Source organism: Novosphingobium aquimarinum (assembly GCF_009746585.1).
Taxonomy (GTDB): Bacteria; Pseudomonadota; Alphaproteobacteria; order Sphingomonadales; family Sphingomonadaceae; genus Novosphingobium; species Novosphingobium aquimarinum.
The window spans coordinates 1-57,671 of sequence record NZ_WRPO01000024.1; the positions used below are offsets into that span (position 1 = coordinate 1).

Sequence of the window (57,671 nt, forward strand, 5' to 3'; positions counted from 1 at the left end):
TTGGTTCCTTCGACTTGTTGAGGTCGAGGGAACCGTAATTATCTGGAGTGAAATCATGGAAAACCGAAGGAAACCTGCGCCTCCTGCCGCCACGCTCGACATAAACTGCGACTGCAAAGAATATGTTCTCGACTACCTCGCCCATTCCTTCCCGGTGCAGCTCTACGAGCCCTTCACCGACAGCGAGGGCAACCTCTCGTCGCGGCCGGTCTATCGCGACGGCCAGCCCGTCGAAAGCCGCGAAGCCGTCGCGCGCCGCGACGAACTGATCGCGCAGCTCGCCTCGCTGCCGCCCGTGCCCGGCGCGCTCGATCAGATCGTCCAGCATTTCGGCACGGATCTGGTGGCCGAGGTGACGGGCCGCTCGCGGCGCATCGTCCGCAAGAGCACGCCTTCGGGCGGCGACCGACTCGTCGTCGAGAACCGCGCCGCAGCCGCCAATCTCGCCGAAACCCAGGCGTTCATGGACGACAGCAAACGCATCCTGATCTTCTCGGACGCCGGCGGCACCGGCCGCAGCTATCACGCCGAGCTTTCGGCGCGGAACACCCGGCTGCGCGTCCACTATCTGCTCGAACCCGGCTGGAAAGCGGACGCCGCCATCCAGGGACTCGGCCGCACGCACCGGACCAACCAGGCGCAGCCGCCGCTGTTCCGGCCCATCGCCACGGACGTCAAGGCGGAGAAGCGCTTCCTCTCCACCATCGCCCGGCGGCTCGACACGCTGGGCGCCATCACCCGCGGCCAGCGCCAGACCGGCGGCCAGGGCCTGTTCCGCCCCGAGGACAATCTGGAAAGCCCCTACGCCCGCGATGCGCTCCGCCAGCTCTATCTCCTGCTGGTGCGCGGCAAGGTCGAAGGCTGCTCGCTCGAACGCTTCGAGTCCGCCACCGGCCTGAAGCTGGTGGACGCGAACGGCATCAAGGACGAACTGCCCCCGATCACCACCTTCCTCAATCGGCTGCTGGCCCTGACCATCGAGCTTCAGGGCATCCTGTTCACCGCCTTTGAGCAGCTTCTCACCGCCAAGATCGAGGGGGCCATAGCCGCTGGCATCTACGATGTCGGGCTGGAGACGCTGACGGCGGAAGGCTTCACCGTCACCGGCCGCCAGACCATCTATACTCATCCGGGCACGGGCGCCGAGACCCGGCTCCTCACCATCGCGCAGCGGACCCGAAACCGCCCGGTCACGCTGGACGACGCGCTCGCCCATCTCGGCGAATCCGGCGCTAGGCTGCTGGTCAACGAACGGTCGGGCCGCGCCGCGGTGCAGATCCCCGCCACCTCGGTCATGCTCGACGATGGCGAGATCGAACGCCGCGTCCGGCTGATCCGGCCGATGGAATCACACACCGTTCCGGTGAAGATGATGGGCGAGACCCATTGGACCGAGGCGGAACGGAACGACTTCGCCTCGGCCTGGAACGCCGAGGTCGCGGGCGTGCCGGCTTTCTCCGACAGCACGATCCATATCGTCGCCGGCCTGTTGCTCCCGATCTGGAAGCGGCTGCCGAACGAGTCCACCCGCGTCTATCGGCTCCAGACCGACGAGGGCGAGCGGATCGTCGGCCGCAAGGTCTCGCCCGCCTGGGCGGCCAATGCGACCACGACCGGCGCAGCCACGCTCGCGCCCGCCGACGCCTTCATGGCGCTGGTGGATGGCCGCACCATCCTCGATCTGGCCGAGGGGCTTCAGCTTCGCCGCGTCCGTGTGATGGGCGCCAACCGCATCGAACTGTCGGGCTTCACCGACACGATGCGCGAGCGGCTCACCGCCTACGGACTGTTCCACGAGATCATCTCCTGGAAGCTCAGGATGTTCGTGCCGACCGATAGCGCCGGTCCCGCAGTGCTGGAGCGCGTGCTGGGCCGCTATCCGGTCCAGCGCATCGGCGAACGCGAGGCGGCGTGATGACCCGTCTCGACGCTTCGGATCTGGCGCAGCGTCTCGGCCGGGAGGCCGAGGCGGTGTGCCGCCATTATCTCGACGCCGGCCATCGTCAGGGCAATTACTGGCAGGTCGGCGATGCGCGCAACACGCCCGGCCGCTCGATGTTCGTCCGGCTCAAGGAGACGGCGAAGGGGCCGGCGGGCAAATGGACCGACGCCGCCACCGGCGAGCATGGCGATCTGCTCGACGTGATCCGGGAGAGTTGCGGCCTCGCCGACTTCGCCGATGTCGTCGAGGAAGCCCGCAGCTTTCTCAGCCTGCCGCGTCCGAAACCCGCGCCGGCGACGAAGAAGCGACAGGGCACGCCTGCCCCGTCGGGCTCGGCCGAAGCGGCAAGGCGATTGTTCGCCATGTCGCAACCGATCATCGGCACCCCCGTAGAGACATATCTTCGCCATCGCGGCATTACGGCTTTGCACGGAACCGGAAACCTTCGCTTCCATCCACGCTGCTATTATCGGCCCGACGACCACGGCCCGACCGAAACCTGGCCGGCGATGATCGCCGCCGTCACCGATCTCAGGGGCGCGATCACCGGCGCGCATCGCACCTGGCTCGCCCCTGACGGCTCCGACAAGGCGCCGATCGAAACGCAGCGCAAGGCGATGGGCGACTTGCTCGGCCATGCCGTTCGCTTCGGGATTGCCGGCGAGGCGATGGCGGCGGGCGAAGGCATCGAAAGCGTCCTGTCGGCGCGTCAAACGATACCGCACATGGCGATGGCGGCGGCGCTATCCGCAGCCCATCTGGCCGCCATCCTGTTCCCCGAGACGCTGCGCCGACTCTATATACTGCGCGACAACGACCCGGCAGGCGACGGCGCGCGGGACAACCTGGTCGAACGGGCGAACGCGGCCGGAATCGAGGCCATCGTGCTCTCGCCGGTGCTTGAGGACTTCAACGAAGATCTCCGGCGCCTCGGGCTCGATGCGCTCCGCGCCAGCCTGCGGGTGCAGCTCGCGCCGCAGGACGTCGCCCGCTTCATGGCTCAGGCGGCTTAGCCGCCCGCGACGGACGTCACGGCTGCCGTCATCATGCCCGCCGACATGCGTCAACCATCGGAGAGGACCGCGCCTCGGCCTTCGAGAGGGCGATCGGCCCACAAACGGGCCAGGCCGGCAATGGCGGCGGCCGACTATTTTCCGGCGCGGCCCTGCGGGCCGCTTTCCATCGCGAGACAAAATAGCCGGCCTTGGCCATCAAGGCCCTCGCTTCGCTCGGACTGCCAGCCCGTCCCGCCCGTGGGCTTCGTCGCCATGAAGGCCGCGACGGTCGCGGTCCAACCGACGGAGCATCCCATGAGCGAGCACGACGACTACGAACCCGAACACGCCGCATCGCCGACCGACCAGATTGCGCAGGAGCTTCAGCTCTACGGCTACCGGCCCTCCGAAGACGAAGCCGATCCCAGGCCCGTGCCGGAAGACCGCATCATCGAAGGCGCCGTCGCCGACATCTTCGACGCCCTGATCTCCACCGTGGCCGATACGAGCCTCGATCCCGACCTCGACGATCTCCTCTGGTCCACCGTCAATACGTTCCACCGCGCCGTCGAGCGGGCCGACCGCAAACTCGACGATAACGAGCAGGCGCAAAAGCGCCTCCAGCGCGAACAGGATGGCTCGGAGGTCAAATCCGTCCAGCTCGAACGCCTGATCGACCTTGGGCAATCGCTGATCGAACGGCGCGACAGCCTGGAAGTCTTCCGCGACAGCGCCGCAGACCACTATCTTCGCGCCACCGGCTCACCCTGGTCTCAGCGCACCGGCTCGCGCGTCAACCATCGCCGCCTCACCGCCGCGATGATCGACAGCCGCGACTTCCTTGCCGCCAAGCGCCGCAGCGAAACCGAAGTGCTCGTGCCCGCAGGCCCGAAGATCGCCTTCTCCGGCGGCGACACCACCGATCACAAGCCGATCTGGGCCAAGCTCGACCAGGTCCACGCCAAGCACCCCGACATGGTGCTGATGCACGGCGGCTCCCCGAAAGGCGCCGAGAAGATCGCCGCACGTTGGGCGGAAACCCGCCAGGTGCCGCAGGTCGCCTTCAGACCCGACTGGACGAAGCACGCCAAGGCCGCACCGTTCAAGCGCAACGACGCCATGCTGGCGGTCATGCCGATCGGCATCCTCATCTTCCCCGGCACCGGCATCCAGGACAATCTCGCCGACAAGGCCCGCAAGCTCGGCATCCCGGTCTATCGGTTCGGAACCGGCGGCGCGTGAGCGCCGCCGTCTCCACGGCAGGACACCGGCTCCTGCCGCAGAGCACCACCCCCGCTTCTTTGCGCTGATCCTTGGTCAGACTGATCGCCTGACGCCATCAACCCGTGAAGGGTCGGCTACGCCTTGCGTGCCGCCGCTCCGGCTCCGCCTGCGCGGTGATTGCAGCTCTCAGTCCGACACGTCGGGCGCCTGTCAGCGGGGGGTGGTCCTCCGCTCGAAACAGGAGCCGGATCGATGTCCTTCAACGACGCCCACGCCTTCGCCTTCAGCCTCGCCACCAGCCTGATGGCGGTCATCGTCGTCTTCCGCGCCGGCGACGGCACGCTCTCGGTCACGCCCGCCAGCGAATATGACTGCGACCTCTCGCAGATCGTCCGCGAAATCGACCCCTTCGCTCCATGAAGGGGCGAAGATCATCGCCCGCGGGGCTGAAACCTTGTCGGTTTCGGCTCCCGTTCGCGTCGATATTTTGCTATGATCCCCGACGCGCTGTGGTGGTGGTGGAAGGCGCGACCGTCAGAATCGTTCTTTCGGAGACACCGCCATGATCTTTATCGGCATCATCCTTTCCATCGCGGCCATCGGCTTCTTCTGCTGGCTTCTGTTCACGCTCGCCGTCTTCGCGCTGCCCTTCTTCGCTGGCCTCACCACCGGCGGTTGGGCCTATCACACGGGCGCGGGCTGGATGGGCGCGATCCTGATCGGCGTGGTCGCGGCCGGGCTGACGCTCGGCCTCGGCCAGTTCCTGCTCGGGATTGTTCGCCCGCTCTGGGCTCGGCTGCTGATCGCGCTCGCGTTTGTCGCGCCCGCCGCACTCGCCGGCTACCACGCCACGCACGGCATCGTGAAGCACACCATGCCTTCGGAAACCTGGCAGTTGGTGTTTTCCGTCATCGGTGCGGTCGCGGTCGGCGTCACCGCGTTCGCGCGCGTTACGGGCATGGCGACCGCTGGCCCGGTCGGCCGGAGCCCCGCCGGAGCCTGACAATTCCGCAGCGGGCATCGGCGGGACAATGAAGGCGACACCACGCCATCCGCGTCGGCTTGATGGGGTGGCGATGCGGGCGATGGACCCCGGATCACGCTGAGAGCCGCAGCGCGATCATCCCATCGGAAGCGCCCGAACCGAACGCCGGTCGCGGCGCAGCGGACCAACACGGAAAGGCGGAGGGTTTCCGCCCGCGGCAGGCCCGGACAACGCAGGACCGCAAAGCCCGCCGGCAGGAGGGGCGATGCGCCGGCGAACAACCGGCAGGTCTTGGCGCCGGTTTCGAGAGGGCCGCCATCCTCTCCGCTTCTTCCCGTCACCAGCCCGCTCCAAACGGCCTCTTCAATGGCTTGATCTGGCCGAAGGCCGGCTGCGCCTCGATCGCCTATGGCGCAACAGCGGCGTCACAACTTTCTTCCCCTGCCGGCTTCGCCGTCATTCCTCGCGAGACAAGAAAGCTCCTCCTTTGCTGTCAGGCCCCTGCGGGGTGCGCCGTCGATCGCCTCCGGCCTGTCGATCGCCATCGAGGCCGCAATGGTGCGGTCTCGATAATGGAAACGGAGATTTGAAATGGCGACCATCGGCACCTTCAAGAAGACCGGCAACGAGTTCACCGGCGAAATCGTCACCCTCAGCGTCCAGGCCAAGGGCGTGCGCATCGTCCCCGACCAGCGCGCCACCGGCGAAAACGCCCCCAGCCACCGGGTTCTGGTCGGCCGCGTCGAGATCGGCGCCGCCTGGTCCAAGCGCTCCAACGAGGGCCGCGACTATCTGGGCCTCAAGCTCGACGATCCGAGCTTCAACGCCCCCATCTACGCCAACCTCTTCGACGACGAGGACGGCGACGGTTACTCGCTGATCTGGTCCCGCCCGAACCGCCGGGCGGACTGACCCACCAACAAGGCCCCGGCCGACAGGCCGGGGCCTTTGCCTTGCCCACGCGCGAATCGGTGACGCCGCCGAGGACCGGAGGAGACGGGCGACCAGGTTTCCGGCAGTCCCCGCGACGCCAAGAACGACTAAAATAGTCGTAGTTCTGGCAAGTAGTTATTGGCCGGTGGGAGGTGGTCATTCATGATCACCGCCCGACAATCACGGGCCGCACGCGCGTTGCTGGGATGGACACAGGAGACGCTCGCTGACGAGGCCCGGACATCGCTGACCGCGCTCAAGCGTCTCGAATCCGAGAACGATCTCGACGTGTATGAGTCGACGCGCGATCTCGTTCGCCGGGCGCTGGAGGCCGCGGGGATCGTCCTGCTCTCGACCGACAAGGGCGAAGGCGTGCTGTTGCTTCACGACCGCAAAGACTTGCCGCCGAAGCGTTAAGCGCCCGCCATTTGTTCAGGCGGCGCACAGAATTTCCCACGATGCTGTTAACGAACCTCGGATGAGCGATTATAGTCGCTCTATGGGACAGCCAACGCCCTCATTCCTCGACGAGCCGCCGGTCAGCCAGTCGCTCACGGCCTACGACCGTGAGCACATGGCGCTCTACATGCGTCTGATCGACTCGGCCCGCGACGGCGCCGCCTGGCAGGAAGCCGTCCAGGCCATCTTCGGCCTCGATCCCGCGCACGACCCAGAGCGTTGCCGCCATGTTCACGACTCGCACCTGGCGCGGGCGCGCTGGATGACGGAACAGGGCTACCGCGAGTTAACCCGCCCTCGGCACTGACCCGCCGCGATGCCGACTTGGCATCGCGCTTTGCCCACCGCCGAGCTTCCATCGGGCGGCCCTGTCGGGAATCCTTTCTTCCCGCACAATCACTTACGCAAAGGGAGGATCGCGATGACGCCCAATGCAGCAGGCTGGCGCTCCTCCGCCGCTTATGAGCACATCGCCGAGATGAGCCCGTCTGATCTCGCCTGGGAGTGGCTCCGGCGCAACGACGCCTATGTCGAAGACTACCGGGAGCTGAGCGAGGGAAAGACCGACATCCAGATGCTGACCGACAAGATCCGGCGCCGATGGGGGTTGCGATTTCCCCGCAGACCCGCAGGCCCCGCCATCTGAAGCCCGCATCGTCTGGCTGCCCGCGAACGATACGAGCGCCGTCTTTCTGGGGCCGGCCCCTGCGGGTCTCGCCGAGGACACCGATCCGCAACCGACCTTCGATGCCACCTACCGCATCGGAGACCATGACGAAGACATCCTTCTCTACGATCTCGGTGACGGCCAAAGTGTCCAGCTCGTCATCGAGACGGCCACGCCGGTCGACCGCCCCCTTGCCGCCATCATTCCTTTGGGTCGGGACGGATTCGATCGTGTCCAATCCCTTTGCCGTCTGCTGGCCACCCTTCACGGCCGGGCCATCCCGCCGGACACCCGGCTGACGGCGCAACAGCGCCTGCGATTGCGCCGGATGCTGCAATGCTTCGACGGCTATCGCGATGGCGCGACCCAGCGGGAAATCGCGCAGGTCATCTTCCACATCGCCCGACTCGACCGCCAGGCGTGGCAGGACGCCTCCGCCCGCCATGCCATCAAAACCCTGCTGCGGGACGCGCGCGCCATGATCGCCGGCGGCTATCGCGCCCTGCTGCGACACCGCCGGCCGGACTGATCGCGCCGACGCGATAGCCGGTGGGCGATTTTAGCCCCCCCAACTTCGCCCTGCATCGCGCCGGTCCTGCTTCGCCATCGTGGCCTTCGCTCGCCGCTGATCTCCAGCGGCCTTCACGAAGCTCACGGAGGCCCCATCCATGCGACCCGATCTCGCCGTTCTCCCGCCGCGCTTCCTGCGCACCAAGGAAGCCGCCGAGTTTCTCAGCCTGTCCGCCCGCACCCTCGAAAAGCATCGGACCTACGGCACCGGCCCGGCCTATCGCAAGCTCGGCGGCCGCGTCGTCTATGCCGTCGACGATCTCGAAGCCTGGGCCGCGCGCGGCGCCGTCACCTCGACCTCCGATCCGCGCGGTTCGATCCTTCCCGCGAAGCGTCACACGCCGGCGCCGCTCGCCCAAGCCGCCCGGCGCCCACGCTGATCGCCGACCAACCCCCGAATGGCGGCGCGGCGGCAATCCCGATCGGAGCGCGAACAGCTCGACCTGTTTCGGGCGCTCCCTGGCGAGTTCGCTGCCCGAGATGCGCAGGATCTCATGGCCTATCCCTTCTTCTCCCTCTCCAAGTCCCATCGCACCGCGCCGATCGACTTCTGCGCCGGGGGCGTGTCGATCCGCGTCGAGGCCGTGCCCGATCATGGCATGGCGACCATCTGGGACGCCGACATCCTGATCTGGGCGGCGAGCCAGATCGTCGAGGCGCGCGACGCGGGCCTGCGCACCTCGCGCCTGCTGGTCGCCACCCCCTATGAAATCCTCAGATTCATCGGCCGCGGCACGTCCTTGCGCGACTATCAGCGTCTCAAGGCCGCGCTCGACCGGCTGCAATCGACGACGATCTGCACCTCGATCCGTCAACCCGCCGAGGGCCGGCGGCATCGCTTCTCCTGGATCAACGAGTGGAAGGAGCGCACCGACCGGGACGGCAAGCCCGACGGGATCGAGCTGATCCTGCCCGACTGGTTCTACCAGGCCGTCCTCGACGATGCGCTCGTGCTGACGATCGACCGCGCCTATTTCGGCCTGACGGGCGGTCTCGACCGCTGGCTCTATCGAATTGTCCGCAAGCACGGCGGACGTCAGCGCAACGGCTGGCGTTTCGACTTCCGCCACCTCCACCAGAAATCAGGCGCGCTCTCCCCCTTCAAGCGCTTCGCCTTCGAGCTGCGCGACATCATCCGGCGCCAGCCGCTCCCCGGCTACACGCTGTTCCTCGAGATCGAGGGCGGCGGCCGCACGCTGCTCGCCTTCGAGCCACAGCCCGCCTGTGGAAAAGCTGTGGATGGCGTCGTGCCATCGGGAACCCGAGGGCGCGTGCCATCAGGAACCGGCCCCTCGTGCCAACGGGAACCCAAACAGGCCCTAACCCACGGCACGAAAAGCGAAAATCGCGCCCTTAACTTAGAGTCTAACAGAGACTCTAACCTTGAAGAGCGCGCCCGCGAGGTGGAAAACCTCGTGCGGCAGGCCACGAAGGCCCTCAGCGTCGCCGGCAAACAGCGACCCGAAGCCGCCGACACGCATCCCCTCCCGCAGCTCCCTTTCACTCCCGTTCCGCGAGGACGGCGATGATCGTCGCGCTCCTCAACCAGAAGGGCGGTGTCGGCAAGACGACGCTGGCGCTGAACCTCGCGGGCGTTTGGGCGAGCCAGGGCAGGCGCGTCACCCTGATTGACGCGGACCCGCAAGGCTCGGCGCTGGACTGGTCGCAGCAACGCAGCCGTGAGGGCCTGGCCCGCGCCTTCGGCGTCGTCGGCCTCGCCCGCGATACGCTGCACCGGGAAGCGCCGGAACTGGCCCGTGACGCCGACATGATCGTGATCGACGGGCCACCCCGCGTCGCCAGCCTGATGCGTTCGGCGCTGCTCGCCGCCGACCTGGTGCTGATCCCGGTGCAGCCATCGCCCCTCGATGGCTGGGCCTCCGCCGAGATGCTGGCGCTCATCGGCGAGGCGCGCATCTACCGGCCGGAGCTGGTCGCGCGCTTCGTGCTCAATCGTTGCGGCGCGCGCACCGTGCTCGCCCGCGAGACGGCCGCGACCCTGGCCGATCACGATCCTCCCGTCCTCGCCGCCACCATCGGCCAGCGCGTCGCCTTCGCGACCGCCGCGCAGTCCGGCCAACTCGTCTCCGAACTGGACGACGCCACGCCCGCCGCGCGCGAGATCGTGGCGCTGGCGGACGCGATCGAGCGCTTGAGCATCGGGAAGGCGGCGCGATGAACGGGCGCTCGTCCCGCAATGGCTTCGCCTCCCGGCCCGCCGATCCCGAGCGCTGGGTCAAGGCGGCCGACAATTCGCCGCGCGATGCCGGCGCCAGCGGCTACACAGCCCGGCTGACCATCGACGTGACGCCGGCGCTGCGCGGCCGGATCAAGATCGCCGCGTTCGCTCGCGGCGTCACGGTCGCCGACATGCTGCGCGGGCTGCTCGCGCGCGAATTTCCCCCGACCGCCGAAGGAGACCCATCATGACCGACGCCGCGGTTTCCCGCGCGCAGGGCGGCCCCATGCCGCGCGCGCAACTCGCCGACAGTCTCACCCATGTCGAGCTGACGCATGTCGAGAAGCGGATCGAGAACTGGATCAGGTTCGGCCATGAAGCCCATGAACAGGTGCTCGACCGCCGCCGCCGCGTCTTCTCTTTCCGGCCGGGCAGCCTCTTCGCCTTCGTGCGTTGGGCCGCCAACGACTTCGGCACGATCATCTCGCGCATCGACATCGTGCGCGCCGTCGCGCCAGGCGAAGCCTACCAGACGCTGCCCTTCGTGCGCCCCGGCGGCGACATCCTGCTGAAGATCGAGGGCTGGCCCAAGGTCGAACAGGTGCTTCGCCATATCGACGCCGTGGAAGCCCGCGGCATCGACGCCTGCGACGTGGCTCCCGATCACTGGCGTCATGTCGGCAACCGGATCGGCGCGGGCCATGAGCCGCGCGCCTACACGCTGGAGCGCCACGCGGCATGGCTCAAGCGGCGGGAGATCGGGCTATGACCCGCTTCGGCTATGTCATGACGACCTATGCCGTGACGATGGGCGTCGCCATCGCCGCCTTCGTCCCGATCGCACCGCGCCTCGTCTGGAACGCCTCGGCCAGCGCGCCGATCGGCCTCTATGACCTCGCCCCGCCGCACCCTCTGACGGTTGGCGATCTGGTCGCCGCCCTCCCGGACAAGCAGCTCTCCGACTTCATCGTCGGTCGCGGCTATATCGGCCGCAACGTGCCGCTGATGAAGCGCGTCATGGGCCTTCCCGGCCAGCAGGTCTGCCGCACCGGGGACGAAGTGACCGTCGACGCCGTGCCGCTTGGACGGGCGCTCGACCGCGACCGGCTCGGCCGTCCGCTGCCGGTCTGGCAAGGCTGCCGGCGCATCGGCGATGGGCAGGTTTTCCTGATGAACCCCGATGTCCGCGACAGCCTGGACGGCCGTTATTTCGGCCCGCTTCCGGCGCGCACCGTCATCGGCAAGGCGAGCCCACTCTACACCGACGAGGACGGCGATGGCCGCTTCGTCTGGCGCGCGACGACGCGCTGACCGCTTCCCGCCGTCGGGAGCGGTGCCCGCCGACGGCTTTCCAACACCACCGCCATGGAGACCATCATGTCGCAGATCGGCACCTTCACCCGTCAGCAGTCCGGCTTTGTCGGGCGCGTCCACACCCTCACGCTCTACTGCGAAGTCACTGTCGTCCCCGCCGAGTCCTCGGATACGGAGAACGCCCCGGACTATCGCCTCCATCAAGGCAATGACGATGGCCCGGAGATCGGCGCGGGCTGGAAGCGCACAGGCGAGCGTGCCGGCGAATACATTGCTTTCCTGATCGACGATCCGACCTTGCCGCAGCCGATCCGCGCCAATCTGTTCCGCGACGACGACGCGGGCAGCGCCTGGTCGCTGCACTGGAGCCGTCCGCAGAAGCGTGACGGAAAGGACTGACGCGATGCGGCGGACCTCACTCCTTCTCCTTGTCGGCCTGACGTGCGGTTGCGGGCTTGCGGTCCCGGTCCTGGCGCAGCCGTCGAGCATCGCCGCTTCGCCCGCCCGCGATCCTTTCGGCGAACTCATCGCAGAGGCGGCGCAGCGCTTCGCGCTTCCCGCGGCATGGATACGCGCGGTGATGAAGGCCGAGAGCAATGGCGATCCCCGCGCGGTCTCGCCCAAGGGCGCGATGGGCCTGATGCAGATCATGCCGGCGACATGGGCGGGCTTGCGTGATCGCTACCGCCTTGGCGCCGATCCTTACGATCTGCGCGACAACATCATCGCGGGTGCGGCCTATATCCGCGAGCTGTATGACCGCTATGGCTCGCCCGGCTGGATCGCCGCCTATAACGCCGGTCCTGGACGTTACGAGGACTGGCTGAAGGGCCGTCCTCTGCCGGCCGAAACACGCGCCTATGTCGCCACCGTCGCGCCGTCACTCGGCGATGGCGACGCATCCGCGCCGATCCTGATCGCCACGGCCGACCCGCTCGCCTGGACCCGCGCGCCGCTGTTCGTCGCACCGTCGGCGCGCGCAACGGCGGCCGGTCCTTCGCCGGCCGAACGCACCTCCAATGACGCTGACACGACGCCGGGCGTGCGCGATGTTTCCGCCATCGCGCCGCAGTCCAGCGGTCTGTTCGTCGCACGGGCGGACACGGAACGGCAGCCATGAGGCTCGCAATCGTGTCCGCTTGGCGGGAGGTTCCGGTGTGCAGGGGATGGGGCTGGCGACGGTCTCATCCCCCGGCAGAAGGGGCGAAACAGGCAGGAAGGCGGGAGGGCAAGATTAAAGCGGACGGCACCCTATGGGTCCGATCCGGGGGCCAAGCCCTTGTCTGCACACTGTTTGGGGCGGCACCATCGTCAGGCCGGCAGGGTGCCGCGAGCTCCGGCAAAGCCAGCATTTTCAGCCTTTGTCGCGGCACTCCTGCCCAAGATCGGCAGCTTCGTGCGGATCGCCGACCGTGAGCGACGACGACGACAGCTTTCGGCCGAGGCCCGGCCGCATCCGCTCCAAGGGCGCGAAGGCCGGTCAGACCAGGAGCTTCCTCAGCAAGGTTCGGAAGATCGCCCGACAGCAGCAGGCCGGACCAGGCCGAAGCTCCTCCGCCAAGGGTGGAGGTTCCGGCCGGTCGGCGAATGGCCGGAGCGTCGTCGCGTCCGGCCGCGGCGTGCAGCGCGGGCGCGGCGCATCCTTCGTGCGCGCCCGCAACCTGTCGAATGGCTGGAGTCATCGCCAGCCCGGCAGCCGGCGCGTGATCGTCAAATCCCGGTCGGTTCGCGCCCCAGGCCGCAGCGGCAAGGCCGCCGCCCATCTGCGCTACATCCAGCGCGACGGCACGGCCCGCGACGGCGAGCGGGGCCGGCTCTATTCGGCGACAGAGGATCGCGCCGATGGCGACAGCTTCCTCGATCGCGGCAAGGACGATCGCCACCAGTTCCGGTTCATCGTCTCGCCGGAAGATGCCGCCGATCTCGCCGACCTGACCGGCTACACCCGCGACCTGATGGCCCAGGTCGAAACCGACCTTGGCACGAAGCTCGACTGGGTCGCCGTCAATCACCACAACACCGGCCACCCGCACGTCCATGTCATCGTCAACGGCCGCGACGCCTTGGGCGAGGATCTCGTCATCAATGGCGACTATCTCGCCAACGGCATCCGCGAGCGGGCAAGCGAACGGGCGACGCTCGAACTCGGCCCCGTCACCGAGATCGAGCAGCGCCGCAAGCTCTTGGCCGAAATCGACCAGGACCGGCTTACCCGCATCGACCGGGCGATGATCGCCGAAGCCGAGGATCGCTTCATCGACCTGCGTCACGAGCCGGACGACCTGCGCGGCCAGGCCGACCGGACGCTGCGCTTGTGCCGTCTCGGCAAGCTCGGCGACATGGAGCTTGCCACCGAACATGCGCCCGGCGTCTGGGAATTGAGCGACCGGCTGGAACCGACGTTGCGCGAGTTGGGCGAGCGCGGCGACATCATCCGCACCATGCAGCAGGCGTTGCGGGCCGAAGGCGCCGAGCGCGATCCGATGACGTTCCAGATTCACGACGCCGCGCCGGTCGCGCCGATCGTCGGCCGCGTCATCGACAAGCATTTGTCCGACGAATTGGGCGAGACCCTGACGCTGGTGGTCGATGGCGTCGACGGACGCACGCACCATGTCTCCGGCATCGACCCAACCCGCGTCGAGGACGCGCGCATCGGCAGCGTCATCGAGATCGGGCCGCCGGACAGCACCGGTCGCCCGTCCGATCGCGCCATCGCGGGCCTCGCCGAGGACGGCATCTATCGGCCGAGCCGCCATCTGGAGCAGGCGCGGTTCGACGGCCATGTGCCGAACGGCGACTATGAGGGCTTCGTCGACGCCCATGTCCGGCGGCTCGAGGCGTTGCGCCGCGCCGGCATCGCCGAGCGCATCGACGCCGACCAGTGGCGCATCCCCTCCGACTTCGAGGGGCGAGCCGCCGCTCATGACGCCGGGCGGAACGGCCGCGCCAATATCCGCATCCTCTCGACCTTCGATCTGGAGCGCCAGATCGGATCGGACGGCGCGACCTGGCTGGACCGGCGGCTTGTCAGCACGGATACCTCCGACCTGTCGCCGGCCGGCTTCGGCGCACAGGTGCGCGAGGCGATGGATCGCCGCCGCGACCACCATGTCGATCAGGGCGACGCCGCCCTTCAGCCGGACGGGCGCATCGCCTACCGGCGCAACCTGATCGCCACGCTTCGCGAACGTGAGGTCGCCCGCGCCGGTGAGGAGCTGGCGGCAAAGAAGTCGCTGCCGTTCCGCATGGCCGCCGACGGCGAGACCGTGACGGGCGCCTTCACCGGAACCGCGCAGCTATCGAGCGGCAAGTTCGCCATCGTCGAGAAGTCCCATGAGTTCACCCTCGTTCCGTGGCGGCCTGTCATCGACCGCCAGCTCGGCCGCGAAGTCATGGGCGTCGTCCAGGGCGGGTCGGTATCATGGCAGTTGGGCCGGCAAAGGGGGCTGGGCATTTGAGGCAAGCTGTCTCCACCCCGACCGGAGCCTGGATGGCGGCCTTGAGGGCCAGGGCGGCGGTAATTGCGGCGCGGCGACGCGACACGGACCATCCGTTTTGTCATCCATGGCATCCGAAACCTCGACGCTTCGGATTTTCTATTGCTTCTCGCCAAAGCGGATACTCTCTGATCGGCTCCATCTCTTTTGCCGGCCGGAGCCTTTATGTCTGGAACCCGTGTCCTTTGGGGACAAGTCGCCATCGTCCTGTCCATCGTGCTCACCGCCATCTGGTGTGCGACGGAATGGACGGCATGGCGTCTCGGCTTTCAGGCGCAGCTCGGACAGCCGTGGTTCGAGGTGGCGGGCTGGCCGTTCTATTACCCGCCGATCTTCTTCTGGTGGTGGTATTGCTACGATGCCTATGCGCCGTCGATCTTCATCGAGGGCGCCTATATCGCGGCCTCGGGCGGGTTCATCTCGATCGCCGTCGCCATCACCCTGTCGGTGCTCCGGGCGCGGGACGAGAAGGACGTCGTCACCTATGGTTCGGCACGCTGGGCCGAGCCGGCGGAGATCCGGGCCGCCGGACTGCTCGGCGCGGACGGCGTGATCCTCGGCCGCTACGACCGCGACTATCTCCGACACGATGGCCCGGAGCATGTCTTGTGCTTCGCGCCGACCCGATCGGGCAAAGGCGTCGGCCTCGTGGTGCCCACGCTGCTGACCTGGCCGGGCAGCACGATCATCCACGACATCAAGGGCGAAAATTGGGGCCTGACCGCCGGCTTCCGGTCCCGGCATGGCCGCGTGCTGCTGTTCGATCCCACCGACCCGGCGTCGTCGGCCTACAATCCGCTGCTCGAGGTGCGGCGCGGCGACAAGGAAGTCCGCGACGTGCAGAACATCGCCGACATTCTCGTCGACCCCGAAGGCGCGCTCGAGAAACGCAACCATTGGGAAAAAACCAGCCATTCGCTGCTGGTCGGCGCGATCCTCCATGTTCTCTACGCGGAACCCGACAAGACGCTCGCCGGCGTCGCCAACTTCCTTTCCGATCCGAAACGTCCCGTCGAAGCGACGCTGCGCGCCATGATGAACACGCCGCATCTGGGCGAAGCCGGCGTCCATCCCGTCATCGCGTCATCGGCCCGCGAACTGCTGAACAAGAGCGACAACGAACGCTCGGGCGTGCTTTCGACCGCCATGTCCTTTCTCGGCCTCTACCGCGATCCCGTCGTGGCGAAGGTGACGGCGCGCTGCGATTGGCGCATCGCCGATCTCGTTGCGGCAGACAGACCCGTCAGCCTCTATCTCGTCGTCCCGCCGAGCGACATCAATCGCACCAAACCTCTGATCCGCCTGCTGCTCAATCAGGTCGGGCGGCGGTTGACCGAAGACCTGAAGACCTCGGCCCATCGCCATCGGCTGCTGTTGATGCTGGACGAGTTTCCGGCGCTCGGCCGGCTCGATTTCTTCGAGTCTGCCCTGGCCTTCATGGCGGGCTACGGCATCAAGTCCTTCCTGATCGCGCAGAGCCTCAACCAGATCGAAAAGGCGTATGGCGCGAACAATAGCGTGCTCGACAACTGCCATGTGCGCGTCGCCTTCGCCACCAATGACGAGCGCACCGCCAAGCGAGTGTCGGACGCGCTCGGCACCGCGACCGAGATGCGCGACTCCACCAACTATGCCGGCCACCGGCTTTCGCCCTGGCTGGGGCATCTGATGGTGTCGCGGCAGGAGACGGCCCGGCCGTTGCTCACCCCCGGCGAGGTGATGCAGCTCCCGCCCGCCGATGAATTGCTCCTGGTCGCGGGCGTGCCTCCGGTGCGGGCGAAGAAGGCCCGCTACTACGAGGATGCGCGGTTCCGCGAACGTATCCTGCCGCCGCCGAAACCCGCGGGCGCGAAAGCGTCGGCGAAGCCCCCCGCCGACGATTGGTCCGCCTTAGCGATCCCGACCGCATCCGCGGGCGCGAGGCCGGGGAGCGCAGCCGGCATGACCGCGGATCCCGCCAACGCCGGCATCCGCCGCGAGCCGGAATTGCCAGAACATGAGGAAATCGCGCCGCCCGAGCGCCCGGCGCTCGGAGAGTTCGACCTGCTCGACGACGAACCGGACCTCGATGCCGCCAAGGCCCGCAGTCTCCGCCTGCGGGCCGGGTCCATCGCCCGGCAGGCAACGATGGACCCGGCCGATGGCGTCGAGTTGTAGGCGACTGGCCATGCAGACCAAGACCCGCATGAACGTCTATTTCGAGCCGGAGCTTCTGAAAAAAGTCGAGGCACTGGCGCTCCGGCGCCGCGTCTCCAAATCCGCCGTCATCGAAGCCGCCGTCGCCTCCTTTCTTTCGGCTGACGCATCGGAGCGATTGGAGGCCGTCTTCGCGCACCGCATGGACCGGCTTGGCCGCCAGATCGACGGCATGGACGAAGACCTGGCCATTCTCGGCGAGACGCTGTCGCTGTTCATCCGCTTCTGGCTGACCATCACGCCGCCGTTGTCCGACAGCGCGCAGGCATCGGCGCGGGCCAAGGGCGTGGAGCGGTTCGAGAGCTTCCTGCAAACACTCGGCCGGAAACTGGCGACCGGGGATCGCTTCCTCAGAGACCTGTCGCGAGACATCGACTCGCAACGCAGCAAAACCGCCGACCCGGAGTAAGGGGCGTCAATAAAGTAGGCGGGACTTTACTCAACACCGCCGTTCTCCTGTATTTGCGCGCTACGCTACTACTCTCACAAATCCTTGTTGAGCCGGCCTGATTTCTGGCTCTTTTAATCATCCCCGTCCGGGGACCGTCTGATCTCTCCCCGGCTGGATCGGGGATCGGATGGCGATTTCACAGAACAATTCGGAAGGACTGGCGCGCGGGGCGCGGATGCTGCGCACCGCGCTCGGTCCCGCCATCGCCCGCTTCATGGAAGACGCCTCCGTCGTCGAGGTGATGCTCAATCCCGACGGGCGCATCTGGATCGACCGGCTCTCGGAAGGGCTGGCCGACACGGGTGAACGCCTCTCGCCCGCCGATGGCGAGCGCATCGTGCGCCTGGTCGCGCACCATGTCGGCGCCGAGGTCCATGCCAGCAGCCCGCGCGTCTCGGCCGAGCTGCCCGAGACGGGGGAGCGGTTCGAGGGCCTGCTGCCGCCCGTGGTGGCGGCGCCGGCCTTCGCCATCAGGAAACCCGCCGTCGCCGTGTTCGGCCTCGGCGACTATGTGAGCACCGGGATCATGTCCGCGGTGCAGGCCGAGGCGCTGCGCCAGGGCGTCGCCGCCCGTGCCAACATCCTCGTCGCGGGCGGCACTTCGACCGGGAAGACGACGCTCACCAATGCGCTGCTCGCCGAAATGGCGAAGACCGCCGATCGCGTCGTCATCATCGAGGACACGCGCGAGCTGCAATGCGCCGCGCCCAACCTTGTCGCCATGCGGACGAAGGACGGCGTCGCCTCGCTCTCCGATCTCGTCCGCTCCTCGCTTCGCCTGCGTCCCGACCGCATCCCGATCGGCGAGGTGCGCGGCGCCGAAGCGCTCGATCTCCTCAAAGCCTGGGGCACCGGCCATCCCGGCGGCGTCGGCACGATCCACGCCGGCAGCGCCATCGGCGCGCTGCGGCGCATGGAACAACTCATCCAGGAAGCCGTCGTCACCGTCCCGCGCGCGTTGATCGCCGAGACGATCGACCTCGTTGCCGTGCTCTCGGGCCGCGGCCCCGCACGCCGTCTTTCCGAACTCGTCCGCGTCGAGGGCCTCGGCCCGGACGGCGATTACCGCGTCGCGCCTGCCGTCAGCGCCCCGGCCTGCGCGAACGGCGGCCCCGCGCCCTCTCTCATCCCCGCCAGCCCCGAAGGAGAAGCTCTGTGATCCAACGCCTGCACCAAATCCGTCCTCGCCTCGTCGAGGCGCTATCCATCGCCACGCTCTCCGTGCTGATGGCGGCTCCCGCCCACGCCTCCGGCTCGTCGATGCCGTGGGAAGCGCCGCTGCAATCCATCCTGGAGTCGATCGAAGGTCCGGTCGCCAAGATCATCGCGGTCATCATCATTATCATGACCGGCCTGACGCTGGCCTTCGGCGACACGTCCGGCGGCTTTCGCCGCCTGATCCAGATCGTGTTCGGCCTGTCGATCGCCTTCGCCGCCTCGAGCTTCTTCCTGTCGTTCTTCTCCTTCGGCGGCGGAGCGCTGGTCTGATGCTGGGTGCGGCCGAAGACGTGCCGGGCTTCACCGTGCCGGTTCACCGGGCGCTGTGCGAGCCGATCCTGCTCGGCGGCGCTCCGCGCGCCATCGCCATCATGAACGGCACGCTGGCCGGCGCGCTCGGCCTGGGTCTGCGCCTCTGGCTGGCCGGCATCGTGATCTGGGCCATCGGCCATGTCGCGGCGGTGTGGGCGGCCAAGCGCGACCCGCTGTTCGTCGACGTCGGCCGCCGTCACCTGCGCATCCCCGCGCACCTCACGGTCTGAGCGGGAGAGCGACGATGATGAATCTCGCCGAATATCGCGACAAGAACACCCGGCTTGCCGACTTCCTGCCTTGGGCGGCGCTGGTCGGCACGGGCGTCGTGCTCAACAAAGACGGCAGCTTCCAGCGCACTGCGCGCTTTCGCGGCCCCGATCTCGATTCCGCCGTCGCAGCCGAGCTGGTCGCGGTCGCCGGCCGCCTCAACAACGCCTTCCGCCGCCTCGGCTCCGGCTGGGCGATCTTCGTCGAAGCGCAACGCCATCCCTCCAACCGCTATCCCGACGGCCATTTTCCCGACGCCGCGTCGGCGCTGGTCGATGCCGAGCGCAAGGCCGATTTCGAGGAAGCCGGCGCGCATTTCGAGTCCAGCTATTTCCTGACCTTCGCCTGGCTGCCGCCGGCCGAAGACGCGGCCCGCGCCGAAGGCTGGCTCTACGAAGGCCGCGAGCAGAAGGGTTTCGATCCGCACGAGGCGCTGGGTGGCTTCACCGACCGCACCGACCGGCTGCTGCGCCTGGTCGAAGCCTTCATGCCCGAATGCCGATGGCTCGATGACGGCGAGACGCTGACCTATCTCCATGGCTGCGTCTCCACGCATCGGCACCGTGTCCGCGTTCCCGAGACGCCGATCTATCTCGATGCGCTGCTGGCCGATCAGCCGCTGACCGGCGGCCTCGAGCCGCGTCTCGGGCAGGCGCATCTGCGCGTCCTCACCGTCACCGGATTTCCGACAGCGACGACGCCGGGCTTGCTCGACGAATTAAACCGGCTGGCCTTCCCCTATCGGTGGAGCACCCGCGCGATCCTGCTCGACAAGACCGATGCAACGAAGCTGCTGACCAAGATCCGCCGCCAGTGGTTCGCCAAGCGCAAATCGGTCGCCGCGATCCTCAAGGAGGTGATGACCAACGAGGCATCCGTCCTGGTGGACACGGATGCCTCGAACAAGGCGGCGGACGCCGATCTCGCGCTCCAGGAACTGGGCGCCGACTACGCAGGGATCGCCTATGTCACCGCGACGGTGACGGTGTGGGACACCGATCCACGCGCCGCCGACGAGAAGCTGCGCCTGGTCGAGAAGGTCATCCAGAGCCGCGACTTCACCGCGATGGCCGAAACCATCAACGCGGTGGACGCCTGGCTCGGCAGCCTGCCGGGACACGTTTACGCCAATGTCCGGCAGCCGCCGATCTCCACCCTCAATCTCGCCCACATGATCCCCCTCAGCGCCGTGTGGGCGGGGCCGGAACGGGACGAGCACTTCGCAGCGCCCCCGCTGCTATTCGGCAAGACCGAAGGCTCGACCCCGTTCCGGTTTTCCCTGCATGTCGGCGACGTCGGTCATACCCTCATCGTCGGCCCGACGGGCGCCGGTAAATCCGTTCTGCTGGCGCTCATGGCCTTGCAGTTCCGCCGCTATGCCGGCGCTCAGGTCTTCGCCTTCGATTTCGGCGGTTCGATCCGGGCGGCGGCGCTGGCGATGGGCGGCGATTGGCATGACCTCGGCGGCGATCTTTCCGACGGCTCGGAAACCTCCGTCAGCCTTCAGCCGCTGGCCCGCATCCACGATGTTCCCGAGCGCGCCTGGGCCGCCGACTGGATCGTCGCCATCCTGACCCGTGAAGGCGTCGCCATCACGCCGGAGGTGAAGGAGCACATCTGGACGGCGCTGACCTCGCTGGCCTCGGCGCCGGTCGAGGAACGCACCATCACCGGCCTTTGCGTGTTGCTCCAGTCCAACGACCTCAAGCAGGCGCTTCGCGCCTATTGCATCGGTGGCCCCTATGGGCGGCTGCTCGACGCCGAACGCGAGCATCTCGGCACGGCGACCGTGCAGGCGTTCGAGACCGAGGGGCTGATCGGCACCGGCGCGGCGCCGGCGGTCCTCTCCTACCTCTTCCACCGCATCGAGGACCGCCTCGACGGATCGCCGACCCTTCTCATCATCGACGAGGGCTGGCTCGCACTCGACGACGAAGGCTTCGCCGGCCAGATCCGCGAATGGCTGAAGACGCTCCGCAAGAAGAACGCCAGCGTCGTCTTCGCCACGCAATCGCTCTCCGACATCGACGGCTCGTCCATCGCGCCCGTCATCATCGAGAGCTGCCAGACCCGGCTGCTCCTGCCGAACGAGCGCGCCATCGAGCCGCAGATCACCGCGATCTATCGCCGCTTCGGCCTCAACGATCGCCAGATCGAGATCCTCGCGCGGGCCATGCCCAAGCGCGACTACTACTGCCAAAGCCGCCGCGGCAATCGCCTGTTCGAGCTGGGGCTGTCGGACGTCGCCCTCGCGCTCTGCGCTGCTTCCGCCAAGACCGATCAATCCGCGATCGCGCGGCTACTCGCCGAACACGGGCAGGCCGGCTTCCTCGTCGCCTGGCTCCGCCACCGCGATCTCGGCTGGGCGGCCGACCTCATTCCAACGCTCACCCTGAAGGAGAAACTGCCATGACCTTGCCTCGCTCCCGCGCGGCGCGGCTCGCCGCCGCGCTGCTCCTCGGCCCTGTCGCGCTCACCCCAATCCTGGCGACGCCGGCCCAGGCCCAATGGACCGTGTTCGACCCCACGAACTATGTGCAGAACGTGCTGACGGCCGCCCGCAGCCTTCAGCAGATCACCAACCAGATCACCTCGCTTCAGAACGAAGCGCAGATGCTCATCAATCAGGCCCGCAATCTGGCGAGCCTGCCCTACTCGTCGCTGCAACAGCTCCAGCAGTCGGTGCAGCGCACGCAGCAACTGCTCCAGCAGGCTCAGAACATCGCCTACGACGTCCAGCAGATCGACCAGGCGTTCCAGACCAAATACGCCAATGTGTCGCTGTCGGCGTCGGACGCGCAACTGATCGCGGACGCCAAGACCCGCTGGCAGAACACGGTGGGCGGTCTGCAAGACGCCATGCGTGTGCAGGCCACGGTCGTCGGCAATATCGACACCAACCGCACGCAGATGTCGGCGCTGGTCGGCGCCAGCCAATCGGCGACGGGCGCCTTGCAGGCGACACAGGCCGGCAACCAGCTCCTCGCCCTCCAGGCCCAGCAGCTCGCCGACCTCACCGCCGTCATCGCCGCCAACGGGCGAGCACAGGCGCTGCAATCGGCCGAACAGGCCGCCGCCGCCGAACAGGGCCGCGAGCAGCGCCGCCGCTTCCTGACGCCGGGGACCGGCTATCAGCCCGGCAACGCGCAAATGTTCCACGGCAACTGAGGGCGACCCGATGGACGGCAAGACCCTCGCGCGCCTCGGCGCTGTCGTCTTCGTCGCGATCGCGGTCACGGCGACCGCGATCGAGATGACCCGCAAGGACGACCGGCAAAACAGCCCGACGGCGCAGACGCGCACCGTGACGGAACGCGATCCGCTCGGCGCGGAGCTGGCGCGGTGCAGCGCCATGGGCGAAGCCGGGCCGCGCGATCCGTCCTGCCTGCGAGCGTGGGACGAAAACCGCAAGCGTTTCCTCGGTCAGTCGGCTCCGACCCCGGCGCCCGCGCCGGCGGGACCGGCGACATTGTTCCCGAACGCCCCCGCCGACGCGGCTCCCGACGACGCCACGCCCGCCATTCAGGCGGAGCCCTCTCGGCCCGAGGTGCGCTGATCGTGGGCGGCACCGGCGTCATCGACCATTTCCTCGAGGTCTTCACCCGCTACATCGACGGCGGCTTCGGCCTTCTGCAACCCGAGGTCGGCTTCATCGCCACGACGCTGATCGTCATCGACGTGACGCTCGCCGCCCTGTTCTGGAGCTGGGGCGCGGACGAGAACATCATCGCCCGGCTGGTGAAGAAGACGCTGTTCGTCGGTGTTTTCGCCTACATCATCGGCAACTGGAACAATCTCGCCCGTATCGTCTTCGAGAGCTTCGCCGGCCTCGGCCTGAAGGCGTCCGGCACGAGCTTCACCGTCACCGACCTGCTGCGTCCCGGCAAGGTCGCGCAAACCGGCCTCGACGCCGGACGGCCGCTGCTCGATTCCATATCCAGCCTGATGGGCTACTGGTCGTTCTTCGAGAACTTCATCCAGATCGTCTGCATGTTGTTCGCCTGGGCGCTGGTGCTGCTCGCCTTTTTCATCCTCGCCATCCAGCTCTTCATCACCCTGATCGAGTTCAAGCTGACCACCCTGGCCGGCTTCGTGCTGATCCCCTTCGGCCTGTTCGGCAAATCCGCCTTCATGGCCGAACGGGTGCTCGGCAACGTCATCTCGTCCGGTATCAAGGTGCTGGTGCTTGCCGTCATCATCGGCATCGGCTCGACCCTGTTCTCCGAGTTCACCACGGGCTTCGGCGGCGCCACGCCGTCGATCGACGACGCGATGGCGATCGTGCTCGCCGCCTTGTCGCTGCTGGGCCTCGGAATCTTCGGCCCCGGCATCGCCAACGGCATTGTCTCAGGCGGGCCGCAGCTCGGCGCGGGCGCCGCGATCGGAACCGGCCTGGCCGCGGGCGGTGCGATCGCGGCCGGCGCCGCTGCCGCAGGCGCGGCTGTTTCCGGCGGCACGGCCCTTGTGGGCGGCGCTGCCGCCGCCGCCCGTGGCGGGGCGGCTTTGGCTGGAGGCGCATCGACCGCCTACAGCCTGGGCGCGGCCGGCCAAACCGGCGCATCCGCCGTCGCATCCGGCCTGCGCAATGTCGCCAGCGCGGGCGCACAGGCCACCGTCTCGCCGCTGAAACGCGCCGCTGGCCGCGCCGCCGACAGCTTGAAGCAGAGCTACCAATCCGGCGCGCGCTCCACCTTCGCGGCGACAGGCGGGGCTTCGACCGCCGGCACGGTCGGCGGCGAAGCCGAGGCCGCTTCCCAAACCGCTTCCACCACCGACGGGCCGCCGGCCTGGGCCAGGCGCATGAAGCGCTCCCAGCAAATGACGCACGGCGTTCAAGCCGCCGCCCACGCTGTCCGCAGCGGCGACAGCCACGGCGGCGGCTCCACCGTCAATCTCTCCGAAGGCGACTGACCATGTTCAAACGACCCGCTACCCACTACGGCAAGTCCCCGCAGCCCGAGACGCCCTATCAACGCGCCGCCCAAGTCTGGGACGAACGCATAGGCTCCGCCCGCGTGCAGGCCCGCAACTGGCGCTTCATGGCCTTCGGCTCCCTCGCGCTGTCGATGGGCCTTGCCGCCGCGCTGGTCTGGCAATCCGCCAACGGCTCGATCGTGCCGTGGGTGGTGCAGGTCGACCGCCTCGGACAGGCGCAGGCCGTTGCGCCGGCAACGGCCGACTATCGGCCGAACGATCCCCAGATCGCCTTCTACCTGGCGCGCTTCATCGAGCAGGTCCGCTCGATTCCCGCCGACGCGATCATCGTGCGCCAGAACTGGCTGCGCGCCTACGACTTCACGACCCAGAGCGGCGCGCTCGCCGTCAACGACTACGCCCGGTCGAACGATCCTTTCGCCAAGGTCGGCAAGCAACAGGTGGCGGTCGAGGTGTCGAGCGTTATCCGCGCCTCGCCGTCGAGCTTCCGCATCGCCTGGATCGAGCGCCGCTATCAGGACGGCGCGCTCGCCTCCACCGAACGCTGGTCCGCCATTCTGACCGTTGCCGTGCAGCCCCCGCGCGACGCCGACACGCTGAAGAAGAACCCGCTCGGAATCTACGTCAACGCCATCAACTGGTCGAAGGAGCTTGGACAATGACGCCAGCACTCCGTAAAGCCGCCCCCTGGAGTGCAGGGCGTCCGGCTTTCCGCATCCACGCCAATCCGGCTTTCCGTAAATCCGGCTTGCCAATTGTGCTGCTCTGCGCCTCGGCGCTCGCCGGCTGCGCCACCAGCAATATGCCGCCGCCCGAAATCGCCTACGACAACGCCATGCCCGCCGTGCAGGCGACCGAACCGCCCAGTCCCGTGCAGGTCGTGGAACTCCCCAAGCCCCTGCCGCTTCCCGGCCAGTTGAAGCCGGTCGGCAAGGACGGCAAGCCCGTTCCCGAAGCCGCCGACCCGACCGTGCGCGTCAACCAGGCCAACGCCGCCGCGCGGGTCCAACCCGTCCGCGACGGCTTCATCAACTCGATGCAGGTCTATCCCTTCGTCAACGGCGCGCTCTACCAAGTCTATGCCTCGCCGGGGCAGATCACCGACATCGCGCTCCAGCCTGGCGAACAGCTCGTCGGCGCCGGACCAGTCGCCGCTGGCGACACCGTGCGCTGGATTATTGGCGATACCGAAAGCGGCGCAGGCGCCGCCAGGCAGATCCACATCCTCGTCAAGCCGACGCGGCCCGAACTGCTCACCAACCTCGTCATCAACACCGACCGCCGCACCTACCATATGGAACTGCGCTCGACGCCTTCGACCTACATGGCGTCGGTCTCCTGGCAATATCCGCAGGACCAGCTCATCGCGCTACGGCGGCAGAATGCCGAGGCGCAGGCGGCGCAGCCCGTCGCCACCGGCATCGACCTCGCGCGGGTGAACTTCCGCTACGATGTGGGCGGCGATCGAGCGCCGTGGCGGCCGCTGCGCGCGTTCGATGACGGCCGGCAGGTGTTCATCGAGTTTCCGCGCGGCATCGGCCAGGGCGAAATGCCACCCCTGTTCGTCGTCGGCGCAGAGGGCAACACCTCCGAACTGGTGAACTACCGCGTGCGCGGCAACTACATGATCGTCGACCGGCTGTTCGCCGCCGCCGAGCTGCGTTTCGGGGCAGGCAAGTCCCAGAAGCGCGTGCGTATCTCCCGCACCGACGGGAGGCCGGCATCGTGAGCGACGAACGCGATCCCGAAAGGGAAGAGAGCCGGACGCCCGATGGGGCGCCGCAGCCGGACGCGGCCGACGAGACCGACGACCGGCCGCTCACCGGCGAGCCAGTCACGCCGATGCGGCTGCGGCCCGAGCCTCCGCGCGTCACCCGCCTGTCGCGCAAAGTGCTGGCCGGGCTGGGACTCGTCGCCAGCCTCGGCGTCGGTGGCGCGCTGCTCTATGCGCTCCAGACCCGCAACGTAGGCAATCAGGGGCAGGAACTCTTTTCCACCGACAACCGCAGCACACCCGATGGCCTGAACGGTCTGCCGAAGGACTATAGCGGTGTTCCCAGACTCGGCCCGCCGCTGCCCGGCGATCTCGGCCGCCCGATCCTCAGCGCGCAGAATGGCGGCCAGCCGATTCCCGCACCAGGCATGACCACGCCAGCGTCCCCCGGCCCGAGCCCGGAGGAACAGCGCCGCGCGCAGGAGCTGGAAGCGGCGCGCACCGCGCGTCTGTTCTCGTCGACGGAGACACGGCCCGCCAGCGCCGCACCAACCGCGCCTGCGGCCGCGCCCGCGACCGACCTCGCCAGCCTCGGCCTCGCGCCGCAACCCGCGACGCCCTCGGCGCAGGATCGCCAGCTCGCTTTCCTAAACCAGGCGCCCGACAAACGCACGGTCTCGCCCGATCGGGTCGCGGCGCCCGCATCGGCCAATGTGCTTCAGGCCGGCGCGGTGATTTCCGCCGCGCTCATCACCGGCATCCGCTCCGACCTTCCCGGCCAGATCACCGCGCAGGTGACGGAGAACATCTACGACAGCCCCACCGGGCGCATCCTGCTGATCCCGCAGGGCACGCGCGTCATCGGCCAGTATGACAGCGGCGTCGGTTTCGGCCAGCGCCGCATCCTGCTGGTCTGGAACCGGCTGATCTTCCCCAACGGCCGCTCCATCGTCCTCGAACGCCAGCCTGGCGCTGACGCTGAAGGCTATGCCGGGCTGGAGGATGGCGTCGACTATCACTGGGGCGAGCTGTTCAAGGCCGCGGCGCTCTCGACCCTCCTCAGCGTCGGGGCCGAAGCCGGCTCATCCGGGCAGGAAAGCGACATCGTGCGCGCCCTGCGCAACGGCGCGTCCGACAGCATCAGCCAGACCGGGCAGCAGATCGTCCAGCGCCAGCTCAACATCGCGCCGACGCTCACCATCCGGCCAGGCTTCCCCGTCCGCGTCATCGTCACGCGCGATCTCGTGCTCGAACCCTACGGAGGCTGACATGGCGAAGCTGAAACTCGGCCCGATCGCCGATGACAAGCCGGTCAAGATCACGCTCGAGCTGCCCGCCAGCCTTCACCGCGATCTCACAACCTACGCGGAGATTCTCGGCCGCGAGGCGGGACAGGCGGCCACCGATCCGGTGCGCCTGATCGTTCCCATGCTGGAGCGGTTCATGGCGACAGATCGCGGTTTTGCGAAGGCGAAGCAGGCGGGTTCATCACCGCGTCCGCCTGCCTGACAGCCCTCCGATCGGTTTGCGACAGTATCCGGGCGAGGCTCAGAAACCTGCGGCAGGCCGGATTGTCGTTCCGGCGCGACCAGATCGCGCTGAACGGCAAGACCTCGCCCATGATCGGGCGATAGACGATACCGGGAATCTGAGCCCCTGTGGTCGCCTCGCTGGTCAGCGTCAGCCCGCGCCCGATGGCTACCATCGACAGCAGGACATCCCGGCCGACATAGTGCGGGTGGATATTCGGATGGTGGCCGAGACCGGCCAGTCGCTGGATCAGATAGTCATAGATCTCCGGCCCTGGCGCCGCATTGCTGACGATGAAGTTTTCGCCGGCGAGATCGTCCCAATGCAGGGTCTGCTTCGTCGCCAGGCCGTGTTCCGTGGGCAGTACGGCGAACACCCTCTCCGACCAAAGCTGTTCTCTCTCACAATCGGGCCATTCGGACGTGCCCGTGATGAACGCCACATCGAGTTGGAGCTGGCGGACCGCCGCCACATGGACCGACGGATTGCCCTCGATCAGCTCGACCGCCACCCGCGGGTGCTCGTCGTCGAGCGTCTTCATCAACTCGAACAGAAAGCCCGACGCCAGCGATGAGAAGATGCCAACCTTGATGATTCCGTCCTCGGATCGGCCGATCGCAGCGACGTCGTTGAAGCCAAGCTCAATCTGCTGAAGGGCGACGCGGACACGGCGAAGGAAACGCTGCCCTGCCACCGTGAGCGAAACCCCGCCGGGATGGCGGTGGAACAGGGAAGCGCCGAGCCGATCCTCAAGATCGCGGATGCGCCGGCTCACGGCAGACTCCTGAATGTGCAGAAGGGCGGCCGCCTTGCGAAAACTCCCCTGCTCGGAAGCCGTGACAAAGTATTGGATATGACGCAACCTGAGCATAGCGGGGCCACCTTCCTATTCTGCCGAGCAGAAAGTTACATCACGGCGAATCCCCCACTCCTGAACAAATATAGTTTCAGTCCACGCGACCACCCACCATTGCTATGCTCTCATTCGACAGACTTCTCTATGAATCCGAGGGTATTGGCGTTCTCCACCAGAGTCCTCACTTTGGCGCGATCCAGACCGCCAGGCACATCGGCCTCGATCTCGAGCTTCAACTTCACGCGACTGCCCGGAAGCGTGGTGAGCTGCTCGACGATCGCCTCGACAATCTGATGAATATCCCGCGCCGGCCGCTCCGGTGAGATCATCACGGCGCCGGTGAAGCGCGTCGGATTCTTCTCCGTCGGCGGTGTCACCGGCCCGCCGCCTACATCGTGTCTGCCGGGCGTCGGCGTGCCGCCATCAGGGCTTCCAGGTGCGTCCCCAGGGCCAGGTTGCACCGGCGGCGGACGGTGCGCCTCGGCCTCATTCGGTTTGATGATGACACTGTCGCTGTCGATGACCACGGGCGCGTTGCCCGCACGTTCGATCGCGAGCCCCAGATAGGTGCCCGTCTTTTCATCCCACCGCTCGGCATAGGCGAAGGGACCGGGCAACATGCCGCTGATCGCCGCCTGCACAGCCTTCACCAGGACGTCCTGCCCTTTCAGGCGCGGCAGGTAGATGTAGCGATTGAGATATTCCCGCAGATCCTTGAGCGACAACCGCGGCTTGTCGTTCCAGATGTATTTCTGGAGATCACGATCGAGACGCGACGGCCCCAGCTCGGTCAATAATCCCTCTTCGGCGACGAGCTTCTTGCTCGCCCGTCCCAACAGCCCGTCCTGCGCCGGAACCTTGCCGGAGACCCATTCGACATCGGCCTGGGCATTCTCCTGGGCCGGGTAGTGCAGATAGCACCACGCCTCTTTCAGGCGCGTCTTCATCGTCTCGTTGGCTTCGGCCAGTTTCGCCTTGGCGAGCGCGCTGTCGCTCTGGGTGAGGTTCAGGCGCTCCGTGTCGCGGACGATCTCGCCCCAGGCCAACGATGCACGCACGGCGTCTTTCAGGTTGTCGAGCTGGCGCGAATCCGCCGCGATGAACACCAGCATGTTGCGATAGACGCGCGGCGTGGTGCCGCGCTGCATCAGCATATCCTTGGCCTCAGTCAGTGCTTCCGAGGTGTCGCGCCCATTGTGCGGATACGCCACCCCCAGCACCACGGCCCGCACGCCTCCGGCTTCATCGGGCACTTCAGCTGAGGAAGCTGGCGCGACCTGCACGGCGTCGAAATGACCGCGATCGGCGAGACCGTTCACATATTTCCCGAGTTCCGCGTCGATCGTCACGTCGACCAGTGCCGCCTCGATCTGCGCCGCCTTGTCTGCCGCAATGCGGTTGAGGCTCGCGGACATCGAATACCAGTAACGGCCAAGATCGGCGTGCATGAACTTGGCCTGGTTGGTCAGCCGCCGCAGCGCATCGCCGAAGATCGCCGGACGCTCGCCGGGCTGCACGACGCCAAGATTGATCTGCTTGTCGTCGAGGCCGGTGTTCTGCTGCTGATGCGTCGGCGCCGTGCCCATGAAGATTGCGCGCGCGACGCGCCGGGTCGCCGAATAGCGGTTCAGGTTGGGCGCCGACTGATCGATCTTATAGGGCGTGGACGTCGTGCCATCGACATCTCCGGCAATGATCGACTGCCAGCTAACCTCGAGATAATGCAGCAATTCTGGCTCCACGCGCGGCGAACTCACCGCCACGCTGCCGGGCATAATCATCACCGACGGATCGGCGCTCATCCAAAGCTCGTGAATGGCCTGCGCCATCAGGCGCAGCACGCCGCGCGTGCGCTGGAACTTTTCGAGTGAGCCCCAACTCGTATAGAGCTGGTCGAACAGCTCGGGATGGATCGGATAAGCCTTCTCCAGCTTGCGCCGATAGTCCTCGTCCGCGCAGCCCTGCGGGAAATCGTTCCCGTTCTCCCGATAGAGCTTGGCGAACTGCTTCAGCGTGTTGTCGCGGTGATGGAACTTGTCGCCGGGAATGTCCTTGAAGAGCCGCCGCCGGACGATCTCATAGCTCTCTTCCTGGCTCGCCGGCCGCCACGAAGATTCCACCCGGCTGAAGGTCTGCTTGAGGCGGGCCAGCGCCTCCTGACCGCCTTCACCCCCCACCTCGATCTGCGAGGCCGGCAAGGATGCGACCAGCAGCGTGCCGGGGCTGGCCTTGACCGCCTCGGTCAGCGACTGGACGAAGGACAGGTTCGCATCGAACGACCCGGACGGCAGCCCTTCGACCCTGTATATCTGCCGCAGATAGGCGACCCATTCGTCGATCAGGATCAGGCACGGCGCATATTTCTTGAAGAGCGCCTCCAGAAGGTTCGAGCCCGGCGCGATGCCGCTGGCGTCATTTTCCGCCACTATCGCGTAGGCATCGGCGCCGCCGAGCTGCCAGGCGAGTTCACCCCAGGTCGTGCGAATTTTCCGGTCGCCCTCGGCATGGAGCACGTCCTGCGGCCCCCGCGATGTGCCGACGAGCACGGCGCGGTTGATGCCTTGCGGCACGCTGAGTCCCTGCTTTTCGAGCAACTGGTCCAGGCCGGAGAGGTCCTGCACCGGCGTCGGCCCCGCCATGTGATAGAGCGCCAGCATCGAGTGCGTCTTGCCGCCGCCGAAGTTAGTTTGCAGTTCGACGACCGGATCGCCGCCGGTGCCGGACAGCCGCTTCGCGGCACCGATCAGCAGCGCGCTCAAACCTTCCGTCAGATAGGTGCGGCTGAAGAACTGGCGCGGGTCGCGGTATTCAGGTGGCGCGCTGCCCGAATGCACCTTGGCGAGGTCGGCCGCGAACTCGGCCTGCTGGAACTCGCCGGTGGCGACATCCTGGTGCGGCTCGACCACCTCCCGCCACGGCAGAAGCCCCGCCACCGTCTCGACCGAGATTTCGAGGCGCTGGGTTTTCCGCCGCTCCTCATTGCGCTGAAGCTCGGTGAACTTCGTGCGCAGGATGGTGTCGCGCATCTTGCCGAGCTGCTCGGCCGTCTCCCCGGCGCTGATCGCCTCCATCAGGCGGCGCATGGAATCGAGCGCGCGCTCGGCGTCGTCGTAGGTGAAGGTCTCGTTATGCGAGAGCTTGTTGCGGACATCGCCCAGTTCATTGACCAGCGAGCGTTCGGCGCGGCCGAGAACCGCCTTGAACGCCTCGCTCCAGAAGCGGTCCATCGCGTTGAACAGCGCGGCCTGATCCCAACCGACCTCGCCATTGCTGTTGGGGCGCAGGCTCGGCAGCTTCTCCAGAACCTGGACTTGCCAGTGCCCCTTGAGCGAACTTTCCAGCCTCTTCTCCACGAATGGAATGAGTGCCGCCGGAAGCAACTCCATTCCTTCAAACACATATTGGCGCGTGCTTTTTGCCACGTTCTCCCCCCCTCAGATGTCCAGCTTGATCTGACGATCGCCGACGGTGTCGTGGATCGCAGCGGCCTGCCGCGTCAGCTCGGTCCAATCGGTGACGAGCGCGTTGTAGGCCGTCGCCTCTTGGCGGTCCTGCCGCCGCTTGTCGCTGATTTCATACAGGACGTAGGCCAGATCCTTCACCGCCTCCGCCTTGTCGCTCCCGAACTTCTTCAGGAGCAATGCCGTAGCATGCGACAAGCCATCCAGTTGATGCTGACGCACGAGATACTGGCAACATTCCCACACGGTGAGATGGCGGTCGGTGTCGGGATCCCAATCCTCCTCCAACTCCTCCCGCTTGTAGATGCGGACCCGGCCGGCCGACGATTCCACGATGCCAGCATGACGCACATCGTCCACCGAGATGCCACGGGCACGGGCGAGGTTATCGGCATCGCCGAACACGCCCTTTTCGTAGCCATGCTGCGTGAACCAGGTCACGGCAAAGCGCGTCTCGGGATCAAAATCACCTTCCTGGGAGGAAAGATACTGATCCAGTTCCTCGTTGATGATTTGCAAGGCAGTCTTCACCGACATCGGGCTGTCATCACGTTCAATCACTGAGGCATAGCGGCTGAATATAGCTATGCCGGGGCCGATGGACGCCTGGGGAATATCCACCGGGGCGATGCTTGCACGGTGCATCTCCTTGAGGGCTGCGGGCAGCTCGCGGCGCAGCGCCCGGATAAACTCAACGCGGGAGATCGTCTCGGCGTCCCCCGCGCGAGGCCGGCACGCCATGACGACAGACGTGGCGAGCGCGTTCTTGTTTTTCTTGAGGTTGCCGACAAGCTCGGTCCGCACCGGCCATGTCGCCCCGATCGAATAGCCGGCGTCGACAATCGCCTGAAGGAAGGTCGCCCAGCCCTTAACCGAGAAACCGCTTTCATCGACCTCGCCTTGTCGGAAAGCATAGTAAATCGCGGCAGGCACATCGGGCCGGCCTTGGGTCGCCATGTTGCGCATGACGGTAGTCATGCCTTCGAGAAAGAAGCTGTCGGCCTCGACCTTGCCGCCATGGCGTTTGTAGTCGGCAACCAGTTCCTCTTGCTTGGGAACCAGCATGGTCGAAAACAGGTCCGGGAAGGTGCTCGCGAGCCCCTTCCTCAACCAGACATAGAAGAAATCGGACAAATCCGCATAAGGGACGTTATCGTAATAAGGCGGGTCGGTAGAGATGACGAAGCCTGAGAAATCTACGTTCTGAGCGTCCATCTGACGTTCGACGCCCCCCTGCTCCGAACAGGGAAGAGCGGCCACGGCTTTGGCCAGATATTCGACCTGACCGATGAAATTGCCCGAGGAGGACGAGAACGGATTTCCTTCAGCCGTGTCCCACCGCATGGGCAGGGCCTGCATGGCAAACACCTGCTCCACCTTCTCGCCGGACGTATGCCAGAACGTGCTCGTGGACTGCCTGTTCGCCAAACGGCTCACACCTAATACCAAGTATGAGAGCATCGCCTTTCGATATGCCGAATCTGGAATGTCTCGGACTACTTCCGGGACCAGCCCCATAAAGGTATTCAGTGCGATGGTCTGCCGGTCCATGAAGAGGTCGGAGATATTGGTGGGACCATAGTTGGTCACACTCATATACTGGGGGTGCTGCGACAGAGGATATTCCGGTCTCCAGTCGGGTTTCTCGCTGAAAGCCAGAGCCTCGTGCTCTTTGGTCGGGGCGACGTATCGACGCCCGCCTTTCCCTTCCACGACGATGGCAAGAAGGCGCCAGCCCATCCTACCGGCCATGCCTTCGGCCTTCACATAGTCAGCAGTGATGGCGTCACCAGTCAGCAAGCACCTGAAGTTCGCACCTCGCCCCGCCTTGGTCCCCGCCGCCACGGCATCTTCGTCATCGGGCTTCCCATTATGCACCTCGAAGGAGATGTCGGTGCCGCTGACAACCGGCTTCACCCACACTGATTTCTTCGGCTTGTTGCAGAGCCAGTAGTTGGAAATCAGGGGAACATGAGCACCCCGCACTGCGGGATTCGGACTGGCAACGGTCCTGGCCCACAACCAGGCAAGGACGGTGGCCTCGCCACCCCCATCCTTCTTAGGAAGAGCGACCTGCGGATAGAGATGTCCAATTTTCTCCCACGCCTTGTCGCTTAGCGCCCGTGCATACCAAAGAATGTCTTCGGCAAGACCTTCCGCCCCGCGATAATGCAGGCGCTCTGGTTTTCCGGGATGGGCAGGCTTTTGATCTTTGAATTTCGACGGTAATTCGATCATTGCCTTGCCAATCATTACCGCGACGGGATTGAGATCAGACCCCTCGGAGGGAAGCCCCAGACGAAGAGCCTCCAGCGGGATCGAACCACCACCCGAGAATGGGTCGTAAACTGATGGCAAGCCATCGGGGAAATTCTTGCCAATCTCAGCACGAGCACGGCCAAGAACTTCATCTCTTGTAGAGTTTTCCCACTCCACTAGATCCTCAATAATCCGAAAGAGACGCTGACGCTCCTCCTCCACCGCCTCATCTGTCGGGAACTGTTCCGGGTGACTCGCCGGATCATCAACGAGTTGAGCAAACAACACCGCTCGGCACGCCGCCAGTGGACGTCGCGCCCACCACAGATGCAGCGTCGACGGATGCCCATGGCGGATCGACTTCTCGCGAGCCGAAGCCTTGTTGATCGCTTCGAGGGGGATGGCGACCTCGATGAGCTTTTTCTTGGGGTTATTCGTCGAGGTCATAAACAAGCCTGTAGGTTGCAGGGTGGATGGTCAGTTCGCCGCCGTCGCGCAATGCGCGCAGGCGGGCGCCCGTCATCTCGACGGCATCACCCTCGGGGTTGATGAGAATGAACGAATAGAGGTCCGGCTTCTGGTCGAGCAAACCCCAGACGTCGGCCTCAAGCTGGAGCGGTTCGTGCTCCAGGCAGTGATCCTTTGGATAGTAGTGGCGAAGAATCTCACCACCCGCAGAGCGGCGCTCCCATGGAAAGCGCGTGCCGTTGCCGCGGCCGATCCAGCTCCCGTCCGCATGAAAGAAGCGATCCTCGCCGTCGACCTTATAGCCCTGGGCCAACGCAAAGCGCGCCATAACGCTCGGGCGTGGGGGCTTCGGCGCGGCGCGCGGCCTGGTCGCAACCTCCGTTTCGATCAGCTCGCGATCTGGCTCTTCCGTGGGAGGCGCGGGTTCGGGGAGCGTCGCGGGCTCGTCCTCCTCCGCCAGGTGGAGATCGTCCGCATCGACCGGCTCGGCGTCGTCCCCCGCGCCTTCAGCGGTTTCGTCGCTCTCATCATCATCGCCGGGAACGGCGTCCGGTTGGGCCTCGGCGATCGGCGCAGAGACCATTTGCTCGGGGCCGAGCGTGAAGTTTTCCTCGAGATATTCCCGGATGTCCTCGGGCGAGCGCTCGAACGCATAGGCCAGCGCTGCGCGAATATCCGCACTCAAGCTCCTACCAATCTCTTCCGGGACCCGCTTCGCCAGCTTGGCCTTGGATAGCGGGCTGACGAACAGCTTGCCGTCGAGCCACAGGATGTCGGTGAGCCGCGCCGTCCCAGCGGGCACGCCGTCGAGATAGGGAATGACCTCCAGCTTGGGGGTCTGGACCCAACTCGTCGCCGCGATCGCTTCCGCCAGCGCCCGCACGCGCTCGGTCTCGGCGGCATCGGCAAGCTCGATCCGTGCGAGTTGGGTTCCGAACGCCGTCAGCCAGGCGCGGCGATCTTCGATGCCGGCCAGCAGCGACGGCTGGTTGAAATGCTCCTCAACGAGGTCCGACAAGGCCGGCAACGCCGAGAATGGCGGCGCCTGCACGGTCTCCCCCGACAGCCGCTGAAAATCGGCGGTCTTGCGCTTGACCCATTCGTGCAGATGGCTCCACCGGAACAGGGTCTGCATGCTCAGACCATAGGCAAGCGTATCGACCGGCGCCCATTCGCCCACGAGGTTCAGCCAGTGCCCGCGCTCCTCCCAGATGCGGATCGGGTATCGGACCAGCAACGTGCGAACACGCCGGGCGTCGTCGGCCGAGAGCGCTTTCCCCGAGGCCAGCGTCCCAAGCCATTGCAACGCCAGATCCGCGGACGGACGATCGGCGACACCGATACGATGCCACAGGCTGAGGTCGAGCACGGAGGCGCGCACGACCGCCGCGCCGGGAACATCCTCTTCGTCGCCGGCCAGAAAGACGCCGCCGGACGTCGCCCACGTCCCGTCCTGGGCGAGGATCAGCTTCTCTGCCTTGAAGGCGTTCTTGATGTTCTGCGCGTCAGCGGTCGAGCACCCGTCGAGCATCTGATCCAGGCGGCGATACCATTTCTCGACCTCATGCGCCGGGGCCTTGTCGGATTTCGCCAGGGCGCGCAGGCGGTCGAGCAGACGTCCGGGACCGCTCGGCGTGCTGCGGACACCGAGAAGATCGAGCAGCGGGCGCGTCGTTTCCCGATCGAGCAAGCCATGCACGAAGGGCTCGACGTCGATCAATGCCTCCGTCTCCGGTGTCCTGCGCACCAAGTCGGCCGGGAGCTGGATCATGTTGCGGATGTCGGGAAGGCAGGGCTTGCCCCGCAACTTCAGCAACCAGTCCGCCAGCAACGGTTCCGAACTGACCGATCGCGTCGATCCGGTGGTCGCCACCTGCAACAGGCGAGCGCTCGACGCTCGCGACCAGTAGGCGTCGCGCTGTTCGAGAATCTTTCCAACCACCTTGGCCCAGATGTCGGGATCGGCCTTCGACAACGCCTCCCAATGCCGCCAGTAATCGGCCGGGAAGTCCCAGTCATCGAGAACGAAGCTCTCCGTGACATAGGCATAGTAAAGCGCCTGGCGCTGGCCGCGCGCCTGGGCCTCCGTCACCGCGCGCTGGCGTCCGTAGAGGCTGGTCCGCTTCTGCGCGAGCGGCGCCATCGTCTGAAGCCCCGAACGGCCTGACGACACCCAGCGCAGCCAATCCTCCCGGGTGCAGGATTTGAAGCTCGCCACATAGTCACCGTGAAGGAGCTGCGTCTTTCGGACGGACTCCGGCAGCAACTCCTCGAGCGCGCCATTCTCGTCGAACAACACTCCCTTGCCGATCGGCCGAAGTTTCAGGTCGGCGCAGGCATACCGGAAAGAATCGCCAATAGTGACGCCCAGCTTGGCCGCGATCTGGGCGAGCTGGACGCACTCAGCGAGCTTCGGCTGGCCGGCCGCGAAATAGTCGGCAGCGACCCGCTCGATCACGGCGTTGACGTCGCTCGTTCCTTCGAGGCCGATCTCCTCCAGCACCGCGAAGGCCGCCTCAACCGGGTCGTTGCGGCTCTCTCCTTCTGCCTTGTCGCGGCGCTGCTCGGCAAGGAAGCGGGTCCAGTTCTGGTTGAGGACGATCAGATGGCTGGCGAGAAACTCCCAATCCTCTTCCGACTGAAGCAGCTTTTTCTCGCCGAGCCGAACGATCTCCGACGCCGCGTAGAGCACCTCCTTGCCCTGCACAGGCACGATCCGCAGGCCGTCGGTGTCGTGACACTGCCAACCCGTCACCTCGGGCGCGATATAGGCCCACAGGTTCAACAGGTGCCGCCAGGTCGCGGGCCGCGGCAGATGATTGCTGCGCAGGCGCTCGAGCAAATCGGATTTCGAGAACTCCTCGACCAGACCCCAGTGAACCAGCTTGGTCCGGTTCTTGGCCGAGACATGCTGGCACAGCGCCGGCCGGGATTTGGCGTCGAGCAGCGCCATGGCCTGGTCAGCCGGCCAGATGTCGAAGACAGGCCGCGGCACGGTGATCGCCGCCTTGGCGTCGACCAGCCGTCCCTCTTCGGTCAGAAGCATCGGTCGGTCTTCGATGCCCGCGTCAAACGCCAGTTCGACGATCGCGCCGCACGCCCCTTCGAGCGTGGTCGCCTCGCGGTCGACGTCGGGCAGCAGACCATAGGCGTCCGCCCGATCCCGTGCGCTGGTCTTCGTCTGCTCTAACCACTCCATCATGGCGCTGGCGGCCAATTCTCCAGCGCGGTTCAGGAGCCAGCGGTTGGTCGGCGATGTCTCCGGGTCCTTGATCTTGAGACGAGCGGGGTCCTGGATGAAGGGCGCGTTGCAGGCGAAAGGTAGCGTCGTTTCCACGCCGGTCGGCAGCACAACATAGAGCCGGCCCTTCGCGCCCAGCACGATCTCCACGCGGCAGGGCGGGAAATCGCCGCTGTCCTCGGCCCCCAGCATCCGCTCCTTGCGGATCTCATCGAGCGCTTCGACCGGGAAAGCTTCCTCCCCCGACCGCACGAGGAGGAACGGATCATCCGCTTTCTCATCCAAAGCCATCCATTCGCTCTCGGCGATGGGGCCAGGCCCGAGACTTTGCCAATGCACCTCGCTGTCGCCGATCCGCAGGCGACGAATCTTCTTGAAGAACAGCAAAGACACCGGGCTCTTCAGCCACTCGTCGAGGTTCTTCTCGACCTCACGGCGCAGCAGCGGGTTAGCGATCGCCACTTCGACGCGCGTGGTTCCCGATGTCTGGTAGCGGCTGTCGATCCAGTGGGGCTCGGTGAACCGCGCTCGCTCGAAGGCCACGGCCAGGGTCGGCGTGAACAGCTCGACCCGATCGCCCAGGCTGAACGTGCTCTTGAATCCGATCCCGCGGAAGCCGATCGTGTGCAGCGCGCGCTTATTGGAATAGCCGAAGCGGCAGATCGAGGCGAAGTGGGCCTCGATGAAGTCCTCGCCATTGTGCTCGAACACGAAGCGATCGTTCTCGATCGAAACCCGCGCTTCGCTGGCGCCGGCGTCATCGGCGTTCTGGAGCAGCTCGGACAGGATATGACGGGGGCTCTGCACCTGCTTGAAGAGCTGGTGCCAAGGCCCAGCAAGCTCCGGGTCCGCCTCAAGCTGGTCCCAGCGCTTGGTGGCGCGTTCCTGGATCGACCGGAAGTAGTCGGGAGGATCGACGAGGATGGCCTCGATCTGGCGGCCCGCGCTCATAGCGGCACCTCCAGCGTCGATGGCGTGGCGACCAGTTCGGGTCCGCGCGGCGGGGCTGTCTTGCGCCAACCGCCCTTGACGGTCTGGATGGCGGAGATCGGCAACCGTTGCGCGGCCGGCAGCTCGTGCAGATCGCAAACATGCCAGAATACCGCCCAGTGGCCCTGATTGTCGGACGTATATTGGCCCGTCGTCGGCGGGCGATGCGTCATTCCCTTTGAATGTTTGCCGTTTCCGCTTTCCTCGCAGCCGACATACCAACCCAGCCAGGACACGACAAAACTGAGCTTGGCGTCCACGTCCTCGTGCGACGGATAGATCAGGACCGGCACGCGCGCGCCGCCGCGCAGTTCATCGACCTTGCGAAACAACTCCCACTTCCGCGATCCGAAGGCGACGAAACCCGTGGCGCTGGCGATTGCGCGCCCGGATTGAAGGTGCTCCAGCGGCACGGGGGCCAGGATGGAAAAATCCGAAATGCCGGTCATCTCGCCCCCTATGCCGGCTCTTGCGCCCGCTCCAGCAGGCGTCGGAGGTCAAACTGGATCGCGGTTTCGAGGAACGACGGTTCCCGCTCCACCAGAGGGCCGCGCACATAGCGCGGCGCATGGGCGGAACCCGCGGCGACCGACACGATGGCGAGAATGAACTTATCTGGCTCGTGCAGCGAGGTGATGACCTCCTGTCGCGTGACCATCACGCTGTCGGCGCCGTCGATCCGCCCCTTGACCTCGATGAAGCGCAGATGCCCCGCCTTCGGATCGTGGGAAGCGATGTCGTAGCCGATCTTCTGGTCGGAGACGTCGGCCGGCTCATTGCCCAGCGCCCGCTCGGCCGCCATGACGGCTTCCATCGCCGCCAGCTCGATCGCCCGGCGCGCAGCGGGGTCTTCCGCGAAATGGTCCGGGACGCTTGACGTCTGACGTGTTTCCAACAGGCCCCGCGGGATGACGACCATGCCGCCGCGCACGCGCGGCGGCTGCGATGAGATGAACCGTTCCCGTTCAAGCTGGTCCATGCGGCGCTTCTGCCGATCCGCCAGGTCTTCGGCCCGGCGCTGCGCGTTCTGCCAGTTCACGCGCGTCTTCTTGCCGGCGCGCTCCTCTTCCTTCAGCTCGAAGGCGCGCGAGTCCCAGTAGTTGATCTCTTTCTTCAGCCGGGCGCGAACTTCCTGCTCGACCTTTTCGATCTCGGGCAGGCGCCGCGCCTTGACCTCGGCGACATGGCCTTGCGCCAGTTCGACCGTCGCAAACCGGATCGCAGCCTTTTCCAGATCGGTGGTCAGCCAGCTCTCGTCCAGAAGGTCGCGCACGCTGGCGACCTCCTCCGGTTTGGCGGGGCGCAGATTCAAATGCGGTGCGATGCCAGCGTTGACGGTATTTCCGGTCTTGTCGATCGCGGCGAACTGGAGGCGCTGCGAAATCACATGCGGCTTGCCGGCGCTGGTGACACGTCCGTCCTGGACCGTGTGCTCCAGCAGGAAAATCGCCGACAGCCCATCGCCGGCGTCGGTGTCGTCCACCAGGATCGCGCCCTGCCGCATGATCTGCTCATACTGCTCGCGGATCAGGCTGATCACCGCTTCGAGCAGCGGATGGCCGGGGCAGACGAAGGCGGCGACTGGCTGCTGATTGATCTTGTCCTTCTCGAAGCAGATCCGCTCATATTGGGTCTGAAGCGGGGCGCCGGTCCCGATCTGGCGATCCCGCTCGCGGATACGCACCGGGACATGAGTGATTTCCCAACGCCCTTCCCCGCGGCGCTTGATCCGGCCGCCCAGATGCTGGAACGCCTCGACGAAGAAGCTCTGGATGTGATGTGGCTGTAGGCGCAGCGCCTCGGCCCGCTCCATTTCGAGCCGTAGTTCCTCGACCTTCGCCTCCGGCATGGTGTCGTTGGTCAGAGCGCGGCGACGCAGCAGCTCGAGCAGATTTGCCTGGTCGACAGCGCCATCCACCTGCTGGAAGAGGCGCGCCTTGACGTCCTCTTGCTCGCCATACTGGATCGCCTCGAACAGCAAGTCCTTGAGCGCGACGCCGTCGAACAATTCACCGAGCACGTCATAGACACGGCCGCCCAGCGCCTCGCGCGCAGCCTCCAGCTTTTCGAGCAACCGCGCGTAAACCTCGCCTTCGCGGGTATCCGCCGCGACGAGATTCCAGAGGTGGCAAACCTCGGTCTGGCCGATGCGGTGGATGCGGCCGAACCGCTGCTCGATCTTGTTCGGGTTCCACGGCAGATCGTAGTTGACCATGAGGTGGCCGCGCTGAAGGTTCACACCCTCGCCGGCCGCGTCGTTGGCGATCAGGACCAGCATGTCCTTGTCCTGCATGAAGCGCTCGACGACCTTGCGCCGCTCTTCACGCGAAACGCCGCCGTGGATCACCTCCACGGCCTCGGGATTGCCGAGCCGCGCCCGCACCTTGTCGAGCAGGTAGTGCAACGTATCCTTGGGCTCGGTGAAAATGATCAGCTTGCGGCGATTGCCGGCCGCGTCGACCATCAGATCGTCGTCGAGGATACGATTGAGCTGGCTCCACTTCGTATCCACGCCCGAGCGCAGCACGCCGAGCGCCATCGTCTCCAGGCCCTTCAGCGTCTCGACTTCCAGGGCGAGCTGCTCGACCGTCTCGGCCGTCGTCGCGCCCGTGGAGATCAGATCCTCAAGCTCGTCGATCTCTTCCTGGCCATATTCCTCGATGTTGCCCAGCATGTCGGCGTTGATTGTCGGTTCGCTCGCGCCGGCCCGTCGGCCCTTGGCGGCAAGGCGCGCTTCGCCCAGCTCGTTGTCCAGCCGCTCGCGGCGACGCTTGAGGGACTGGTAGATGGCGGCTGGCGACGAGGCGAGACGCCGCTGAAGAATCTGCAAGGCGAAGCCGACATTATTGCGCTTCTTCCCATCACCTTCGGCGAAGCGCTGCACGCGGTTCATCTCGGTGCGAACATATTCGGTGACGGCGGTGTAGAGCGCGGCTTCCCCTTCCGAGAGCTGATACTTGACGGTGCGCGCCCGCCGCTCGGGGAAGAGCGGCCGGCCATCGAACTTGAGCAGTTCCTCCTTGGTCAGCCGCCGCATCATGTCTTCGGTGTCGGCATAATGGACGCCATCGCGGAACCGGCCCTCGAACCGATCGCCATCGAGCAAAGCCATGAAGAGCTGGAAATCCTCTTCCTTGCCGTTGTGCGGCGTCGCCGACATCAACAGCAGGTGCCGGCAGACCTGACCGAGCTTCTGGCCGACCTGATAGCGCCGCGTGTATTTGACCTCGCCGCCGAAATAGGTGGCCGACATGCGATGCGCTTCGTCGCAGATAATCAGATCCCATTCGCGCGCGCTCATGAGCTTCTCCTGAAGCTCCTCGTTGCGCGCCAGCACGTCGAGGCGGACGATCAGCCGATCCCGGTCGCTGAACGGATTGCCCGACCGCGAGTTCTCGATCATGTCGCGGGAGAGGATGTCGAACTCGAGATTGAACTTCTGGCCGAGTTCGTCCTGCCATTGCTCGACCAGGCTTCCCGGCGCGACGACGATGCAGCGTTCGAGATCGCTGCGGGCAATCAGCTCCTTCATCAGCAACCCGGCCATGATCGTCTTGCCGGCGCCGGGATCGTCGGCGAGGAGGAAGCGAAGCGGCTGCCGTGGCAGCATTTCGCCATAGACCGCCGAAATCTGGTGCGGCAGTGGATCGACCAGACTCGTATGGATCGCCAGATACGGGTCGAAATAGTGCGCCAGCTTGATGCGGTTGGCTTCCGTCACCAGACGCAGCAACGCGCCGTCGGCGTCGAACGACCATGGCCGTCCGCTCTGCTCGACCTCAAGCCGATGCTCGTCATCCCGATAAAGAACGGCCTCGGCCACCGTGCCATTGTGATCGCGAAAAACGACGCTGATCGCCTGATCGCCGATCCAGTCGACCGAGATGACATGCACGGCCTGCGCCGAAGCAATGCCCCGCACGGATGCTCCGTTCTTTATGTCCTCAAGCCTTGCCGCCATTAGCCGGCGCCCCCCGATTCTCTCATAGCTGAAACTCCGCCTTCTCAAGCGCAGCCTCAGTTTCTTTGCGGTTTATCGTTACGATATGCTGCGTATGGGCGCTCTGTTTCGCGGCGTCACCAAGCAAACCAAGACGCTTCAAAACATAGAAGAGCATCGCGTAACGGACAGAGAGCACACCATTTCCCTGATCCAGCCCATAATCCTTGGCGACGACCTTCTTCTGGCTCGCCGTAAGCCCCGGATGCGGGCCGATGACGACATCGAAATAGTTATTCCAGAGCCAGTCCCCCTCGCCGGCTTCCCCAGGCTCGCCCTTCCCACCGACTTCGAGGATGCGCGGCAGCAGGAAGTCCTTGAACTTGTGCTCAAGATGGCAATAGGCCCGCGCGTGCCAGCGGAATCCGTCATAGCCGAAGGCGTGCGGCGTGATCCGCCGCCAAATGGGGTCCGGCCGCACCTTGTTCATCGACTGGTAGAAGACGTCGATCGAGACACCCTCGCGGCTGGCGTCGAGAATCTTGCGCAGCACCGCGATGTCGATGTCCCGCCTGGGGGTCAGCGCGACATCGGCGCTGGGAAGCGCCGCGATCCACGAATCGCTCGCGGGCACGGCGCCTTCGGCGACCGAACGAAGCTGCGAGAGATAGATGTAAGGGTCCGGCTCGAGGAAGCGCAGAACGAACTTTTCGGCGGCGACATAGCGCTTGGCGCGAGTGTCATACTCCATGTTTCCCGGCGCGCGCTCCTGATAGAGCGTCAAATCCTTGGACGCCTGCGGCACCGACACGCCGAACGCCTCAACGAGGTCGGCCCGGTTGATCGAGCCCTCCCAGAACAGCCGGAACTCGATGAACTCGAGCCGGCGCCCCACCCCCCATTTCAACGCCGTTGCGGCCTCTGCCATCGCTTCTGTCCCGCGTCAATGAGCATAAAAACTATATGGACAATCCATCATAGTCCGTGTAATTATTATTCCCATTAGGGGCGCTCGTCAATGGTGATCGGCGCACCGATTGGGAGGCAAGGCATGCCGAAACGCGGTTCCAAGGGCGAAGTCACCAGCAAGCGGGCGGCCAGTGCCGCCGCCAAGGTGTTGCGCAACCCCAACAGCAGCAAGGCCGCGAAGACGGCGGCTGCTTCGGCGCTGACTCAGCGTCCGAACAAGAAGTAGCACCCGAAAGGAGGGCAACCATGGCCGTCGCGAGTCGATCCACCCTAGTCGTTCACGGCCGCCTCGCCATGCGGGAGAGCCGCCTGGCGGCGGGCCGTGACAGTCGCCACGGCCTCCAGATCATGTCCTTCGAGCAGGCCGCCGTCCGGCTGGCGGGCGGCTTCGCCCGCCCTATCGACGACGAGAGCCTGCGCGCGGCCATCCAGGCGGCCTTGCCTGCCACGCCGATGGGGGAGTTGGAGAGCATCAAGGCTCTTCCCGGCATGATCGACGCGGCGGCCGACACGCTCCACAAAGCCTGGCGCGCGGGCATCGATCTTGCCGCACGCGCGGCCGATCATCCGCGTCTCGCCGCCATCGCGCGCCTGGAAGCGGCCGTCCTCGACCAGCTTCCGCCCGGCATGATGCGGCCTCTCGACATCGTCACCGCCGCAACCGCCCGTATCGATCATGCCCCGGCAGTCCTCGGCCCGTTGGAGATCGTCGGCCTCACCGAACTCTCACCTTGCTGGCGGCCGCTGCTCCAGGCACTCACCGCCCATATCCCCGTGCGATGGACGGCCGGCCCGAGGAGCGTTCCCGCATGGCTGGACGGCACTGGCGTCACGGTCGCGCGCGCACCGGCGCATGCGCCGGGAATCAGCGCCGCCAGCGCGGCGACGGCCTATCACGAGGCCATTGAGGCGATGCGCTGGGCGCGCAGCCTGCTCGCCTCGGGCGTCCCGGCTTCGGAGATCGCCATCGCGACCGCCTCGCCCGCCGACTATGACGATCATTTTCTGGCCCTGCGCGCCGACGCCAACATCGACCTTCACTTCGTCCATGGCATCCGCACCGTCGCCACCCGCGAGGGCCAGGCGGCTGCGGCGCTGGCCGACATCGTGGTTCGCGGCCTGTCGCAGTCGCGGCTGCGCCGCCTCGCGGCGCTCTGCCGAGACAGCGGGCCTTTCGAGACCCTGCCCGAAGGCTGGCTGCGGGTGCTGCCGACCGATGCGCCGCTCTCGACTCCGGGCGCCTGGAACCGCCTGCTGGCCCGGCTGACGCCGGAAGACTGGCCCGACGGCGCCGAACACGTTGCGGCGCTGCGCACGGCGGTCGAGACCCTGGCAAAAGGATCGGAGGCCGCCAGCGAGATCGGAGAAACCTTCCTCAAGGGCCGCGCGCTGGCGATCTGGCGCAAGGCTCTGCTCGCCGGCCCCGCCGCCTCGATCGACGCCACGCTGGAAATCCTGAAGCAGGACGACGGACTGGAAGCGTGCGTCTGCGTCGCCTGGATGCCGGCCAGCGCGCTCGCGGCATCGCCCCGCCGCTTCGTGCGGCTCCTCGGGCTTAATTCCTCGCGCTGGCCGCGCGGGATCGCCGAGGACCGGCTGATCCCGGACCATATCATCCCGACCCAGGTGCTCGACCCGCTGCCGGTCAACCTCGCCGACCGCCGCGACTTCGAGACGATCCTCGCCACGACGGCCGACACCGTCGTTCTGTCGCGCGCCCGGCGCGACAGCGACGGGCGTCTCCTGGGTCGCAGCCCTCTGCTCGCCGGGCGTGGCGACGAAACCTATCTGCGCCGCAACGCGACACCGGCGCACGCCTTCAGCGAAACAGACCGCCTCATGGCCCGGCCCCAAGAGTTCGCAGCCGATCCGCAAGCGGTCGGTGCGCAGGGCTGCTGGCGCGACTGGCGGCAGGCCGAGATTACTCCTCATGACGGGCTCGTGCGGGCAGATCATCCGCTCGTTCTCGCCATCCTCGGCCGCACCCAGTCGGCCAGCTCGCTGCGCCGCCTGCTGCGCAATCCGCTGAGTTTCGTGTGGGTCTATGCGTTCGGATGGCGTGAACCGCAGAGCAGCACCGAACCGCTTGTGCTCGACGCGCTCGGGATCGGCGATCTCGTTCACTTGGTTCTCGACCGCGCCTTGCGCGACCTCGAAACCGGAGACGGTCTTGCCTCCGCCGACGCCGAGACCATCGAAGCCGCGGTGGCGCGGGCCGCGCAAGCCGTCGCCGCCGATTGGGAACGCGAGCGTCCGGTTCCGCCGGCCCTCATCTGGACCCGCACGCTCGACGACGCCCGCGTGATGGCGGGCCGCGCCTTGTCCTATGGTGATGATGTCCTGCCGGGCGCACGCTCCTACGGAGAGGTGCCCTTCGGCGGCTTGGAGCCGAAATCCGACGCGGAAACGCCCTGGGATGCGAGCGCGCCGGTCGCGATTCCCGACACGGGCTTCAACATCGCCGGCTATATCGACCGGCTCGACATCTCGGGCGACGGCAAGCGCGCCCTCGTGCGGGACTATAAGACCGGACGGCCGCCGCGCGGCGACATCCGCCTCAATGGCGGGCGAGAGCTTCAGCGCTGTCTCTATGCCTTCGCGGTGAAGGCGCTCCTCGGCGACGATGTCGCCATCAGCGCCTCGCTGCTCTATCCGCGCGAGCCCGTCGATCTCCAGCTCGACGATCCCGAGGCCGTGCTCGAGGAGATCACGGGCTATCTGCGCGCGGCACGGTCGAGTCTCGCCGGAGGCGCAGCCCTGCCTGGCCCGGATACCGGCGGCGACTATGACGACCTCGCTTTCGCCCTGCCGGCCAACGCCAGCGCCACCTATTGCAAACGCAAAATGCCGGCCGCCACGGAGCGGCTTGGCGAAGTCGCTCAGGTCTGGGAGGCGGAATGATGAGCAGCATGTCCAAGGTGCTGAAGGACGACGGCGCGCGCCGCGATGCGATCAGCCTCCAGGATCGCTCAATCCTGGTCGAGGCCGGCGCGGGCTCAGGTAAGACCGCCGTCATGGCCGGCCGCATCGCCGCCATGCTGGCCGAAGGCGTCGCGCCGCGCTCCATCGCCGCCGTCACCTTCACCGAACTCGCCGCGAGCGAGCTGCTATCACGTGTCCGCGAGTTCGTTGCCGATCTCTCGGCCGGCACGATCGCGACCGAGCTGCGCGTGGCGCTGCCCGATGGGCTGTCCCAGACCCATCGCGACAATCTCGCCGCCGCCAGCGCCGCGATCGACGAAATCACCTGCTCGACCATCCACGGCTTCTGCCAGCGCCTAATCAAGCCCTATCCGGCGGAGGCCGACATCGATCCCGGCGCCGGCGTCATGGATCGCAACCAGGCCGACCTCACCTTCCTTGAGATTGTCGATGGCTGGCTGCGCGAACGCCTGTCCGGCGGTCAGGGCGGTATCCTGGCCGAGCTGGTGCTGCACAGCCCCGGCGAGACCGTGGCGCTCATCCATAAGATCGCCGAGAATATGCGCCGTCGCCCCACGCTCACGGCCCCGCCCGTCTCACCACTTGGCGGCCACCTCACGGCGTTCCGGCAGGCCACGGCGGATTTCGCGAACTTCATGGGTGGCACGGCGGCGGCCGAGCCGGAAACGGTGACGATCGTAGAGCGGCTGGCCGAAATGGCGACCGCCGTGGCGAACGGTCCCGATCCCGCGACGCCCGCGGGCCTCGTTCGGCTCCTGACCGCGCGGCCCCACCCGGATCTTTGCACCAAGACCGGCGCCTTCGCCTCCTACCGCAAGAAGGGCAAATGGGCCGCCACGGCCAAACAGGCCGGTCTCTCCAAGGCCGATGGCGACCGGCTGAACGACGCCGCCGAGACCAACTACACCGCCTGTTGCGACGCTTGGGTCGCGTTGGCGCAGGCCGTCGCCGGCCATGCCCTGGCCGCGCTGATCGACGAAGCGCGTCCGATCCTGCAACGCTATCGCGACCACAAGCGCGCCAGCGCCCAGCTCGATTTCGACGATCTGATTTTCGCCGCGCGCGACTTGCTGCGCGACCACGACGCCGTGCGCCAGGCGCTGGGACAGCGTTTCGCCCATGTCCTCGTCGACGAGTTTCAGGACACCGATCCGCTGCAAACCGAAATCTTCTGGCGGCTGTGCGGCGAGCCGGTCGATGGCGATGACGACTGGACCCGGTTCCAAATCCGGCCGGGCGCGCTCTTCCTGGTCGGCGACCCGAAGCAGGCGATCTATCGCTTCCGGGGCGCCGACGTCGGCGCCTATGTGCAGGCGCGCGACGCCTTCCGCGCCCAGGACCCCGGCAGCCTTCTGTCGATCTCCACCAACTTCCGCTCCTGCGCCTCGATCCTCACCTTCGTCAACGAGCGCTTCGAGGCCGTGCTCTCGGCCGATGGCCAGCCGGGCTTCACCGCTCTCGACCCGTTCCATGACGATCGGGGCGGCCTGTGCGTGGCGGCTCTCGACATCACCGTGGCCGACGAAAACGGCAAGGCCAGCGCCGAACAGCAGCGCGATGCCGAAGCCGACGCCATCGCCGAGCTGTGCGCGCGGCTGATCGAAAGCCACCCCATCATCGACCGTCGCAGCGGCGCCGAGCGCCCCTGCCAGCCGGGCGACATCGCCTTGCTGGCGCCAACCGGCGCGGAGCTGTGGCGCTATGAGGAAGCCCTGGAACGCCGCGGCATCCCCGTGGCGACCCAAGCCGGCAAGGGGCTGTTCCGCCGCCAGGAGGTGCAGGATCTGATCGCGCTGACCCGCGTTCTGGCCGACCGCCGCGACACCCTGGCGCTCGGCGCGCTGCTGCGCGGGCCTCTGGTCGGACTCACCGAAGAAGACCTGCTGGACATCATCTGGGGACTTCCCCGCTCGGAGGAACAGCCGGATCGGATTCCGCGCCTGGATCTCAGCATCGATCCCGCCGTCATCGCGCACCCGCTTGCGCGCGACGTTATCGAGCGGCTGCAATCGCTCTCCCGGCGCGGCAACAGCACGACCCCGCACGAGCTGCTCTCGCAGGCCGTGGACGTGTTGCGCGTCCGTCCGCTCCTCCTAGAGCGCCATCGCGGCCAGGCCGAGCGCGCGCTCGCCAATGTCGATCTCTATCTCAGCCTGTCGACCGGCTACGCCGTGCGCGGCTTGCGCGCCTTCGCCGAAGCGATGACAGCGGCGTGGTCCGACGAGGCCCGCGCCGTCGAGGGACGGCCCGACGCCCAGGAGGAAGCGGTCGCGCTCTTCACCATGCACGCGGCCAAGGGGCTGGAATGGCCGATCGTCATTCCGGTCAACACCATGACCGGCGTCATGGCGCCCGACAGCGCCGTGATCGACCGCCAGACCGAGACCTTCTATTGCCCGGTCCTGGGCGTCGTCCCCGAGGGCTACGAAACCGCGCGCCAGGCGGAAAAGGAGGAGCTGGACCGCGAACGCATCCGGCTCTGGTATGTCGCGGCCACCCGCGCCCGCGAACTCCTCATCTTGCCCCGGCTCGACGCCACGCCGTCGAAATCGGCCTGGATCGGTCTCGTCGATCTGTCGCTCGCCGACCTTCCCGGCCTGGACGTCTCTCACTTGCCTGCCGGTCTCGCGGCCGCAGGTGCGGGCGCGGGCAACACCCAGACGCGCGCGAGCTTCGCCGCAGAAGCCGAAGCCATCGCGGCCGCGCAGACGCGGTTGACCTGGCTCGCGCCCAGCCGTGACGAAAACGCCGCCGGGACCGTGCTGCGGGAAGAAGAAGCCGCGCTCTGGACGGGATCGACCGACGATCAGCCCCCCGAGCTGGAAGCAGCCGTCCTCGTGCAGGGGGGCCGCGAGCGCGGGCTGATCCTCCACAAGCTTATGGAAGAGGTGCTGACCGGAGAAATCCTCGAAGCGGAAGCCGCCCTGACTGAACGGGCTGGCCACCTCATCCGAGCCCTCGGGCAGTCTCCGGTCGCCGATCCGGCCACGGGGCTGTCGGCGCAGGAACTGGCGGCCTGTGTGGCCCGGACCCTGGCTCTGCCTGACATCGCGGCCCTACGGCCGGGTCTTCTGGCCGAATTTCCCGTCTATTCCGCACAGGCGGCCGACGGCGTGGAAACCGCAACGGCCGGGATCGCCGATGCCCTGACCCTGACGGCAGAGGGCCGTCCGGCAGTCGTCGTGGACTGGAAAAGCGATGTGACGCCGGCAACGGGAACGCTCGATCACTATCGCGCGCAGGTGCGGGCCTATCTCGACATGACCGGCGCCGAGCGCGGACTGATCGTGCTGATGACCTCCGGCGCCGTCATTCCCGTCCTGCCGACGAAGCCGACCGAGAGCGAGGCGGCCTGAGCCCATGTCGTCTCTTGCCTGGATCGATTTCGATGAAGCCGAGCGGCAGCGCGCGCAGCGCATCATGGCGCTCTTTCAGGAGCGCGAGACCCGCGACGAGCTGGGGCTGGGGGCGATCCGGGATTCCATCGCCGATCACCTCTTTCCGGGCACGAGCACGATCCAGACGCGCCTGCGATACATGCTGTTCATTCCCTGGCTCTATCGGGCGCTGGAAAAGCGCGAAGTCCCCGAAGCGCAGCTCCGCACCGAGGCGCGCGACACCGAAATCCGGCTTGCCGACGCCCTGAAAGCTGGCGGTGAGTCCAACGGCATCATCGGCCGGGATGCAGGACCACGGCTCCAGCGGTTGCCAAGTTCCGTCTATTGGGCTGGCCTGGGCGCGTGGGGCATCCGGGTCTTTCCGGGCTCGCTCGACAGTCTGTTCGTCGCCTTGCGGGGCCGTGGCCGGTCGCGCGGCGCATCCAGCGGCGAAGACGCTCTGGCCGGCGCCCAGACGCCCGCCGTCTGGAATCCAGCCTTGCCCCAGATGCCCGGCGACCTGCTTGAGCACGCCGTCTTCCGCCTGACCACCGACGAGGCGCAATTCCTCATCGACCGCCTGATCGCCTGCCAGCCCACCGCACTGCTCACGATGCTGGCGCGCAAAGGCATCGACGCGGACTGCGACTATATCTGGACGCACCCCCATCTGTCGGCGTTTCCATCCGCAGCGCGCCGCCTCGTCCAGCATGGGGAAATCTTCTCCCATGTGATGCACGGCGCCGCGCTGCTCTATAACCTCGCGCTCAGCGAGCTGCGCCAGCGCGACGACTGGATCGAGGACTATCGCGCTCGGCTTGAAGCCTGGAGCGACGAACTCGACACCGGCGCCGTCCGCGCGTGGTCGCTCGATGATTTCTGGAATGTCGTGGAGCACCCGGCGCACGCCGTCCGACCGGCCGCCAAGCGGTTCGTGAGCGAGTGGCGCGATCTGGTTCTGGCCGGGACGGAGCAGGTAATCTCGGCACCCGCGGCGCGGCGGCTCGTCGAGGAGCGCGAACGCCGGCTCAAGACCAGCCAGTCCCGCTACGCCAATCACGCTGTCCGTGACCGCTGGACCGGCGCATCGGGCGCAGACCGCCTCAGCTTCCGCTGGGCGCAGGCCAAATCCCACCTGCGGGATCTCGCCCATGCTGAATAGGCGCAGCCTCGATCCCGAACAGCGAACGCTCTACGGCGCCAATCTTCAGCCGCCAGCGGGCTATGTCTTCGACGCGGCGGTCGCCACGACCTTCTCGCTCGACTTCGAGACGGCGCTCGCCGTGCCGGTCAGTCTGGCGCTCTTCGCCGCCGAGAACCGCGACGACATTCTCTCTCATCCTCTGGCGCTGCTGGAAGGCGCCGAGCGCATCGCCGGTCGCCTCGTCGTCTTCACCGACGCCGGCCATATCCAGGCGAGCGCCCGGCCGCATTCCCGACTTTGCTCGCTGCTCGAACGCATCATCGTCGAGGTCGCCGCCCCTCAAGGCGGGGCCTTCCACCCCAAGATGTGGGCGCTGCGCTTCACGCCGTTGCGGCCCGAAGACCCCGCCCGCCTGCGTCTGCTCATTCTCTCCAGAAACCTGACGCGCGACCGCTCATGGGACATTGCCGCCACCCTCGACGGCGTGATCACCAAGCAGCCCAAAGCGGTCAATCGCCCGGTCGCCGACTTCCTTCGCCAGCTCCCAGACCTCGCGACCGTGGGCGTTCCCGACGGAACGAAGACGCTTGTCGATGACCTGGCCGAAGACATGCGCCGCGCCGAATGGAGCCTGCCCGAACCGTTCCAGAGCGTCTCCTTCGCCGTCAACGGCCTCGGCGGAAAGCCATGGCGCCCGGAACCCTGCGTTAGGCTGGGCGTGGTGTCGCCCTTCTGCGACGATCAAACCTTGTCGATGCTCGCCGGTCTGGCCAGCGCCGAAAAGCCCATCTTCATCGGGCGATCCGACGAACTCGCCCAGGTGCCCGGCGCCACGCTCGATGGCTTTGCCCGCGTGGCCGTGCTCGACGAAATGGCGGCCACGGAAGATGGCGAGGAGGAGGACGCAGCGGCCCTGCAAGGGCTCCATGCCAAGGCGTTCATCGCCGAACGCGGCTGGGACACCGCGATCACGGTCGGCTCAGGAAACGCCACGCGGCCGGCGCTGCTGACCGGCAGCAATGTCGAGATCTTCACCACCCTGACCGGGAAGCGATCGCGGGTCGGCAGCGTCGAGGAAATCCTCGGCGACAAGGGGTTTGGCCGGCTGACGCGGCCGTTCGTCCGCGACGAGACGGGAGCCGCCGATGCCGCGCAACGAGCCGCCGAGGCTCGTTTGGATCAGGCCCGGCGCGAGATTTGCCGCAGCGGCCTCACGCTCCGTTGCGAGCGCGGCGAGCACGCCGCCGATGGCGCGCCGGTCTGGCGGGTCTGGCTGATCCCGTCCGAACCGCTGCCCCTTACCGGGCTCGGTGCGCTGCGAGTTTGGCCGATCACGCGGGGCGAAGGACATGCGCGCGATGTGCTGGAGCCGCTCCGACAGGGACAGCCCGCCGACCTTGGCGCAATGCCCTTGGTCGACCTTACCCGGTTCCTCGCCTGTCACCTGACGGACGAGACGGAAGACGTCTCGATCCTGTTCAGCACCGGGCTCAAGATGGAGGGGCTGCCCGCAGAGCGCCACGCCGCCATCCTGCGCTGGGTGATCGACAGCAAGGACGCCTTCTTCCGCTATCTCCGGCTGCTCCTCTCCGAATTGGGCGATCCCTTCGCCGCAGCCCTCGCGGCGCAGGACGGGTCAGGTCAGGGCGTCTGGCGCGCGGCAAGCGACGACGCGCCCATCCTCGAGGAGATGGTTCGGGCCTTCTGCCGGGGCGGAGACCAGCTTCGCGCCATCGAACGGCTGATCGCACGCCTGGAAACCGGCGACAGTGACGATACCGATCCGATTCCGGCCGAGTTCCGCGCACTCTGGAACACATTCCGAATTGCGCTCGCCACGCAGGATGCCGCGCATGCCGAATGAACGGTTTCGCGCCGACGCGGCGCTCGCTCCCCTCAAGGTCTTTCAGCGGCACACCGTCGACTACGTCTTCGATCGGCTCTACGGCCAGGACGATCCTGTCCGCCAGTTCCTGGTCGCCGACGAAGTCGGCCTCGGGAAGACGATGGTGGCGCGCGGCGTCATCGCCCGCATGATCGAACACCTGTGGGACAACACCAAGCGGATCGACATCCTCTACATCTGCTCGAACCAGGCGATCGCCGCCCAGAACCTCAACCGGCTGAACGTCCTCGGGCGACGCGAGCTGGCCCTGCCGACCCGCATGACGCTCGTTCCCTTGCAACTGCGCGACCAGGCGGGCCTCGACGTCAACAGGGTGAACTTCATCAGCCTGACGCCGGGCACAACCTTCGATCTGCGCTCCGCGACGGGCGTGACGCAGGAACGCGCCTTGCTGTTCCATCTCCTGCGCGACCTCGTTACGCGCCCGCGCGGCCTGCACAACCTGTTGCAGGTCACGGCCGGCGTCGAGGGTTGGAACCGCGCTGTGGACAACCTCACCCTCGAAGGCGTCGACAAGCGCATCATCGAGCGTTTCCGCCGCGACGTGCAGGCGGATCGCGACCTCTTCGAGGAACTCGAACGGATTTGCGAACTCTTCCCGCGCCGCCGGGACACCTATCCCGCAGAAATGACACAGCCCCGCAACAGCCTGGTCGCCCGGCTCCGCGCCAAGCTGTCCCACGCCTGCGTGGATGCGCTGCAACCCGACCTCATCATCATGGACGAGTTCCAGCGGTTTCGGGATCTGCTGCATGGCGACAGCGACGCGGCGATCCTCGCGCGCGAACTGTTCGACTACTCGGGAGGCGACGGGCACGCCGCCCGCACCTTGCTGCTCTCCGCCACACCCTACCGGATGCTCACGCTCGCCGGCGACGAGCCCGACGAAGGCGACCACTATCAGGACTTCCTTGAGACCCTGAGTTTCCTCTACGGCCGGGAAAAGGGGCCGGAGGTGGCAGCCACGCTGGCGCGTGAAATGCGGGCCTTCCGCGGCCTCTTGCATGCCCTGCCACAGTCACATGCCTCAGCGGTCGAGACCCGCCAGACCATCGAACGGCGCCTGCGCCGTGTGATCGCCCGAACCGAGCGGGTCGCATCCACGGTCGAGCGCGACTCCATGATGAGCGAGCCTCCCATTACGGTCTCGATCGCGCCCGCCGACCTCGCGCAGGCATCCGCCGTTTCTCAGGTGGCGCGCACGCTCGATGCGCCGGAGATCATCGAATACTGGAAGTCTTCGCCCTATCTGCTCAACTTCATGCGCCACTACAGCCTGAAGCGGCTGCTGGAAGACCAGATCGACGCGCCTTCGGCCGTGCTCCGCACCGCAATCCAGGCGGCTCGACCGGCCATGCTCGATCACGACGCCATCGACGCCTATGCGCCGCTGGACCCGGCCAACGGTCGCATGCGAGCGATCATGGACGACATCTTCGGCCAGCATCTGGAACAGAACCTCTGGATACCCGCCGCCATGCCCTATTACGGCGAGGCGCGAGCCGGGGCGCCGCTGACCAAGGCGCTGATATTTTCGTCCTGGTCCATGGTGCCCGATGCGATCGCAGCCCTGCTGTCCTACGAAGCCGAACGGCGCATGGGCGTCGGCGAATCCGGCCGGCGCTATTTCGAGCAGCATCGCCTGCGTCCCTTGCAGTTTCGGCAGGATCACGGCCGGCTCGCGGGTCTGCGCGCGCTGCTGCTGATCTATCCCTCGCCGGCGCTGGCCGAGCTGGCCGATCCGCTGGCGGTGTTCAGCGAAACGAGGGCCACCTTGTCGCTGGAGGGAATGCGCTCCGCTGTGGGCGACCGCCTCAAGCCCGCCCTCGGTGCTTTGAAGGAAGGCGCGGTGTCGCATCAGGACGCGCACAGCGCCGAGTGGGCCGCCCCAGCCGTAATCGATGACCTGCTGGGCGCGCGATCCCGCGCCTGGCTGGAAGCGCCCCACGGCATGCGCGCCCTGGCGAGCGAAGACGCCTTCCACGATCATGTCGCCGAACTGGCGGCAGCGGTGAAGACGCACGACATCGGCGCTTTGTCCGACGATCTTTCGGACCTGCTGGTTGACGTCGCGCTCGGCAGTCCGGCCGTCTGCGCGCTTCGCGCCCTCAAGCGGATCGCGCCCGAGCTGGCGTGGGATGACCCACGCTTGCTCAGCGCCGCCGCCGAAGTCGCCTGGTCGTTCCGGGCGCTGTTCAATCAGCATGACGCGGTCGCCTTGCTGCGACGGGATACCGACGATCACTACTGGCGCCGCGTGCTGGCCTATTGCGCCCAGCACAACCTACAGGCCGTCCTGGACGAATACGCACATTACCTCGTCGATGCCGAAGGTCTCGGAGCCCGCCCAGCCGACGACCGCGCAATCGGTGTCGCTCGCGCCATGGCACAGGCCCTCGCTATCCGCCCGTCGCAGATCGACGTCGATGACGTGCAGGTCGATGGAGAGTCCCTCGCCATCAGCAAGTTCCAGATGCGCGGACGCTTCGCGATGCGGCTCGCCGACTACAAGGACGAAGACGGCGCCGTCGCGCGGCTCGGAGGCGTGCGTGACGCCTTCAACTCACCGTTCCGGCCGTTCGTTCTCGCCACCACGTCGGTCGGCCAGGAAGGGCTGGACTTCCATCCCTATTGCTATCGCGTCTATCACTGGAACTTGCCAGGCAACCCGGTGGATCTCGAGCAGCGCGAAGGCCGCGTCCACCGCTTCAAGGGCCATGCCGTGCGCCTCAACCTGGCCGAGCGCCAGGCCGCGGTCGTCAGGGGCCGTGGGCAGGCTCCTGACGATCCGTGGAAGCTGATGTTCGAGCACGCGCGATCCGAGGCGGCGGTCGACACCGATCTCATCCCCTATTGGATCTACGAAGGTTCCGTGCGCGTCGAACGGCGCGTGCCGATGCTGCCGTTCAGTCGGGAAGTCACGCGACTCGCCTGGCTCAAACGCAGCCTCACGGTCTATCGACTGGCCTTCGGTCAACCGCGGCAGGACGATCTGCTCGACTACCTGCAAACCCTGGCCGGCGACGGCATGGACTCCAACCTGCTTGCAGACCTGCAAATTCGGCTTGAGCCAGAGGTGTTCGACAGGTCAGCGTGATGACCTCACCGCGCCTGGCTCCAAATGCCCTTTGCGAGTGGGAAGACCACTCCGCATCCCCGCCTATTTTTATCCCCCACCATCCGCCTTCCCTACGCCTGACGATTGATACTTCCCTGGCCACTTCCGCGCGCTCATGTTCGGTCGTGCAGGAGCGTGCGCCATCGAAGCTCGGCCAGCGTGTCGGTGCCTCTGAATGACCAACGCATTACGAAATGCGTCTCGCGCTCGACCATCAACGATCATCAGCGGCAGGTCTCCTGCCGAAGGAGGGCGTATGTCAGAGACCACATTCCTCACGCCGGAAGAGGTGGCCGAACGCTATCGTGGCAGCGTTTCCGTCGGCACCCTTCGGAACTGGCGTGCGATGAAGATCGGGCCGTCGTTCGTAAAAATCGGCAAAGCGGTGCTCTACCGGATCGACGAGCTTGAGGCGTGGGACGACAGGAATCGTGTGCAGTGCCGCGCCCCGAAGCGAATTGAGCAAAGCGCCATGGATCGAGCTTGATCGCTCAGCACAAATGGCGGGCGCGCCGGTTGGCGCCCCCGACGCGCCCGCCCGCCTTCGGTTCATGCGAGGCGAACCGCCCCTCATGCGGCTGGACCATATGACGGCCAGCCTGGTAGGCCTCATGCGGGTTCGCCGCCATTCCCACCGCCATGCTTGATCCGCCCCACGGTGCGGCTTCTCCCATGGTCCCCGCGCTTATCGGGTCCGGGTCCCCATATCTGACTCAGGCGCTCGGCGTTTCCGCGATCGGGCCGAGCGTGTCGATCTCGGCGATCTTCTGAAACTCGCTGAGATAGTCCTGCTGATGGGTCGCCAACCAACGGACCACGCGATTGTTCGCAAGGAGCTTGGCGACGTATCCACGCGCGACGGTCAAATGCAGATTGTCGATGCCGTAGGTTTCCTCGACCGACTTGACCTGCGTCTGGAGCGCCGCCAGTTCCCGCTCCATCCGGGCGATCTGTTGACCCGAGGGCGTCGGCTTGCCGCCGCCCTTTCCCCTCTTGGTGGCGGCAAGCTGGTTTTCGGATGTCGCCGCGCGCAACGCGCGGGCAAACATGACCGTGAAATTGTTCTGGCCGATCATCAGATCGGCGGCTTCGATCTGCCGCACGGCTGTCATCTGACGCAGAATGTCGAACACCTTCATCGAGCAAGGCGTGTCTTTCAGCATCTCGGCCGCCTCGGGGCTGATCCCTTCCAGCAGCCGGAAACGCCGCAGCACTGACTCGACCTGGAGGTTCAGGGCCGCGGCGATGTCGGCGGATGACACGCCTCGATCCATCGCGCGCGCAATCATCCGGTGCTCCTGGATCGGCGGGATGCGGTTGACGCGCTTGTTGTAGGTATAGGTGTCGTCGTCAGAGGCGAGCAGGCACTCCACCTCAGCGATGCCGAGTTCCTTCAGCGCTTCCAGCCGAAGGTGGCCATCCAGGAGAAACCAGGTTCCGGGGTTCTTTTCATCCGCCATAACGACGGGCGCTTCGATCAGACCGATCGCCTTGATGGAACTTAGAACCTGCGAATAGGACCGGCTCGCCTTGGCGCCGTTCGGCAACGTCTTGAGCGGAACGATCGCCGCGACAGGAATTGTCAGGAAGTCTCGGTCGAAGGCG

46 protein-coding genes and 1 pseudogene (1 of these 47 running past the window's edge) are annotated in these 57,671 nt (G+C 66.5%); 38 read left to right on the plus strand and 9 right to left on the minus strand.

Annotated features, from left to right (window positions below; translation table 11 throughout):
- From GQO94_RS17565 to GQO94_RS17590, 7 genes are all read left to right on the plus strand, one after another.
- Window positions 1-1,915 (plus strand): strawberry notch C-terminal domain-containing protein (locus GQO94_RS17565; RefSeq protein ID WP_232333000.1); only part of this gene is annotated, 1,915 nt, incomplete at its 5' end.
- Window positions 1,915-2,955, plus strand: a complete 1,041-nt coding sequence (locus GQO94_RS17570) for a DUF7146 domain-containing protein (RefSeq protein WP_156842717.1) — start codon at window positions 1,915-1,917, stop codon at window positions 2,953-2,955. The genes GQO94_RS17565 and GQO94_RS17570, both read left to right, overlap by 1 nt.
- 297 nt (window positions 2,956-3,252) lie before the next feature.
- A complete protein-coding gene (locus GQO94_RS17575; RefSeq protein WP_156842718.1) occupies window positions 3,253-4,179 on the plus strand; it encodes a DUF2493 domain-containing protein in 927 nt (308 codons plus the stop codon).
- Between the two features lie 234 nt (window positions 4,180-4,413).
- A complete protein-coding gene (locus GQO94_RS20850; protein WP_198046022.1) occupies window positions 4,414-4,581 on the plus strand; it encodes a hypothetical protein in 168 nt (55 codons plus the stop codon).
- A gap of 142 nt (window positions 4,582-4,723) precedes the next feature.
- A complete protein-coding gene (locus GQO94_RS17580; protein ID WP_156842719.1) occupies window positions 4,724-5,164 on the plus strand; it encodes a hypothetical protein in 441 nt (146 codons plus the stop codon).
- A 573-nt stretch (window positions 5,165-5,737) separates the two neighbouring features.
- Window positions 5,738-6,058 carry a DUF736 domain-containing protein gene (locus tag GQO94_RS17585; protein WP_053553340.1) on the plus strand — a complete coding sequence of 107 codons (321 nt, stop codon included), beginning with the start codon at window positions 5,738-5,740 and terminating at the stop codon, window positions 6,056-6,058.
- 183 nt (window positions 6,059-6,241) lie between these two features.
- Window positions 6,242-6,496, plus strand: a complete 255-nt coding sequence (locus tag GQO94_RS17590; RefSeq protein ID WP_156842720.1) for a helix-turn-helix domain-containing protein — start codon at window positions 6,242-6,244, stop codon at window positions 6,494-6,496.
- Between the two features lie 100 nt (window positions 6,497-6,596).
- Here GQO94_RS17590 and GQO94_RS21525 read toward each other — a convergent pair whose 3' ends face one another.
- A complete protein-coding gene (locus GQO94_RS21525; protein ID WP_198046023.1) occupies window positions 6,597-6,767 on the minus strand; it encodes a hypothetical protein in 171 nt (56 codons plus the stop codon).
- Window positions 6,768-6,959: 192 nt separating this feature from the next.
- Between GQO94_RS21525 and GQO94_RS17600 the strand changes: the two genes are divergently transcribed.
- From GQO94_RS17600 to GQO94_RS17715, 24 genes and pseudogenes are all read left to right on the plus strand, one after another.
- The gene (locus GQO94_RS17600) at window positions 6,960-7,184 is read left to right on the plus strand and encodes a transcriptional regulator domain-containing protein (RefSeq protein ID WP_156842721.1); all 225 of its coding nucleotides are present in this window, start codon (window positions 6,960-6,962) and stop codon (window positions 7,182-7,184) included.
- A 229-nt stretch (window positions 7,185-7,413) separates the two neighbouring features.
- Entirely contained in the window at window positions 7,414-7,734 is a 321-nt protein-coding gene (locus tag GQO94_RS21095) for a DUF2285 domain-containing protein (protein ID WP_232333001.1), read from the plus strand.
- A 139-nt stretch (window positions 7,735-7,873) separates the two neighbouring features.
- Window positions 7,874-8,155, plus strand: a complete 282-nt coding sequence (locus GQO94_RS17610) for a helix-turn-helix transcriptional regulator (protein ID WP_053553337.1) — start codon at window positions 7,874-7,876, stop codon at window positions 8,153-8,155.
- An 18-nt stretch (window positions 8,156-8,173) separates the two neighbouring features.
- A pseudogene (locus GQO94_RS17615) lies at window positions 8,174-8,995 on the plus strand (replication initiator protein A); the annotation flags it as partial.
- 305 nt (window positions 8,996-9,300) lie between these two features.
- Window positions 9,301-9,954, plus strand: coding sequence for a ParA family partition ATPase (gene parA / locus GQO94_RS17620; RefSeq protein WP_156842724.1), 654 nt, complete (start codon window positions 9,301-9,303; stop codon window positions 9,952-9,954).
- Window positions 9,951-10,205, plus strand: a complete 255-nt coding sequence (locus GQO94_RS17625; protein WP_156842725.1) for a hypothetical protein — start codon at window positions 9,951-9,953, stop codon at window positions 10,203-10,205. The genes parA and GQO94_RS17625 overlap by 4 nt, the downstream gene beginning before the upstream one ends.
- A complete protein-coding gene (locus tag GQO94_RS17630) occupies window positions 10,202-10,723 on the plus strand; it encodes a DUF2840 domain-containing protein (protein WP_156842726.1) in 522 nt (173 codons plus the stop codon). Before GQO94_RS17625 ends, GQO94_RS17630 begins: the two co-directional genes overlap by 4 nt.
- Window positions 10,720-11,265, plus strand: coding sequence for a S26 family signal peptidase (locus GQO94_RS17635; protein WP_156842727.1), 546 nt, complete (start codon window positions 10,720-10,722; stop codon window positions 11,263-11,265). Before GQO94_RS17630 ends, GQO94_RS17635 begins: the two co-directional genes overlap by 4 nt.
- A 66-nt stretch (window positions 11,266-11,331) precedes the next feature.
- Window positions 11,332-11,667, plus strand: a complete 336-nt coding sequence (locus tag GQO94_RS17640) for a DUF736 domain-containing protein (protein WP_156842728.1) — start codon at window positions 11,332-11,334, stop codon at window positions 11,665-11,667.
- 4 nt (window positions 11,668-11,671) lie between these two features.
- On the plus strand, window positions 11,672-12,388 hold the full coding sequence (locus tag GQO94_RS17645) for a lytic transglycosylase domain-containing protein (protein ID WP_156842729.1): 717 nt from the start codon (window positions 11,672-11,674) through the stop codon (window positions 12,386-12,388).
- Between the two features lie 1,108 nt (window positions 12,389-13,496).
- Entirely contained in the window at window positions 13,497-14,729 is a 1,233-nt protein-coding gene (locus GQO94_RS21100) for a DUF3363 domain-containing protein (RefSeq protein ID WP_456299634.1), read from the plus strand.
- A 204-nt stretch (window positions 14,730-14,933) separates the two neighbouring features.
- Window positions 14,934-16,925, plus strand: a complete 1,992-nt coding sequence (locus GQO94_RS17655) for a conjugal transfer protein TraG (RefSeq protein ID WP_156842731.1) — start codon at window positions 14,934-14,936, stop codon at window positions 16,923-16,925.
- A gap of 10 nt (window positions 16,926-16,935) precedes the next feature.
- On the plus strand, window positions 16,936-17,373 hold the full coding sequence (locus tag GQO94_RS17660) for a ribbon-helix-helix protein, CopG family (protein WP_102114760.1): 438 nt from the start codon (window positions 16,936-16,938) through the stop codon (window positions 17,371-17,373).
- Between the two features lie 169 nt (window positions 17,374-17,542).
- Entirely contained in the window at window positions 17,543-18,574 is a 1,032-nt protein-coding gene (gene trbB / locus GQO94_RS17665; RefSeq protein ID WP_156842732.1) for a P-type conjugative transfer ATPase TrbB, read from the plus strand.
- 17 nt (window positions 18,575-18,591) lie between these two features.
- Window positions 18,592-18,903, plus strand: a complete 312-nt coding sequence (locus GQO94_RS17670) for a TrbC/VirB2 family protein (protein ID WP_232333005.1) — start codon at window positions 18,592-18,594, stop codon at window positions 18,901-18,903.
- The gene (locus tag GQO94_RS17675; protein WP_063987313.1) at window positions 18,903-19,175 is read left to right on the plus strand and encodes a VirB3 family type IV secretion system protein; all 273 of its coding nucleotides are present in this window, start codon (window positions 18,903-18,905) and stop codon (window positions 19,173-19,175) included. Before GQO94_RS17670 ends, GQO94_RS17675 begins: the two co-directional genes overlap by 1 nt.
- 14 nt (window positions 19,176-19,189) lie before the next feature.
- Window positions 19,190-21,628 carry a conjugal transfer protein TrbE gene (gene trbE / locus GQO94_RS17680; protein ID WP_156842734.1) on the plus strand — a complete coding sequence of 813 codons (2,439 nt, stop codon included), beginning with the start codon at window positions 19,190-19,192 and terminating at the stop codon, window positions 21,626-21,628.
- Window positions 21,625-22,383: a P-type conjugative transfer protein TrbJ gene (gene trbJ, locus GQO94_RS17685; protein WP_156842735.1), complete on the plus strand. Its 759-nt coding sequence runs from the start codon at window positions 21,625-21,627 to the stop codon at window positions 22,381-22,383. Before trbE ends, trbJ begins: the two co-directional genes overlap by 4 nt.
- Window positions 22,384-22,393: 10 nt before the next feature.
- A complete protein-coding gene (gene trbK-alt / locus GQO94_RS17690) occupies window positions 22,394-22,771 on the plus strand; it encodes a putative entry exclusion protein TrbK-alt (protein ID WP_156842736.1) in 378 nt (125 codons plus the stop codon).
- A gap of 2 nt (window positions 22,772-22,773) precedes the next feature.
- The gene (gene trbL, locus GQO94_RS17695) at window positions 22,774-24,126 is read left to right on the plus strand and encodes a P-type conjugative transfer protein TrbL (RefSeq protein ID WP_156842737.1); all 1,353 of its coding nucleotides are present in this window, start codon (window positions 22,774-22,776) and stop codon (window positions 24,124-24,126) included.
- A 2-nt stretch (window positions 24,127-24,128) separates the two neighbouring features.
- On the plus strand, window positions 24,129-24,812 hold the full coding sequence (gene trbF / locus GQO94_RS17700; protein ID WP_156842738.1) for a conjugal transfer protein TrbF: 684 nt from the start codon (window positions 24,129-24,131) through the stop codon (window positions 24,810-24,812).
- Complete coding sequence (gene trbG, locus GQO94_RS17705; protein ID WP_156842739.1) at window positions 24,809-25,879, plus strand: P-type conjugative transfer protein TrbG; 1,071 nt, start codon at window positions 24,809-24,811, stop codon at window positions 25,877-25,879. Before trbF ends, trbG begins: the two co-directional genes overlap by 4 nt.
- Before the next feature lie 113 nt (window positions 25,880-25,992).
- A complete protein-coding gene (locus GQO94_RS17710) occupies window positions 25,993-27,132 on the plus strand; it encodes a TrbI/VirB10 family protein (RefSeq protein ID WP_156842753.1) in 1,140 nt (379 codons plus the stop codon).
- A gap of 1 nt (window position 27,133) precedes the next feature.
- Window positions 27,134-27,373 carry a DUF2274 domain-containing protein gene (locus GQO94_RS17715; protein WP_156842740.1) on the plus strand — a complete coding sequence of 80 codons (240 nt, stop codon included), beginning with the start codon at window positions 27,134-27,136 and terminating at the stop codon, window positions 27,371-27,373.
- Here GQO94_RS17715 and GQO94_RS17720 read toward each other — a convergent pair.
- The 7 genes from GQO94_RS17720 to GQO94_RS17750 form a co-directional block, all read right to left on the minus strand.
- The gene (locus GQO94_RS17720; RefSeq protein ID WP_156842741.1) at window positions 27,306-28,265 is read right to left on the minus strand and encodes a LysR family transcriptional regulator; all 960 of its coding nucleotides are present in this window, start codon (window positions 28,263-28,265) and stop codon (window positions 27,306-27,308) included. The genes GQO94_RS17715 and GQO94_RS17720 overlap by 68 nt on opposite strands.
- A gap of 110 nt (window positions 28,266-28,375) precedes the next feature.
- Complete coding sequence (locus tag GQO94_RS17725) at window positions 28,376-31,672, minus strand: DUF499 domain-containing protein (RefSeq protein WP_156842742.1); 3,297 nt, start codon at window positions 31,670-31,672, stop codon at window positions 28,376-28,378.
- Between the two features lie 12 nt (window positions 31,673-31,684).
- Complete coding sequence (locus GQO94_RS17730) at window positions 31,685-34,417, minus strand: DUF1156 domain-containing protein (protein ID WP_156842743.1); 2,733 nt, start codon at window positions 34,415-34,417, stop codon at window positions 31,685-31,687.
- Window positions 34,401-38,630, minus strand: coding sequence for a sacsin N-terminal ATP-binding-like domain-containing protein (locus tag GQO94_RS17735; RefSeq protein WP_156842744.1), 4,230 nt, complete (start codon window positions 38,628-38,630; stop codon window positions 34,401-34,403). The genes GQO94_RS17730 and GQO94_RS17735 overlap by 17 nt, the downstream gene beginning before the upstream one ends.
- A complete protein-coding gene (locus tag GQO94_RS17740) occupies window positions 38,627-39,118 on the minus strand; it encodes a hypothetical protein (RefSeq protein ID WP_156842745.1) in 492 nt (163 codons plus the stop codon). Before GQO94_RS17740 ends, GQO94_RS17735 begins: the two co-directional genes overlap by 4 nt.
- Window positions 39,119-39,126: 8 nt before the next feature.
- A complete protein-coding gene (locus tag GQO94_RS17745) occupies window positions 39,127-42,630 on the minus strand; it encodes a protein NO VEIN domain-containing protein (protein ID WP_156842746.1) in 3,504 nt (1,167 codons plus the stop codon).
- A 22-nt stretch (window positions 42,631-42,652) separates the two neighbouring features.
- Window positions 42,653-43,537, minus strand: a complete 885-nt coding sequence (locus GQO94_RS17750; protein WP_156842747.1) for a WYL domain-containing protein — start codon at window positions 43,535-43,537, stop codon at window positions 42,653-42,655.
- Window positions 43,538-43,660: 123 nt separating this feature from the next.
- On the opposite strand from GQO94_RS17750, the gene GQO94_RS20860 reads away from it, so the two are divergent.
- From GQO94_RS20860 to GQO94_RS17780, 7 genes are all read left to right on the plus strand, one after another.
- On the plus strand, window positions 43,661-43,804 hold the full coding sequence (locus GQO94_RS20860) for a hypothetical protein (RefSeq protein WP_165608586.1): 144 nt from the start codon (window positions 43,661-43,663) through the stop codon (window positions 43,802-43,804).
- A 20-nt stretch (window positions 43,805-43,824) separates the two neighbouring features.
- Complete coding sequence (locus GQO94_RS17755; RefSeq protein ID WP_156842748.1) at window positions 43,825-46,479, plus strand: PD-(D/E)XK nuclease family protein; 2,655 nt, start codon at window positions 43,825-43,827, stop codon at window positions 46,477-46,479.
- 8 nt (window positions 46,480-46,487) lie between these two features.
- The gene (locus GQO94_RS17760; RefSeq protein ID WP_232333002.1) at window positions 46,488-49,877 is read left to right on the plus strand and encodes a UvrD-helicase domain-containing protein; all 3,390 of its coding nucleotides are present in this window, start codon (window positions 46,488-46,490) and stop codon (window positions 49,875-49,877) included.
- A 4-nt stretch (window positions 49,878-49,881) separates the two neighbouring features.
- On the plus strand, window positions 49,882-51,060 hold the full coding sequence (locus GQO94_RS17765; protein WP_156842749.1) for a DUF6361 family protein: 1,179 nt from the start codon (window positions 49,882-49,884) through the stop codon (window positions 51,058-51,060).
- Complete coding sequence (locus GQO94_RS17770) at window positions 51,050-52,906, plus strand: phospholipase D family protein (protein ID WP_156842750.1); 1,857 nt, start codon at window positions 51,050-51,052, stop codon at window positions 52,904-52,906. The genes GQO94_RS17765 and GQO94_RS17770 overlap by 11 nt, the downstream gene beginning before the upstream one ends.
- A complete protein-coding gene (locus GQO94_RS17775) occupies window positions 52,896-56,045 on the plus strand; it encodes a helicase-related protein (protein ID WP_156842751.1) in 3,150 nt (1,049 codons plus the stop codon). The genes GQO94_RS17770 and GQO94_RS17775 overlap by 11 nt, the downstream gene beginning before the upstream one ends.
- A 277-nt stretch (window positions 56,046-56,322) precedes the next feature.
- A complete protein-coding gene (locus tag GQO94_RS17780; protein ID WP_036288946.1) occupies window positions 56,323-56,553 on the plus strand; it encodes a helix-turn-helix transcriptional regulator in 231 nt (76 codons plus the stop codon).
- A 226-nt stretch (window positions 56,554-56,779) separates the two neighbouring features.
- Here the strand turns inward: GQO94_RS17780 and GQO94_RS17785 are convergent, their stop codons facing one another.
- A protein-coding gene (locus tag GQO94_RS17785) for a plasmid partitioning protein RepB C-terminal domain-containing protein (RefSeq protein ID WP_156842752.1) crosses the window boundary here: on the minus strand, window positions 56,780-57,671 show its 3' portion. The gene runs 44 nt beyond the window's last position; only the last 892 of its 936 coding nucleotides appear in the window; its start codon lies off the right edge, out of view; it ends in the stop codon at window positions 56,780-56,782.

Coding starts and splice junctions, on each gene's coding strand:
- GQO94_RS17570 (WP_156842717.1), top strand. CDS start 1,915: ATGACCCGTCTCGACGCTTCGGATCTGGCGCAGCGTCTCGGCCGGGAG.
- GQO94_RS17575 (WP_156842718.1), top strand. CDS start 3,253: ATGAGCGAGCACGACGACTACGAACCCGAACACGCCGCATCGCCGACC.
- GQO94_RS20850 (WP_198046022.1), top strand. CDS start 4,414: ATGTCCTTCAACGACGCCCACGCCTTCGCCTTCAGCCTCGCCACCAGC.
- GQO94_RS17580 (WP_156842719.1), top strand. CDS start 4,724: ATGATCTTTATCGGCATCATCCTTTCCATCGCGGCCATCGGCTTCTTC.
- GQO94_RS17585 (WP_053553340.1), top strand. CDS start 5,738: ATGGCGACCATCGGCACCTTCAAGAAGACCGGCAACGAGTTCACCGGC.
- GQO94_RS17590 (WP_156842720.1), top strand. CDS start 6,242: ATGATCACCGCCCGACAATCACGGGCCGCACGCGCGTTGCTGGGATGG.
- GQO94_RS21525 (WP_198046023.1), bottom strand. CDS start 6,767: ATGGCGGCAACGCTCTGGGTCGTGCGCGGGATCGAGGCCGAAGATGGC.
- GQO94_RS17600 (WP_156842721.1), top strand. CDS start 6,960: ATGACGCCCAATGCAGCAGGCTGGCGCTCCTCCGCCGCTTATGAGCAC.
- GQO94_RS17610 (WP_053553337.1), top strand. CDS start 7,874: ATGCGACCCGATCTCGCCGTTCTCCCGCCGCGCTTCCTGCGCACCAAG.
- parA (WP_156842724.1), top strand. CDS start 9,301: ATGATCGTCGCGCTCCTCAACCAGAAGGGCGGTGTCGGCAAGACGACG.
- GQO94_RS17625 (WP_156842725.1), top strand. CDS start 9,951: ATGAACGGGCGCTCGTCCCGCAATGGCTTCGCCTCCCGGCCCGCCGAT.
- GQO94_RS17630 (WP_156842726.1), top strand. CDS start 10,202: ATGACCGACGCCGCGGTTTCCCGCGCGCAGGGCGGCCCCATGCCGCGC.
- GQO94_RS17635 (WP_156842727.1), top strand. CDS start 10,720: ATGACCCGCTTCGGCTATGTCATGACGACCTATGCCGTGACGATGGGC.
- GQO94_RS17640 (WP_156842728.1), top strand. CDS start 11,332: ATGTCGCAGATCGGCACCTTCACCCGTCAGCAGTCCGGCTTTGTCGGG.
- GQO94_RS17645 (WP_156842729.1), top strand. CDS start 11,672: ATGCGGCGGACCTCACTCCTTCTCCTTGTCGGCCTGACGTGCGGTTGC.
- GQO94_RS21100 (WP_456299634.1), top strand. CDS start 13,497: ATGATCGCCGAAGCCGAGGATCGCTTCATCGACCTGCGTCACGAGCCG.
- GQO94_RS17655 (WP_156842731.1), top strand. CDS start 14,934: ATGTCTGGAACCCGTGTCCTTTGGGGACAAGTCGCCATCGTCCTGTCC.
- GQO94_RS17660 (WP_102114760.1), top strand. CDS start 16,936: ATGCAGACCAAGACCCGCATGAACGTCTATTTCGAGCCGGAGCTTCTG.
- trbB (WP_156842732.1), top strand. CDS start 17,543: ATGGCGATTTCACAGAACAATTCGGAAGGACTGGCGCGCGGGGCGCGG.
- GQO94_RS17675 (WP_063987313.1), top strand. CDS start 18,903: ATGCTGGGTGCGGCCGAAGACGTGCCGGGCTTCACCGTGCCGGTTCAC.
- trbE (WP_156842734.1), top strand. CDS start 19,190: ATGATGAATCTCGCCGAATATCGCGACAAGAACACCCGGCTTGCCGAC.
- trbJ (WP_156842735.1), top strand. CDS start 21,625: ATGACCTTGCCTCGCTCCCGCGCGGCGCGGCTCGCCGCCGCGCTGCTC.
- trbK-alt (WP_156842736.1), top strand. CDS start 22,394: ATGGACGGCAAGACCCTCGCGCGCCTCGGCGCTGTCGTCTTCGTCGCG.
- trbF (WP_156842738.1), top strand. CDS start 24,129: ATGTTCAAACGACCCGCTACCCACTACGGCAAGTCCCCGCAGCCCGAG.
- trbG (WP_156842739.1), top strand. CDS start 24,809: ATGACGCCAGCACTCCGTAAAGCCGCCCCCTGGAGTGCAGGGCGTCCG.
- GQO94_RS17710 (WP_156842753.1), top strand. CDS start 25,993: ATGCGGCTGCGGCCCGAGCCTCCGCGCGTCACCCGCCTGTCGCGCAAA.
- GQO94_RS17715 (WP_156842740.1), top strand. CDS start 27,134: ATGGCGAAGCTGAAACTCGGCCCGATCGCCGATGACAAGCCGGTCAAG.
- GQO94_RS17720 (WP_156842741.1), bottom strand. CDS start 28,265: ATGCTCAGGTTGCGTCATATCCAATACTTTGTCACGGCTTCCGAGCAG.
- GQO94_RS17730 (WP_156842743.1), bottom strand. CDS start 34,417: ATGACCTCGACGAATAACCCCAAGAAAAAGCTCATCGAGGTCGCCATC.
- GQO94_RS17735 (WP_156842744.1), bottom strand. CDS start 38,630: ATGAGCGCGGGCCGCCAGATCGAGGCCATCCTCGTCGATCCTCCCGAC.
- GQO94_RS17740 (WP_156842745.1), bottom strand. CDS start 39,118: ATGACCGGCATTTCGGATTTTTCCATCCTGGCCCCCGTGCCGCTGGAG.
- GQO94_RS17745 (WP_156842746.1), bottom strand. CDS start 42,630: ATGGCGGCAAGGCTTGAGGACATAAAGAACGGAGCATCCGTGCGGGGC.
- GQO94_RS17750 (WP_156842747.1), bottom strand. CDS start 43,537: ATGGCAGAGGCCGCAACGGCGTTGAAATGGGGGGTGGGGCGCCGGCTC.
- GQO94_RS20860 (WP_165608586.1), top strand. CDS start 43,661: ATGCCGAAACGCGGTTCCAAGGGCGAAGTCACCAGCAAGCGGGCGGCC.
- GQO94_RS17755 (WP_156842748.1), top strand. CDS start 43,825: ATGGCCGTCGCGAGTCGATCCACCCTAGTCGTTCACGGCCGCCTCGCC.
- GQO94_RS17760 (WP_232333002.1), top strand. CDS start 46,488: ATGTCCAAGGTGCTGAAGGACGACGGCGCGCGCCGCGATGCGATCAGC.
- GQO94_RS17765 (WP_156842749.1), top strand. CDS start 49,882: ATGTCGTCTCTTGCCTGGATCGATTTCGATGAAGCCGAGCGGCAGCGC.
- GQO94_RS17770 (WP_156842750.1), top strand. CDS start 51,050: ATGCTGAATAGGCGCAGCCTCGATCCCGAACAGCGAACGCTCTACGGC.
- GQO94_RS17775 (WP_156842751.1), top strand. CDS start 52,896: ATGCCGAATGAACGGTTTCGCGCCGACGCGGCGCTCGCTCCCCTCAAG.
- GQO94_RS17780 (WP_036288946.1), top strand. CDS start 56,323: ATGTCAGAGACCACATTCCTCACGCCGGAAGAGGTGGCCGAACGCTAT.